Origin of the sequence: Paracoccus sp. MC1862 (assembly GCF_016617715.1) — a bacterium.
In the GTDB taxonomy this organism is placed as follows: Bacteria; Pseudomonadota; Alphaproteobacteria; order Rhodobacterales; family Rhodobacteraceae; genus Paracoccus.
The window spans coordinates 2776157-2831915 of the sequence record NZ_CP067225.1 but is presented as its reverse complement, the minus strand read 5'-3'; the positions used below and the strand labels follow the sequence as shown (position 1 = coordinate 2831915).

Sequence of the window (55759 nt, the reverse complement as noted above, 5' to 3'; positions counted from 1 at the left end):
TGATCGGCGTCTCGATGATCTCGCCGTTCGGCTTGGCCATCAGGCCCCGCATCCCGCCAAGCTGCTTCATCTGGCTGACAGAACCCCGCGCGCCCGAATGCGCCATCATGTAGACCGAGTTCGGCTCCATCTCGGCGCCGTTCTCGTCCTGGTGCTTGGCCGAGATCGTGGTCATCATGGCCTCGGTCACGCGGTCGTTGCACTTCGACCAGGCGTCCACGACCTTGTTGTACTTCTCGCCCTGGGTGATGAGGCCGTCGAGATACTGCTGCTCGAACTCCTTCACCTGATCCTGCACTTCGCCGACGATGTCCCATTTGGAATCCGGGACCACCATGTCGTCCTTGCCGAAGCTGATGCCGGCACGGAAGGCCTCGCGGAAGCCCATGCCCATGATCTGGTCGCAGAAGATCACGGATTCCTTCTGGCCGCAGTAGCGGTAGACGGTGTCGATGACGTTCTGGACGTCCTTCTTGCGCAGCAGGCGGTTGACCAGCTCGAACGGGGCCTTGGCATTTTTCGGCAGCAGCGCGCCCAGACGGACCCGGCCGGGCGTCGTCTCATAGCGCTTGATGACCTCGTTGCCGTCCTCGTCGATCTGCGGCAGACGGCAGGTGATCTTCGAATGCAGATGCACGGCGCCGGCGGCCAGGGCATGCTCGACCTCGTCAACCGAACCGAAGGCCATGCCCTCGCCCACCATGCCGTCACGCTGCATGGTGGTGTAGTAGAGGCCAAGGACCATGTCCTGCGACGGCACGATGATCGGCGCGCCGTTGGCGGGCGACAGCACGTTGTTCGTGGACATCATCAGGACGCGGGCTTCCAACTGGGCTTCCAGCGAAAGGGGCACGTGCACGGCCATCTGGTCGCCGTCGAAGTCGGCGTTGAAGGCCGAGCAGACCAGCGGGTGCAGCTGGATCGCCTTGCCTTCGATCAGGATCGGCTCAAAGGCCTGGATGCCCAGGCGGTGCAGCGTCGGCGCGCGGTTCAGCAGGACCGGATGCTCGCGGATCACCTCGTCCAGGATGTCCCAGACCTCGGGGCGTTCCTTTTCCACCAGCTTCTTCGACTGCTTGACGGTCGTGGAATAGCCCTGCGCCTGCAGCTTGGAATAGATGAAGGGCTTGAACAGTTCGAGCGCCATCTTCTTCGGCAGTCCGCACTGGTGCAGCTTGAGTTCCGGGCCCGTCACGATGACCGAGCGGCCGGAAAAGTCCACGCGCTTGCCAAGCAGGTTCTGGCGGAACCGCCCCTGCTTGCCCTTCAGCATGTCCGACAGCGACTTCAGCGGGCGCTTGTTGTTGCCCGTGATGACGCGGCCGCGGCGGCCGTTGTCGAACAGCGCATCGACCGATTCCTGCAGCATCCGCTTTTCGTTGCGGACGATGATGTCGGGCGCGCGCAGCTCGATCAGCCGCTTGAGGCGGTTGTTGCGGTTGATGACCCGGCGATACAGGTCGTTCAGGTCCGAGGTGGCAAAGCGGCCGCCGTCCAGCGGGACCAGCGGGCGCAGTTCCGGCGGGATGACCGGGATCACGGTCATGACCATCCACTCGGGACGGTTGCCAGATTCCAGGAAGGATTCGACGATCTTCAGCCGCTTGATGATCTTTTTCGGCTTCAGCTCGCCCGTGGCTTCCTTCAGCTCCTCGCGCAACTGGTCGGCCGTGGCCTGCAGGTCGATCGCGGACAGCATCTCGCGGATCGCTTCCGCGCCGATGTTGGCGGTGAAGGCGTCCACGCCATACTGGTCCTGCGCGTCCATGAACTCTTCCTCGGTCAGAAGCTGACCGTAGGTGAGGTCCGTCAGACCCGGCTCGATGACGACGTAGTTTTCAAAATAGAGGATGCGTTCCAGATCGCGCAGCGTCATGTCCAGCATCAGGCCGATGCGCGAGGGCAGCGACTTGAGGAACCAGATATGCGCGACCGGCGCGGCCAGCTCGATGTGGCCCATGCGTTCGCGGCGCACCTTCTGCAGCGTGACTTCCACGCCGCATTTCTCGCAGACGAGGCCGCGATACTTCATGCGCTTGTACTTGCCGCAGAGGCATTCGTAGTCCTTGATCGGCCCGAAGATGCGCGCGCAGAACAGACCGTCACGTTCCGGCTTGAACGTGCGGTAGTTGATGGTTTCGGGCTTCTTCACCTCGCCGAAGGACCAGGCGAGGATCTCCTCGGGCGAGGCCAGCGAGATGCGGATCTCGTCGAACTGCCGCGCCGGGGCGATCGGGTTGAAGGGATTGGTGGAGAGTTCCTGGTTCATCTGAATACCTTGTGAGTGGCGCGGATGGGGGAAGGTGCGTGGGGACCACGCACCCTACGGCGGGTAGGGTGCGTGATTGCGCGCAGAGTTATTCCCCGTCCTCCGCATCCAGGAGTTCCATGTTGAGGCCCAGACCCCGGACCTCCTTGACCAGCACGTTGAAGGATTCCGGCACGCCGGCCTCGAAGTTGTCCTCGCCCTTGACGATCGACTCGTAGACCTTGGTGCGGCCCGCCACGTCGTCCGACTTCACCGTCAGCATTTCCTGCAGGGTGTAGGCGGCGCCGTAAGCTTCAAGCGCCCAGACCTCCATCTCGCCCAGACGCTGGCCGCCGAACTGGGCCTTGCCGCCCAGCGGCTGCTGGGTGACGAGGCTGTAGGGGCCGGTCGAACGGGCGTGCATCTTGTCGTCGACAAGGTGATGCAGCTTCAGGACATACTTGACGCCGACCGTGACAGGACGGGTGAACTGCTCGCCCGTGCGGCCATCGAAGACGACCGACTGGCCCGAGGTGTCAAAGCCCGCGCGGCGAAGCGCGTCGTCGATGTCGGCCTCCTTGGCGCCGTCGAAGACGGGAGTGGCGACCGGCACGCCGTTCGTCACTTGCTCGGCGCTTTCGACCAGATCGTCGTCGCCCATGTCGCCGAACTCGGCCTCATAGGTGTCGTCGCCATAGCCGATCCGCATCGCCTCGCGGACGGGCGCCATGTCGCCCTTGCGCCGGTATTCCTGCAGCGCCTCGTCGATCTTGATGCCGAGGCCACGCGCGGCCCAGCCCATGTGGGTTTCCAGGATCTGGCCAACGTTCATGCGCGATGGCACGCCCAGCGGGTTGAAGACCAGATCGACGGGGGTGCCGTCCGCAAGGAACGGCATGTCCTCCATCGGGACCACCTTGGACACGACGCCCTTGTTGCCGTGACGGCCGGCCATCTTGTCGCCCGCCTGCAGCTTGCGCTTCACGGCGACGAAGACCTTGACCATCTTCATCACGCCGGGGGGCAGGTCGTCGCCCTGACGGACCTTCTCGACCTTGTCCTCGAAGCGGGCTTCCAGCGCCTTCTTCTGCAGGTTGAACTGGTCCTGCAGCGCCTCGACCTCGCGGGCGGTGTCCTCGTCGGCGACCGCCAGCTGGAACCACTGGCCGCGCGACAACTGGCCCAGCAGGTCCTCGTTGATCTCCGAGTTGGCGCGGATGCCCTTTGGCCCCTTCACCGCGGTCTGACCGAGGATCAGCGAACGCAGGCGCGCGTAGATGTTGCGTTCCAGGATCGCCATTTCGTCGTCGCGGTCGCGGGCGAGGCGCTCGACTTCCTCGCGCTCGATCTGCAGCGCGCGTTCGTCCTTGTCCACGCCGTGGCGGTTGAAGACCCGCACCTCGACGATGGTGCCGTAAGCCCCCGGCGGCAGGCGCAGCGAGGTGTCCCGCACGTCCGACGCCTTTTCACCGAAGATGGCGCGCAGCAGCTTTTCCTCGGGCGTCATCGGGCTTTCGCCCTTGGGCGTGATCTTGCCCACGAGGATGTCGCCCGGACCCACTTCCGCGCCGATATAGACGATGCCCGCCTCGTCGAGGTTGCGCAGGGCTTCCTCGCCGACGTTGGGGATGTCGCGGGTGATCTCTTCCGGCCCCAGCTTGGTGTCGCGCGCCGCAACCTCGTATTCGTCGATGTGGATCGAGGTGAACACGTCGTCGCGGTGGATCCGCTCGGAAATCAGGATCGAGTCCTCATAGTTGTAGCCGTTCCACGGCATGAAGGCGACGACCACGTTCCGGCCGATGGCGAGTTCCCCCTGGTCGGTCGAGGGGCCGTCGGCAATGACCTGATCCGTCTTCACCCGTTCGCCCACCTTGACCAGCGGACGCTGGTTGATGGTCGAGGACTGGTTGGACCGCTTGAACTTGCGCAGGCGATAGATGTCCACGCCCGCGTCGCCGGCGCCGAGACCCTCGGTCGCCCGGACAACGATGCGGCTCGCGTCCACCTGGTCGATCACGCCGCCCCGGCGCGCCATGATGGCGGCACCCGAGTCGCGCGCAACGGTCGCCTCCATGCCGGTGCCGACGAAGGGCGCCTCGGCCCGCAGCAAGGGCACAGCCTGACGCTGCATGTTCGAGCCCATCAGCGCGCGGTTGGCGTCGTCGTTCTCAAGGAACGGGATCAGCGCCGCCGCGACCGACACAAGCTGCTTCGGCGACACGTCGATCAGATCGACGGCCTCGACCGGGTTCAGCATGAAGTCGCCCGCCTGGCGGGTCGAGACCAGCTCATCGACGAACCTGCCCTCTTCATCCAGCGTGGCATTGGCCTGGGCGACGGTGTGGCGCATCTCTTCGGTGGCCGACATGTAGATCACGTCATCCGTCACCTGCCCGTCCACCACCTTGCGATACGGCGTCTCGATGAAGCCGTACTTGTTCACGCGGGCATAGGTTGCGAGGCTGTTGATCAGGCCGATGTTCTGGCCTTCCGGCGTCTCGATCGGGCACATCCGGCCATAATGGGTCGGGTGAACGTCGCGCACCTCGAAGCCCGCGCGTTCCCGCGTCAGGCCGCCCGGCCCCAACGCCGACAGGCGGCGCTTGTGCGTCACCTCGGACAAGGGGTTCGTCTGGTCCATGAACTGCGACAGCTGCGAGGAACCGAAGAACTCGCGCACCGCGGCCGCGGCAGGCTTGGCGTTGATGAGGTCCTGCGGCATCACGGTGTCGATCTCGACGCCCGACATCCGCTCGCGGATCGCACGTTCCATGCGCAGCAGGCCAATGCGGTACTGGTTCTCCATCAGTTCGCCGACAGAACGCACCCGGCGGTTGCCGAGGTGGTCGATGTCGTCGATCTCGCCCTTGCCGTCGCGCAGTTCCACCAGCCCGCGGATGCAGGCGATGATGTCCTCGTGCCGCAGCGTGCGCTGGGTGTCGGGCGCATCAAGGTCCAGACGCATGTTCATCTTGACCCGGCCGACGGCGGACAGGTCATAGCGCTCGCCGTCGAAGAAAAGGTTGTTGAACAGCGCACTTGCCGCCTCGACCGTCGGCGGCTCGCCCGGACGCATCACGCGATAGATGTCCATCAGCGCGCCGTCACGGTTCATGTTCTTGTCGGCCGCCATCGTGTTGCGGATGTAGGGACCAACGTTGACATGGTCGATGTCCAGCACCGGAACATCGGTGATGCCGTTGTCCAGCAGCACCTTGAGCAGACCGCCCGTCAGTTCCGTGCCGTCCTTGCTGTATTCGGCGGTGATCTCGTCCCCCGCCTCGGCATAGATCAGGCCGGTATCCTCGTTGATGATGTCGCGCGCGATGAAGCGGCCCACGATCCGCTCGAAGGGAACCAGCAGGTTCGTGACCTCGCCCGACTCGATCAGCTGCTTGACCTGGCGCGGCGTCACCTTGTCGCCGGCCTTGGTAATGACCTCGCCGGTATCGGCGTTGACCAGGTCAAAGCTCGGCCGGGTGCCGCGCATCCGCTCGGGGAAGAAGCGCGTGACCCAGGCTCCGGCCTCGGTGCGCGCGCCCTTTTGCAGCCTGTAATCGACGGTCTCGTAGAACGCGGACATGATCGCGTCCTGGTCCATCCCCAGCGCATACAGAAGCGTCGTCACCGGCAGCTTCCGCTTGCGGTCGATGCGCGCGAAGACCAGGTCCTTGGCGTCGAACTCGAAGTCGAGCCACGAACCGCGATAGGGAATGATCCGGCAGGCGAAGAGCAGCTTGCCGCTGGAGTGGGTCTTGCCGCGGTCATGGTCGAAGAAGACGCCGGGGCTGCGGTGCATCTGGCTGACGACCACCCGCTCGGTCCCGTTCACGATGAACGTGCCGTTCTGGGTCATCAGGGGCATGTCGCCCATGTAGACGTCCTGCTCCTTGATGTCCTTCACCACGCGGGTGCCCGAGTTCTCGTCCACATCGAACACGATCAGGCGCAGCGTGACCTTCAACGGCGCGGCATATGTCATGTCGCGCTGCTGGCATTCGTCCACGTCGTATTTCGGCTTTTCCAGCTCGTATTTCACGAATTCGAGCGTGGCGGTCTCGTTGAAGTCCTTGATCGGGAAGACCGACTGGAAGACGCCCTGGATGCCTTCGCCATCCTTGTGGACCTCCCCTTCGCCGGATGCGAGGAACAGGTCATAGGAGGATTTCTGAACCTCGATGAGGTTCGGCATCTCCAGCACTTCGCGGATATTGCCGTAAGAGCGCCGGATGCGCTTCTGGCCGACGTAGGATTGCGCCATGGAAGGTAATCGCCTTTCGTCATCGCACGCCGGTTCGTCGGGGCCCGAACCGGCGGCTTGCGAACATCAGGGGGTGCGGCCCAATTCGTGCCATGCGTCCCACCGCACGGCTCCCGAACCGCGAACTCGCCCTGAAGGAAACTCGGAGTGGCCCTATGTAGGGCCGCCGCAAGCGTCCTTCAAGACGGGTTCGGCAGGGACCGGGAAATCCCGGACCCTGCCCAATCCTTCAGCATCCGCGTGGGGCGGATTACTTCAACTCGACCTTGGCGCCGGCCGCTTCAAGCTTCTTCTTCAGCTCTTCGGCGTCGGTCTTGTTGGCACCTTCCTTGACCTTGCCGCCGGCTTCCACCAGGTCCTTGGCCTCTTTCAGGCCCAGGCCGGTGATCGCACGCACTTCCTTGATCACGTTGATCTTGTTGGCGCCGGCGTCGGTCAGGACGACGTCGAATTCGGTCTTCTCTTCTTCGGCGGGGGCAGCGGCGCCAGCCGGGCCGGCCATCATGACCGCGCCACCGGCGGCGGGCTCGATGCCGTATTCGTCCTTCAGGATCGTCTTCAGTTCCTGCGCTTCCAGCAGGGTAAGGTTGACGATTTGCTCGGCGAGTTGCTTCAGATCAGCCATTTTTCCGTTCTTTCCAGTCAGGTTGTTCCAACGTCGGGGCCTTCATGCCGCCGGACGGGACGGGATTGCCTCAGGCAGCCTCACGCTCTTCGAGCGTGGACAGGATGCCCGCGATGTTGCTGGCAGGCGCGCCGATCGCACCGGCGATGTTGGACGCGGGGGCACCGATGGCAGCCACGATCGAAGCGATAAGCTCCTCGCGCGACGGCATCTGGGCCACGGTCTTCACACCGGCCGGATCAAGGGCCGTGTCGCCCATCGCCCCGCCAAGGATGACGAACTTGTCGTTCGTCTTGGCATAGGCATCCGCAACCTTGGCCGCAGCCACGGGGTCGTCGGAGAAGGCGAGCACGGTCATGCCCGTCAGGTAATCGGCGATCGAAGCCGCCGGCTTCCCTTCCAGGGCGATCTTGGCGAGCCTGTTCTTGGCAACGCGGACAGCACCCCCGGCGTCGCGCATCTGCGCACGCAGGGTCTGCATCTCGGCAACCGTCATCCCCTCGTAGCGGGCAACCACCACGACGCCAGAGCTTTCAAAGATCTGGCCGAGTTCCTCGACCACGTTTTCCTTTTGGGCTCTATCCACGGTTCACTCCACGTTGGGGGTTTCCCCCCGGCTCACTTGTCCCCGCCACCGGGGCGGCAGGGGCGGGTCCTTGGACGATGGGCCCGAGAGCGCCCCAAAGGTGGAACCTTTGCGGAAAAATCTCGACTTCCATCTCGGGAAGGACTTAGCGGCGTTCACGCGCCGGCCCTCCGTCTCGGACAGGAACAGGGCAGCCGCGAATCGCGGCGGCACCTGAAGGGATGTCCATACTCTCCATTCCGGCAGCTTTCAAGCGGTTCGCAGCCATGGCATCCCGCCCCGGAACGGGTTAAAGGCAGCAACCAGAAAACCCGTTTTCAAGGTGCAGGATGGAGCCCGACATTTTCGGATACATGCGCTTTTCCTATCTTGGACGAAGCGATGCAAAGCTGGCGCGCAGCACCGATGACCTCGAGCAGCGCAAGCAGATCCTCTACGCGCCGGAGCGGCTGAAAGAACGTTTCTACTTTTTCGAGAAAATCTGCCTTCCGTCCCTGCGCTGGCAGACCGACAGGAATTTCCGTTTCGCGATATTCACGTCCCCGGAACTTCCGCGCAAGTACAAGAAACGGCTTGCCCGCTCGGTTCGAAAGGTTCCACAGGTCGAGATCGTCTACAGCAAGGCTGCACATATCAGCGAAGCGATCGATCCTTGGATCAAGAAGCAGAGGATCGTCCACGAACAACGTACGGTGCATTTCAGGCTGGATGACGACGACGCCTTGTCGGTCGACTTCATCGCAGCGATTCGCAAGCACATGCACGAAGTTCCCGATCACTCGATCATCAGCCGTCCATTAGGGCTTTTCCTCATGGATTCGCCTGAAGGTCGGCAACTTCTGGCCAAGTTCGAACCCTATATCGCCATCGGATTCGCAATCGTGAATCCGCCGGGAATGATTCGGAATCCATACCACCTGATGCATGGGAAACATTACAGATATGTTCCCTCGCTGAGTTTGCCGGGATTGTTCGCCTTCATTCACACGGCGCATCTCCATTCCGATACCATATCGGCGCAGCGTGGAAAGCTTGCTCGTGCGCGCGCCGATCACGCCCTGTATTTCGGCGACCGCCCTCGCCGCTTCAAGCAGGCGATTGCGCAACAATTCGGCGGCAAGAATGCGTCTCATTTCCTTACTATCATGCGCCGTGCCCCCAGCCAGAGAGAGGTCCGGCGGCGTGAGAGAGCCATACTTGAACCGGCACCCTCAGAGAGGGCCATCGCTGCGCAGCAGTAGGAACGAGAAAGGCCCCGGCATCGCTGCCGGGGCCTTCTGCCATAACGGGTGCCTGCTCAGCCCTGCGTGGCCGAGGTCAGGTCCAGCGACACGCCCGGTCCCATGGTCGAGCTGATCGAGACCTTCTTGAGATAGGTCCCCTTCGCCCCCGAGGGTTTCGCCCGGTTCACCGCCTCGACGAAGGCGCGGATGTTCTGGGCGAGCTTCTCGCCGTCGAACGAGGCCTTGCCGACGCCGGCATGGACCACGCCCGCCTTTTCGGCCTTGAACTGGACCTCGCCGCCCTTCGCGTTGCCGACGGCGCCGGCCACGTCCATCGTCACCGTGCCGACCTTGGGGTTCGGCATCAGGTTGCGCGGCCCCAGGATCTTGCCCAGACGACCGACCAGCGGCATCATGTCCGGCGTGGCGATGCAGCGGTCAAAGTCGATCTTTCCGCCCTGGATCGCTTCCATCAGGTCCTCGGCGCCGACGATATCGGCCCCGGCGGCTTTCGCTTCCTCGGCCTTGGGACCGCGGGCGAAGACCGCCACGCGGACGTCCTTGCCGGTGCCGTTCGGCAGCTGCACGACACCGCGGACCATCTGGTCGGCGTGGCGCGGATCGACGCCGAGGTTCATCGCGATTTCGACCGTCTCGTCGAACTTCGCCGTGGCGTTGGCCTTCACCAGTGCAACGGCTTCCTCGAGAGCGAGATTCGCCTTGCCTTCGAACGCAGCGCGAGCGGCGGCTTTCTTCTTTGCCAGTTTTGCCATGTCGGTCAGCCCTTCACTTCGATGCCGATGGACCGGGCCGAACCGAGGACGATCTGCATCGCCGCGTCGATGTCGTGGGCCGACAGGTCCTTCATCTTCAGTTCGGCGATCTCGCGGACCTGCTTGGCGGTCACGGTGCCGGCAGTCGCCCGGCCGGGCTTGTCCGAACCCTTGGCCCGGTTGCGCTTGCCCACCGGCTTCAGGCCGGCGGCCTTCTTGAGCAGGAAGGCGGCGGGCGGAGTCTTCGTCTCGAAGGTGAAGGACTTGTCCGCGTAATAGGTGATCACGGTCGGAGTCGGGGCGCCCGGTTCCAGTTCCTGCGTGCGGGCGTTGAAGGCCTTGCAGAACTCCATGATGTTGATCCCGCGCTGACCCAGCGCAGGGCCGATGGGCGGGGACGGGTTCGCCTGCCCCGCCTTGACTTGCAGCTTGAGGCTGCCGACGACTTTCTTGGCCATGGGGCCTTCTCCTTGTCATCACGCCCCGAAGGGCAGACCTAGCGGTGCGGCGCGACCCTCAAGGATCGGGGGCCTCCCGCGCTTGCTTCACGAGGCCTTGGAAACCTGCGTGAATTCCAGTTCGACCGGCGTCGGCCGGCCGAAGATCGAGACGGTCACCTTGATGCGGCTGGACGCGTCGTCGACCTCTTCCACCATGCCCGAGAAGCCCTCGAAGGGTCCGTCGGTCACGTTCACCTTCTCGCCGACCTCGAAACGGATCAGGTTGCGCGGCGCCCCCTCGGCCCCGCCCTGGCCCGAACGGCTGAGCATCGCGTTCACCTCGTCGTCGCGCATCGGCATCGGCTTGCCCTGCGCGCCGAGAAAGCCGGTGACGCGGTTGATCGAGTTGACCAGATGGTAGGTCTTGTCCGACAGGTCCATGTGGACCAGCACATAACCCGGCATGAAGCGGCGTTCGGATGTGACCTTCTTGCCGCGGCGGATCTCGATCACTTCCTCGGTGGGGACGACGACCTCGTCGATTTCGTCTTCCAGACCCTTTTCGGCCACGGCCTGACGGATCGCCTCGGCCACCTTCTTCTCGAAGTTGGACAGGACGCTGACCGAATACCACCGCTTTGCCATCGACTGATCGTCCCCTGCTTGAACTCTGCGGCCGCACGGGCCTGCGCTGGCCCGAAAACTGAAAAGGCGCGCATACCGAATCGATGCACGCCGGTCGCCGGGCAGGTCGAGCGGACATATCCGTCCGCCCCGCGAATTGCAAGCGTCAGCCGACCGTCGTCAGGACCGTGGTCACGCCCCAGCGGATCACAAGATCCACGAGAAAGAAGAACAGGCTGAACAGGCCCGCCATGACGAAGACCATGATCGTCGTGGTGACGACCTCGCGCCGGCCCGGCCAGACGATCTTGGCGGCTTCGGCGCGGACCTGGCTGATGAACTGGGCGGGGTTGGTCATGGGCGTCCCTTGCGTTGCAGCGGCCCAGATAAGGCCGCAAGGGGGCAAAGGCAAGGGCACAGGGCGGCGCGGACAGGCGAGGCGCCGGCGGCGCGGGTGCATGGGTATTTGGGCCAGAAAGATGTCACCGGCCGGAAGGACGCAGCAGCGTGGTGCGCGGCAGGCGGGCGAGCTGGGCTAAGTCGGCGTCATAGGCGGCCCGGGCGCGGGCCGCCGTCGTCTCGTCGATCAGGTTCAGCGGCTCGGCGCCGGCTTCACGCGGGAAGCGCGACTTGGCCTCGCGGGCGATCCGCGCCAGATCGGCCTCCGGGCGATCGAACGTCAGGGCCAGCACTTCGCGGTAGGCCGGTTGCGAAAGGCCGACAATGGCCGGCGAGGGATCGCCTGCCTGATCGGCCAGCGCCTGCGGCAAGATCGCGGACAGGATCTGCGGGCGGACAGCGGCGTAATCCTCGTAAGTCCAGACAACCAGCCGGGCGACCCTGCGCATGGCCAGCAGGCGCCGGGCCAGTTCGGTCCAGGACAGGCGCGCGGGGTCGAAATCGCCGAGATAGTCGGGCAGGATCAGTTCGTGCCCACCGATCACCTGCATCGAGAAGGCCGAGGTCAGGAAGTCGCAGGGCTCGCGCACCGCAAGGCAGATCGTCGCGGGACGGTGCCGCAGCATCCCGCAAAGCCGCCCCATCCGGCGGCGCGCCTCGGGGTAGATGAGGTTGCCCCTGCCCATCAGCGACTCGCGCCTGAGGCTGCCGAGGATGTTTTCTTCCGAGATCACCATCTCGGGCCAGGTCGCCGCCGTCACGTCCAGCCGCCGCCGCAGCCGCTTGCGCAAGCGGGCCGCGTCCGCCCCCTCGCCCAGCGCCACCGCCAGCCGGGTCGCGCCGCCGCGCCAGTGGTGAACGTCGCTGTAGTGGATGCCCGCTGCCAGCATCTGCGGGATCAGCCCGCGCAGGGTCTGCTGCAGATGGGTCGAGGCGGTCTTGTGCGCGCCGACATGGATTGTCAGCGACATGACCGGACTTTCGATGTGCGGGAACTGGCAGGGGCAGGGGGACTCGAACCCACGACCCTCGGTTTTGGAGACCGATGCTCTACCAACTGAGCTATACCCCTAGGCCGAGTTGCGGATTACGGCAGGATCGGCGCTGGCGCAAGGTCAATCTGCGCTCAGGCCGGAAGCGGATCGGGCACGGCGTCGGGCACGGCCTCAAGGAACCCCCCCGACTGGCGCGCCCACAGCCGGGCGTATAGCCCGCTCGCCGCCAGCAGCTCGGCGTGCGTCCCCTGTTCCACGATGCGGCCCCGGTCCATGACCACCAGCCTGTCCATCGCGGCGATGGTGGACAGGCGATGGGCAATGGCGATCACGGTCTTGCCCGCCATCAGCCGTTCCAGTTGCGCCTGGATCGCGGCCTCGACCTCGCTGTCGAGCGCGCTGGTCGCCTCGTCCAGCACCAGGATCGGCGCGTCCTTCAGTGCAACGCGGGCGATGGCGATGCGCTGGCGCTGGCCGCCCGACAGCTTGACGCCGCGTTCGCCCACATGGGCGTCGAACCCGCGCCGCCCCTTGCTGTCGGCAAGGCGCGGGATGAACTCGGCGGCCTCGGCCAGCCTTGCCGCGGCCTCGATCTGCGCGGGCGTGGCCTCGGGCCGGCCATAGGCGATGTTGTCGCGGACGGATCGGTGCAACAGGCTCGAATCCTGCGTCACCACGCCGATGGCCGCGCGCAGGGAGTTCTGCGTGACCTGCGAGATGTCCTGTTCGTCGATCAGGATGCGCCCCGATTCGACATCGTGGAAGCGCAGCAGCAGATTGATCAGCGTCGATTTCCCCGCGCCCGAGCGGCCCACGAGCCCGATCCGCTCGCCCGGCGCGATGTCCAGCGTCAGCCCGTCCAGCACCGCAAGCGGCCGTTCGCCGGGGCCGGCGTCATAGCGGAAGGTCACATTCTCGAACCGCACGGCGCCCGCCGTGACCTGCAGAGGCTTCGCGCCCGGCGCGTCCACCACCATGCGCGGCAGGGACAGGCTGCCGATGCCGTCCCGCACGGTGCCGATGTTTTCGAACAGCGCCGCGAATTCCCACATGATCCAGTGGCTCATGGTGTTCAGACGCATCGCCAGCGGCACCGCCACCGCGACCGCGCCCACCGGCACCGTGCCGTTTGTCCACAGCCACAGGCCCAGCGCCGCCGATGACCCTACAAGCGCGGCGTTCAGCAGGTTCAGGGTGATGTCCTGCACCGCCGACAGCCGCATCTGCCAGTGGACGGTGCCCAGGAACCCGTCCATCGATTCGCGGGCAAAGGACTCCTCGCGGGCCGAATGGCTGAACAGCTTGACCGTGGCGATGTTGGTATAGGCATCGACGATGCGGCCCGTCATGCCGGCGCGCGCCCCGGCCTGCGCTTCGGCTGCGCGGCCGAGGCGCGGGATCAGCAGCCACAGAAGGACCGCGTAGCCCAAACCCCAGGCCGCGAAGGGCAGCGCCAGCCGCCAGTCCTGGGATGCGGCCAGAGCCAGCGCGCCGAGGAAATAGACGGCGACATAGACGGCCACGTCCATGACCTTCATCGCCACCTCGCGCACGGCCAGCGCCGTCTGCATCAGCTTGGTGGCGATGCGGCCCGCGAACTCGTCCTGAAAATAGCCCAGCGACTGGCGCAGCAGGTAGCGGTGCGCCTGCCAGCGGATGCGCTGGGGAAAGTTGCCCAGCAGCGTCTGGTGCATCACCAGCGCGCTGAGGATGTTCAGCGCCGGCAGCACCAGCAGCAGCAGAACCGCCATCCACGCGGCCCGTCGCCCTTCCAGCGCCCAGAACTCGGACGCGGGCGTCTCGGCCAGCCGGTTCACCAGATCGCCCAGATAACCGAACAGCACGACCTCTCCCAGCGCGATCAGGGCCGAGGTGAGAGCCAGCAGCACCAGCCACGGCAGCGCCCCCTGCGAATAATGCAGCACGAAGGACACCAGCCCCCTGGGCGGCATCCTCGGCGGATCGGAAGGGTAAGGGTCGAGGCGCCGCTCGAACCAACTGAACATCCTGGCCTCTTGTGGCGAGTGAGGGACCGGCGCCCCGCCCCCGGGCGCTACGGGAATGAACCACGGGGCCGCGTCCCGGTTCCCCGGCGGGTCGGGGTCACAGGTGCCGGGTTTCCGCCGGGATGCTGAACCAGTCGTCCTTCAGCCCGTTCATCCACTGCACGGGTGCTGCGATGATCTCCTCGGGCGTGGCATCGTCCAGCGCGGGGATCTGCACGCCCACATAGGGGCCGCCGATCTCGGGGATGTCGCCCGCGCCATGCGTCCGCACCCCGCAGTTGCGGCAGAAGAAGCTGGCGTTCGGGCGCGAGGGGTCGTCGGGATAACGGGTCAGGTTCTCCGCCCCGCTCAGCCGGAAGGCGTCGGGCTTCACCATTGCCGCCCATTCCCGGACCTTGCGGCAATAGGAGCAGTTGCAGCGCCCGGTTCCGTGCGACAGGTCCAAGTCCACCTCGAAGGTGACGGCCTTGCAGTGGCAGCTTCCGTGATAGGTCTTGCGTGTCATGGCCGCGGCTCCCTGTTGCGATCGGCCCATCATGGCCTTCCGACCCGCCTTGTTCACCTGCAAAGAGCCGGTTCGGGGAAAGGCCCTTTCACCGGCTTCAGTCCCGCGCCAATTCGCGGGCAACCCTGGCCATTTCTTCTTCGGACAGCCGGGGCGGGGCCGAGAAGCCCGCCAGCCCCTCGGCCAGATAGGCCTGCGAGGTCACATCATGGACCTCGTGCATCGGCACCACATGGGCATGGGCGTGGGGGACATGGATGCCGGTGAAGAACATGGCGACGCGCTCGACGCCGTAAAGCCGCTTCATCCGCCGGGCGAGCATCTGGCTGCATTCCATGATGCGGGCGGCAAGCGGCGCCGGAACGTCCTCGAACCAGACATGATGCGCCTTGGGGATCACCAGCGCATGACCCGGCCGGATCGGATGCAGGTCGAGAAAGGCCATGATCTCGTCATCCTCATGGACGACATGGGCGGGCAACTCGCCCCGCGCGATCCGGCAGAACAGGCAATTTTGGGTCACAGCACCTCGCGCAGGAACTCGGCGGCAAAATCGGGACCGGGCAGCGGCTCGGGCGGAAGGCCGTCGCCCTCCAGCCAGTCCGCCGTGGCCTCGGGATGGGGGCCGGACACCGCGACGAGGCCTTTGCCGTGGGGGACCAGCAGCGCAGCCGGGGTGCCGTCGGCATAGCGCGCGACAACCTCGCCTGCGAAATCGTCGTCCAGTTCGAACCCGGGCGCCTCCTGCGTGTACATCCGCAGCTTGCGCCCGCGCCATGTCACCGTTTCGACCCGCGCGGCAAACGGGGTAGAGGTCACCGAATCGCCCTGGATCAGGTCAGGGCCCGGCACCTCGCCCGCGTCGTCGAGCGTCCGCCCCGCGAGATAGCCCCCTGCGCAGACCCCCATGTAGCGTCCGCCCCGCGCCACCCAGTCCGCCAGCCCCCGGAGCCGGCGATCGCCGATCCCTTCGCGCAGGACATCCATATCGTCGCCGCCGCCGACGATCACCACCTCGGCCGTTTCCAGCACGCGCGGGTCCAGCCCTTCGGGACCGACGAGCCGCGGGGTCAGTCCCGCGCGCCGGGCAGTCTCGGCCATCGCCTCGGCGCAACCGTCGCAGGTGCCCGGACCGTCATAAACCAAAGCCGTCCCCGCCCAGCCCTGAGCGGCCGTCATCAGCCAGAACGCCGGCAAAAGAAGGCGGAGCATCCTCATGGCTGCCGGATCATCTGCAAGGCCCCTTCACGGCTGTCACCACGTCATTCTGGACCGTTTGCAGACCGAGGCAAGCAAAAAGCCCGCCCCTTTGTCGGGACGGGCCTTTGTCTTGGGTGCAGGTGAGGTGAACCCCACCCTACAGCGCCCGCGGGGTGGGTTTCACCCCACCGCCACGGCTTCTTCCCTCACTCGAGGATCTTCGAGACCACGCCGGCGCCGACGGTGCGGCCGCCCTCGCGGATGGCGAAGCGCAGCTTCTCTTCCATCGCGATCGGCGCGATCAGTTCCACCTCGAACTTCAGGTTGTCGCCCGGCATCACCATCTCGGTGCCCTCGGGCAGCTTGACGGTCCCGGTCACGTCGGTGGTGCGGAAGTAGAACTGCGGGCGGTAGTTGGCGAAGAACGGCGTGTGGCGGCCGCCTTCCTCCTTGGTCAGGATATAGGCCTCGGCCTCGAACTTGGTGTGCGGCTTCACCGAACCCGGCTTGCACAGCACTTGGCCACGTTCCACCCCGTCGCGGTCCACGCCGCGCAGCAGCGCGCCGATGTTGTCGCCCGCCTCGCCGCGGTCCAGCAGCTTGCGGAACATCTCGACGCCGGTGCAGATCGTCTTCTTGGTCGGGCGGATGCCGACGATCTCAAGCTCGTCGCCGACGTTCACCGCCCCGCGCTCGACCCGGCCGGTCACAACCGTGCCGCGGCCCGAGATCGAGAACACGTCCTCGATCGGCATCAGGAAGGGCTGGTCGATGGCGCGTTCCGGCGTCGGGATATAGGCGTCCACCGCCGCCAGCAGCGCCTTGATCGAGTTCTCGCCGATCTCGGGGTCGCGGCCTTCCAGCGCCGCCAGCGCCGAACCCTTGACGATCGGGATGTCGTCGCCGGGATAGTCGTAGGAGGAGAGCAGCTCGCGCACCTCCATCTCGACCAGCTCCAGCAGCTCCTCGTCATCCACCTGGTCGACCTTGTTCAGGTAGACCACCATGTAGGGGATGCCGACCTGGCGGCCGAGCAGAATGTGTTCGCGCGTCTGCGGCATCGGGCCGTCGGCCGCGTTCACCACCAGGATCGCGCCGTCCATCTGCGCCGCACCCGTGATCATGTTCTTCACGTAGTCGGCGTGGCCGGGGCAGTCCACATGGGCGTAGTGGCGGGACTCGGTCTCGTATTCCACATGCGTGGTCGAGATGGTGATCCCGCGCGCCTTCTCCTCGGGGGCGTTGTCGATCTGGTCGTAGCCCTTGAAGTCGCCGAAATACCGCGTGATCGCCGCCGTCAGCGTCGTCTTGCCGTGGTCAACATGCCCGATCGTCCCGATGTTGACGTGCGGCTTGTTGCGCTCGAATTTTGCCTTTGCCATGGTGGCCTCCTGGTCGTCGGGCGGCCGGGTGGACGACGCCCTCGCGTAAACATCGCCGCGAGATATAAGCGAGTCGGCGGAAAAGCAAGGCAGGCCGCGTCTTCGCCCCGGAACCATCGCCCCGAGGCCACGTTGGAAAGCCCGAACCGCGGCGCCGTCGCGCCGCGTCCTGTTTTCCCGGAGGTTCCCATGTCCCTGATGAAATCCCTGGCCCGCGTTGCGGCGGGCGTGATGCTTGCCAAGGGGCTTGGCAGCATGATGCAGCAGCAGCAGCAGTCCCGTTCGGGACAGGGCTCGCACCGGACCGGGGGCGGCATCTTGGGCGACCTGATGAACGCAGGCTCGCGGCGCGGCGGATCGGGCGGGCTGAACGACATCCTGGGGCAGGTGCTGGGCGGCCGCTCGGGCGGCGCAGGCACGGGGCAGCCCTATGGCGGGCCGAACTCGCGGGGTGCGTCGGGCGGTCTGGGCGGCATCCTCGACAACCTGACGCGGAATGCGGGCGGCTCTCGGGGGACGTCCGGCGGCTATGGCCAGGGTGGCGGGCTGCTGGGGGGACTCGCGGGCGGGGCTGCGGCCGGGGGCCTTGGCGGGCTTCTGGGCGGCATCCTGAACGGCCCGGCCCAGCGCGGAGCGCAAGCCAACAACGACGCCACCTTCGGCGAGGTCTTCAACGACGCCGTGGTGCGGCAGGACGAGCCCGAGGTCGCCCCCACGCCCGAACAGAACGCTGTTGCCGGGCTGATGCTGCGCGCCATGATCCAGGCCGCCAAGGCCGACGGCAAGATCGACGAGGGCGAACGCGAGCGCCTGCTGGGCCAGTTGGGCGACCTTGACGACGACGACCGCGACTTCATCCGCCAGCAGATGGCGGCGCCCGTGGACGCGCAGGCCCTGGCGCGCGAGGTGCCCAAGGGGCTTGAGGCGCAGGTTTACCTGATGTCGCTGATGGCGATCGACTTCGACAGTCGGGAAGAGGCGGAATACCTGCACAGCCTTGCCGATGCGATGGGCATCGACCGGGCGACGACGAACCAGATCCACGAGCAGGTGGGCGTGCAGAACCTTTATTCCTGATCGCGCAGCCGCATCGCGGCTTCGCTTCCTTCCCCAGATCGCGCCCGGGTTTCCGGGACGGGTCCGCAGACAGGTGATGAAAGAGCCGCCCGAAGCACATTCGGGCGGCTCTGCTGATCGACGGTCTCAGTTGAACCGGTTGTCGCGCGGAAAGCCGCGCGGGGCCATGCGGCCCGTGGTGCCGCGCTTGGCCAACCATTCCGTCAGGTCGGGTTCGGTCCGGGTGCGGCCCGCGGGATCAAGCCAGGACAGCCCGACCGACAGGGTGATGCATTTCGCATCCGCAAGGCCGCCGTCCTTGAACTTCTGCATCCGCACGCCCTTGCCACGGGCCATCTCGGGCAGTTCGGACAAGGGGAAGACCAGCAACTTGCGGTTGTCGCCGACAGTGACGAGGTGGTCGCCCTCGATCCGGCGGACCAGAAGCGCGTCGCCGTTCAGCACCTGCTTGCCGGCGCGGGTCTGCGCGAGGATATCGGGCGCGTTCACGATGAAGCCGTCTCCGGCCTTCGAGGCCACCAGGAACTGCTGGTCCTCGCGCCAAGGGAACATGTCCAGCACGGCCGCGTCGTTCGGCAGGTCGATCATCAGGCGCAGGGGTTCCCCCAGACCCCGCCCGCCGGGCAGGTTGTTGGCAGGCAGCGTGTAGAAGCGGCCGTTCGCGCCGAAGATCATCAGCTTGTCGGTCGTCTCGGCGTGCAGCGCCATGAAGGGCCCGTCACCGTCGCGGAACTTGAGTTCGGCATCCAGCGGCTGGTGGCCCTTGATCGCGCGAATCCAGCCCATCCGCGACAGGATCACCGTGACCGGCTCGCGCTCGATCATCGCGTCCATGTCCAAAGGCTGCACGTCCTCGGATGCGGTGATCTCGGTCCGCCGCACGCCCGCCGGGTTCGACTTGCCGAAAAGCCCGCGCACCTCGCGCAGTTGCTCGGCGATCTTCGCCCATTGCCGCGCGGGGTCGGCCACCAGAGCCAGCAGCCCCTCGCGTTCGCCGGCCAGCCGGTCGCGCTCGGCCCGAAGCTCGATCTCCTCAAGCCGCCGCAGGGCGCGCAGGCGCATGTTCAGGATCGCTTCCACCTGCGCGTCGGACAGCCCGAACTCGGCCATCATCACCGCCTTGGGGTCGTCCTCGTGGCGGATGATCTCGATCACCCGGTCGAGGTTCAGGTAGGCGATGATGTAGCCATCCAGCACCTCGAGCCGGGCGGCGATCTTTTCCAGCCTGTGGGCCGAGCGGCGCAGCAGCACCTCGCGCCGGTGGTCGAGGAAGGCGCGCAGCACCTCTTTCAGCGAACAGACCTTCGGCACCCGCCCGTCAATCAGCACGTTCATGTTCAGGCCGAAACGCACCTCGAGGTCGCTGGCCCGGAACAGCGCGGCCATCAACTGCGCGGGATCGATGGTGCGGGTGCGGGGTTCCAGCACGATGCGGATGTCCTCGGCCGATTCGTCGCGCACGTCGGCCAGGATCGGGATCTTCTTGGTCAGCACCAGTTCGGCCAGGCGTTCGATCAGCTTGGACTTCTGCACCATGTAAGGAATTTCGGTGACGACCACCTGCCACGTCCCCCGGCCCAGGTCCTCGAGCACCCAGCGGGCGCGCAGGCGCAGGGAACCGCGCCCGGTGCGATAGGCCTCGCGCAGCACCGCCGCATCCTCGACCAGCACGCCGCCCGTAGGGAAGTCCGGGCCGGGCATGATCGCCATCAGCGTCTCGTCGCGGGCGTCCGGCGACTTGATGAGATGCAGGCAGGCATCCACGACCTCATGGAGGTTGTGGGGCGGGATGTTGGTCGCCATCCCCACGGCGATGCCGCTGGCGCCGTTGCAGAGCAGGTTCGGGAAGGCCGCAGGCAGGACCACGGGTTCTTCCAGCGTGCCGTCGTAGTTGGGGCGGAAATCGACCGCATCCTCAGCCAGCCCCTCCATCAGCGCCTCGGCGGCCAGCGTCAGGCGGGCCTCGGTGTAGCGGCTGGCGGCGGGACTGTCGCCGTCGATGGAGCCGAAGTTCCCCTGCCCGTCCACCAGCGGATAGCGCATCACGAAGGGCTGGGCCAAACGCGCCATCGCGTCATAGATCGCCCCGTCGCCGTGGGGGTGATAGTTCCCCATCACGTCGCCGGAAATCTTCGCCGACTTGCGGAATGCGCCGGTCGGCGACAGCCGCAGCTCGCGCATTGCGTAGAGGATGCGGCGGTGGACCGGCTTCAGCCCGTCCCGCGCATCCGGCAGCGCCCGGTGCATGATGGTGGACAGCGCATAGGTCAGGTAACGCTCGCCGATGGCGCGGCTCAGCGGTTCCGAGATGGTGCCCTTGTCGGGATCGGGGGCGTCGGGGAAGTCAGATTTCCTGGTCATGCCGCCCAACTACGCCCCGACCGCAGGCCGGTCCAGTGGCAGCAAAGTCGTGGCAGATGGGCAACAGGCGGCTGTGACATGACGGGTTTGCCGGAGGAGCATGGAACGCATCCCGGCTGAAAACGGTTTCAATGCATCCGTCATGCTTCCAGATACCCCCATCATGTTCCGCCTGATCGCCATCGCCCTGACCTCGACCTTTCTTCTGCTTGCCTTTTTCGGCACCAGCGGCGAGCAGACCCGCGCCCAGCATCCGGCGCGCGTCATGGGGATCATGGGCACCCTGGTCACCGTTCCGCCCGAGGCGCCGGACGCGCACAGGCATTACGTCAGCCGCCATCACCAGCCGATGAAGACCGCGCCCGATCCCGGTGCCGGCGTGCTGCGAATCCTGCCCTTCGGCACAATGGTCGAGGTGATCGACGCGGGGCATGGCAACTTTGCCCAGGTCCGTGACCCTTCGGGAGAGATCGGGTTCATCCATGCCGCCAGCCTGTCGGACAGCTTCCCGGGCTGACGCGATTGCCCACCGTCCTCATCACCGGCTGCTCGTCCGGCATCGGGCTTGACGCCGCGCGCCACATGGCCAGTGTCGGCTGGACCGTCATCGCCACCTGCCGCCGCCCCGAGGACCTGCACGCCCGCCGGGCCGAGGGCATGATCGCGCTGCCGCTGGATCTCGGCGACGAGGCCAGCGTCGCCGCCTGCGCCGAAGCCGCGCTGACCCACGGCCCCCTTGACGCGCTGGTGAACAACGCGGCCTTCGCCCTGCCTGGCGCGGTCGAGGATCTGCCGCGCGGCGGCCTGCGGTCGATCTTCGAGGTCAACCTGTTCGGCACCCACGACCTGACCCGCCGCCTGATCCCGCATTTCCGCGAACGCGGCGCGGGACGCATCGTCAACGTCAGTTCCGTCCTCGGCCTTGTCGGCATCCCGTGGCGCGGGGCCTATGTCGCCAGCAAGTTCGCGCTGGAAGGCCTGACCGACGTGCTGCGGATCGAGATGTCGGACACCCCCATCCGCGTGATCCTGATCGAGCCCGGGCCGATCACCAGCCGCATACGCGCCAACTCGATCCCCCATTTCGAACGCTGGATCGACTGGGAACGCAGCCCGCGCGTCGACCAATACCGCGCCAGCCTGCTCAAGCGCCTGTATCAGCCCTCGGGGCCTGACCGCTTCGAACTGCCGCCCTCGGCCACCAGCGCCGTCATCCGGCGGGCGCTGGAAAGTGCGCGACCCCGCGCCCGCTATCGCGTGACCCGGCCCACCAAGATCGCGGCGGCGGGACGGCGGCTGCTGCCCACGGCCGCTCTGGACTGGTTCGCGCGGCGCAGCTAGTGTCCGCCCAGCGAAAGGCAGCCTCATGCGGGACGAGCCCCTTTTCATTCTCGCGGCGCTGGCCGCCCTGGCGGTCACGGTCATCCTTGCCGTGGGGATCGGCGGCTTCGCCCGTGGCGGAGAGTTCAACCGCAGGCATGGGAACCGGATGATGCGCTGGCGGATCATCGCCCAGGCCATCGCGGTGGCGCTGATCCTTCTTTATGTCTGGCTGCGGGGCAACTGATGGTCGTTCTCAATCGAATCTACACCCGCACCGGCGACAAGGGCGACACCGGCCTGTCGGACGGCTCGCGCGTGGCCAAGCACGATCCGCGGGTCGAGGCCTATGGCACCGTCGATGAACTGAACGCGACCCTCGGCCTCGCCCGGCTTCATGCCGGGGCTGAGATGGCCGACGCGCTGGGCGTGATCCAGAACGAGCTGTTCGACCTCGGCGCCGATCTGGCGCGGCCGAACATGGACCGGGACGCCGAAGCGCCTTATCCGGTGCTGCGGATCGTGCAGCAGCAGGTGGACCGGCTGGAAATCGAGATCGACGCGATGAACGCGCCCCTGTCGGCGCTGCGCAGCTTCATCCTGCCTGGCGGATCGCTGCTGGCCGCGCATCTGCACCTTTCCCGCACCGTCGCCCGCAGGGCCGAACGGCGCGCGACCGAACTGGCCGAAGGCGGCGACACCAATCCCGCCGCGGTCAGGTATCTGAACCGCCTGTCCGACTGGTTGTTCGTGGCGGCACGCGCTGCGAATGCCGGCGGCAAGGGGGATGTGCTATGGGTGCCGGGTGCCTCTCGCGGGGGCAGGCCGGACCTCTGACCCGGCGGGAGGCGCCCTCTGCACGCAAGTTTGGCCTTTAAATTGTGTGTGTGATCGTTATTGCATCCGCAGCAAACGGATGACGCTGATACGAAAGGGAGTTGTTCGATGAAGGTTCTTGTGCCTGTGAAGCGGGTGATCGACTACAACGTGAAGGCGCGGGTGCGTGCGGACGGGTCGGGGGTTGATCTGTCGAACGTGAAGATGTCGATGAACCCCTTTGACGAGATCGCGGTCGAGGAGGCGATCCGTCTGAAGGAGAAGGGGGCGGCGTCCGAGATCGTGGTGGTGTCGATCGGGGTGAAGCAGGCGGCGGAGACGATCCGCACGGCGCTGGCGATGGGCGCCGACCGCGGCATCCTGGTGGTGGCCGCGGACGACGTGCACCAGGACATCGAGCCCCTGGCGGTGGCCAAGCTGCTGAAGGCCATCGTCGCCGAGGAGCAGCCGCGACTGGTGCTGATGGGCAAGCAGGCGATCGACAACGACATGAACGCCAGCGGCCAGATGCTGGCGGCACTGCTGGGCTGGGCGCAGGCGACGCAGGCCGGCAAGCTGGAAGTCGAGGGCGAGAAGGCCACCGTCACGCGCGAGATCGACGGCGGGCTGCAGGTGATCGAGGTGCGTCTGCCCGCGATCGTGACCGCCGACCTGCGGCTCAATGAGCCGCGCTATGCGAGCCTGCCCAACATCATGAAGGCGAAGAAGAAGGAACTCGTCGAAAAGACCGCCGGTGACTACGGCGTGGACGTCTCGCCCCGGCTGACGGTGGTCAGGACCGCCGAGCCCGAGGGGCGCAAGGCGGGGGTCAAGGTGGCCTCGGTCGACGAGCTGGTGTCGAAACTCAAAGCTGCGGGGGTGGTGTGATGGCGGTGCTGCTGCTGGCCGAGATGGCCGAGAACGGGCTGAACCGGGACGCGACGGCCAAGGCCGTGACGGCGGTGACGCCGCTTGGGGACGTGACCGTGCTGGTCGCGGGCGAGGGCGCGCAAGCGGCCGCCCGGGAGGCCGCGAAGATCGCGGGCGTGGCGAAGGTGCTGGTGGCCGAGGACGCGGCCTATGCCCACCGCCTGGCCGAGCCGATGGCGGCGCTGCTGGTGGAGCTTGCGCCGCAGTTCAGCCACATCGCCGCCCCGGGCACCACGGATGCCCGCAACGTCCTGCCGCGGGCCGCGGCGCTTCTGGACGTGATGGTGATCCCCGAGGTCAGCCGGATCGTGGACGCCGACACCTTCGAGCGCGGGGTCTACACCTCGGCCGCGATCCAGACGGTCAAGTCCTCGGACCCGGTCAAGGTGCTGACGGTGCGCATCGCCAGCTTCGACGCGGCGGGCGAGGGTGGCTCGGCCCCGGTCGAGGCCGCCGCTGCCGCCGCCGACCCAGGGCTGTCGGCCTGGGTCGAGGACCGGGTGGCGGCCTCGGACCGCCCCGAGCTCACCTCGGCCAAGCGCATCGTCTCGGGCGGGCGGGCGATCGGGTCCAAGGAGAACTTCGCCCTGATCGAGGCCCTGGCCGACAAGCTGGGCGCCGCCGTGGGCGCCTCCCGCGCGGCGGTCGATTCGGGCTATGCCCCGAACGACTGGCAGGTGGGCCAGACCGGCAAGGTGGTGGCGCCCGAGCTTTACATCGCCGCCGGCATCTCGGGCGCGATCCAGCATCTTGCGGGCATGAAGGACAGCAAGGTCATCGTCGCCATCAACAAGGACGAGGAAGCCCCCATCTTCCAGGTCGCCGACTACGGACTGGTGGGAGACATCTTCACCGTGCTGCCGGAACTGACCGAGAAGATCTGATCCCTCAGTGATCCATCGAACCGCCCGGCTGCAACCGGGCGGTTCTTTCCTGTCCGGCGTTTTCGCATTGAACCGCCACCGCCTGCCGACCTATCGTCCCCCCGGAACCGGAAAGCGAAGGGAAACAGGCATGGCGGTGCAATCGGTGGGCGTGATCGGCGCCGGGCAGATGGGCAATGGCATCGCCCATGTCTTTGCGCTTTCGGGCTACGATGTGCTGATGACCGACATCTCGGCCGATGCGATGGCCAATGCGGTGGCCCTCATCGACAAGAACCTCGAACGGCAGGTCGGCCGCGGCAGGATCTCGGCCGAGGAGAAGGCTACCGCCATGGCCCGCATCCGCACCACGCCGAATATCGAGGAACTGGGCCAGACCGACCTGGTGATCGAGGCCGCCACCGAACGCGAGGACGTCAAGAACCGGATCTTCGAGCAGATCGTCCCGCATCTGAAGCCCGAGACGATCCTGACCTCGAACACCTCGTCGATCTCGATCACCCGGCTGGCCTCCCGCACCGACCGGCCGGAACGCTTCATGGGCTTTCATTTCATGAACCCCGTTCCGGTGATGCAACTGGTCGAACTGATCCGCGGCATCGCCACCGATGAGCCGACCTATCGCACGCTCTGCGCGGTGGTCGAAAAGCTGGGCAAGATCCCCGCCAGCGCCGAGGATTTCCCCGCCTTCATCGTCAACCGCATCCTCGTGCCCATGATCAACGAGGCGGTCTATGTGCTATACGAAGGCGTCGGCAACGTCCGCTCGATCGACCAGTCGCTGAAGCTGGGCGCGAATCACCCGATGGGCCCGCTGGAGCTTGCGGACTTCATCGGGCTGGATACCTGCCTTGCGATCATGAACGTGCTGCATGACGGGCTGGCGGACACGAAATACCGCCCCTGCCCGCTGCTGGTGAAATATGTCGAGGCCGGATGGCTTGGCCGCAAGACCCGGCGCGGCTTCTACGACTATCGCGGCGAGGAGCCGGTCCCGACCCGTTGACGGGTGATTGACGGAGGGATGCGTGCGGGCGCAGTCTGCACTGCGCCCAACACGAAAGGACGAACCCGTGACCGCTCCGTGGACTGACCACCGGCTGGCCGCGGGTGGAACCGAGAACGAGGTGGGGTTGCTTGGACTGGCGACGGCCCTGCCACCCCACGTCCTGCCGCAAGCCGAGGTCATCGCCCGCGCCCGCGAGCTGTTGGCCCCGCGCTATCCGCAGTTCGAGCGGATCGTCTCGGCCTTCGTGAATGCCGGCATCGACAAGCGCCATTCGGTCGTGCCCTTCGACTGGTTCGGCCGACCGCATGGCTGGAAGGCGCGCAACGACGCCTATCTTGCCGGGGCGGCCGACCTGTTCCGCGAGGTCGCTGGCCGGGCGCTGGCCGCGGCCGGTCTGCGGTCGGACCAGATCGACGGCATCGTCACCATCTCCTCGACCGGGGTCGCCACCCCGACGCTGGAAGCTGTCGTGGCGCGGCAGATGGGCTTTCGCGCCGACGTGATGCGGGTGCCGGTCTTCGGGCTGGGCTGCGCGGGGGGCGTCTCGGGGCTGTCCATCGCGCGGGACCTGGCGGCGGCCCGTCCCGGATCGCGGGTGCTGCTGGTCGCGGTGGAAACCTGCACGCTGCTGTTCCGCATGGACCGGATGGACAAGGCCGACATCATCGCCACGGCGCTTTTCGGGGATGGGGCGGCCGCGGCGGTCCTGGGCTCCGGCCCCGCAGCCGGTTCCGCGCCGCGCCTCGGGCGCGGGGTGCAGCACATGTGGCCCGACACCCTCGACATCATGGGCTGGGACGTGGACGACACGGGGCTGGGCGTGATCTTCGACCGCTCGATCCCCGGTTTCGCGACTGAGCAGCTTGGCGCGGCCTTCGCCGCCATGCGCCCGGCCCTCGGGCCTGCGCCTGTCAGCCGGCTCGTCTGTCATCCCGGTGGGGCCAAGGTCGTCACCGCCATCGAGACGGCGCTGGACCTGCCCGAGGGCACGCTGGATCTGGAACGCGAGGTGCTGCGGGACGCGGGCAACATGTCCGCGCCCACGGTGCTGTTCGTGCTGGAACGGCTGCTGGCGCGGCAGCCGCAGGGTCGGCTGCTGCTGTCGGCGCTGGGCCCGGGCTTCACCCTGTCGATGCTGCCTCTGGATGTCTGAGACGGCCTGGCCCTCGGCCCTGTTCATCGGCTTCCTGATCGTCCAGCGGCTGGCGGAACTCGCCCTCGCCCGCCGCAACACTGCCCGGCTGCTGGCACGCGGGGCCGTCGAGCATGGGGCGGCGCATTACCCGCTGATCGTCGCCCTGCACGCCGGCTGGCTCGTCGCCATTGCGCTGCTGGGCTGGGGAGAGCCGTTGCGGCCGTTCTGGCTGGCGATCTTCGTGCTGCTGCAGGGGCTGCGGCTGTGGATACTCGGCACCCTGGGCCCGCGTTGGACCACCCGCATCATCGTGCTGGACGAACCGCTGGTCCGGCGTGGCCCGTTCCGTGTCCTGCGCCACCCGAACTACACGCTGGTGGTGGCCGAGATTGCGGTGGCGCCGCTGGTGCTTGGCCTCGGCTGGGTGGCGCTGGTGTTCTCGGTCCTCAATGCTGCTGTGCTGACGATCCGCATCCGGGCGGAAAACGCCGCGATTTACCCGCGCTGACCGATCCGGGGCTCGGTCCCCGCCAGCAGCCGGGCGATGTTGGTCCGGTGCTTGAGGAAGATCAGCACCGCCATGAACAGCGCCGTCAGCGCAAGTCCCTGCGCGCCGAGAACCAGCGCGAGGATCGGTGCCCCCGCCGCCGCGACCAGCGCCGACAGCGACGAGATGCGGGTAATCGCCGCCGTCGCCAGCCACAGCCCGCAAGCTATCAGCCCGATGGGCCAGTGAAGCGCGATGGTGGTGCCGAGGAAGGTCGCAACCCCCTTGCCGCCCCTGAAGCCCAGAAAGACGGAAAACAGATGGCCCAGAAAGGCGGTGGCACCCGCGACCAGCGCTGCGCCTTCGCCGCCCAGCCAGCGGGCAACAAGCACCGCGACCGCACCTTTGCCGCTGTCCAGAAGCAGGGTCGCCAGCGCCGCGCCCTTGTTCCCCGTCCGCAGCACATTGGTCGCGCCGATGTTGCCAGACCCGATCTTGCGCAGATCGCCGAGGCCAAGCGCCCGCGTGATGAGGACGCCGAAGGGCACCGATCCCAGCAGATAGCCCAGCACCGCGGCAAGGATCATCGCCGACGGCTCAATCATCCTCGCCCCCGAAGACGCGCTTTCCGCCGACCCATGTTCCCAGCACACGCCCTTCCATTCGCGTGCCGTCGAAAGGCGTGTTCTTCGACTTGGACCGCAACGCGAAGCGGTCAAGCACGAAGGGCGCATCGGGATCGAACAGCACCAGGTCGGCGGCCGCCCCGATGGCGAGCCGCCCGCCGTCCAGCCCCAGCCGACGCGCCGGGTTCAGCGACATTGCCCGCCACAGTTGTGCCAACCCCACGCCGCCCCCATGATAAAGCCGCATGGCCGCGGGCAGCAGCGTTTCCAGCCCCACCGCGCCGGGGGCCGCAACCTCGAAGGGCAGGCGCTTGGCCTCCTCGTCCTGCGGCGTGTGGAAAGACCCGATCACGTCGATGCGCCCCTCAGCCACCGCCTCGACCAGCGCCAGCCGGTCGTCCTCGGACCGAAGCGGAGGCGTCAGCCGGAAGAAGGTCCGGTAATCCCCTACGTCGAACTCGTTCAGCGTGAGATGGTGGATCGAGGTCCCCGCCGTCACGTCCAGCCCCGCCGCCCGCGCCCGGTCCAGCACCACAAGCGCCGCCGCTGTGGTGATCTGGTCGGCGTGCCAGCGCACCCCCGTCGCCTCGACCAAGGCAAGATCGCGCTCCAGCCCCATCCGCTCGGCCAGCGGCGTGACCGAGGGCAGCCCGTAAAGCGAGGCGAACTTGCCACTGGTCGCCGCCGCGCCCTTCGACAGGCCCGCGTCCTGCGGATGCCCCACAATCAGCGCGCCCAGGCCCCGCGCATAGGTCATGCAGCGCGACAGCAGACGGGTGTTTTTCACCACCCGCACCCCGTCGGTGAAGGCCACCGCACCCGCATCCTGCAGGAACCCCATCTCGACCATCTCGGCGCCCATCCGCCCGCGCGTCAGCGCCGCCTGATGGCGAATGCGAACCGGCTGTTCCGAGGCGCGACGGGTCACGAATTCCAGCGATTCCGGCGCGTCGATGGGCGGCCGGGTATCGGGCCGGGCGACGATGGTCGTGACCCCCCCCGCTGCCGCTGCCAGCGCGGCCGAGCGCATCGATTCCTTGTGCCGCTCGCCCGGCTCGCCGATCTTGACGCCCCAGTCCACGATCCCCGGCGCAAGGCAGCGCCCCGCACAATCCACAATGCGCGCCCCTTCCGGCGCGTCGTCGTCCACGGAAACGATCAACCCGTCCTGAACGGTCAGGCTGCCGGGCTCGTCCGTCAGCGCCTCGGGGTCGATCAGGCGGGCGTTCTGGAAATGCAGGATCATGACAGCGCCCGGAGTTCTTTCTGGTCCAAATACCCATGCGACCGCGACGCAAGGACCAAGGCTTCAGACATAGGTCCCCTCCCCCGCCGCCTTGGCCCCGCGCTCGGCCCGGAGGTTCCGGGCCAGCAGGTCCATCGCGGCCATGCGGACGGCCACGCCCATTTCCACCTGGTCCTGGATCACGCTGCGGTTGATGTCGTCGGCGAGGGTGCCGTCGATCTCGACCCCACGGTTCATCGGGCCGGGATGCATCACGATGGCGTCGGGCTTGGCCAGCGCCAGCTTCGCCGCATCCAGGCCCCAGCGGTGGAAATATTCGCGCTCGGACGGGATGAAGCCGCCGTCCATCCGCTCCTTCTGCAGCCGCAGCATCATCACCACGTCGGCATCCTTCAGTCCCTCGGCCATGTCCTCGCAGACCTCGCAGCCAAGCTCACCCACGCCGGATGGCATCAGCGTCGCCGGACCCACCAGCCGCACGCGGTTCTCCATCTTGCCCAGCAGGATGAGGTTGGACCGGGCCACGCGGGAATGGGCGATGTCGCCGCAGATGGCGACGGTCAGCCGGTGCAGCCGCCCCTTGGCGCGGCGGATCGTCAGCGCGTCCAGCAGCGCCTGCGTCGGATGCTCGTGCCGCCCGTCGCCGGCGTTCAGGACGGCGCAGTTCACCTTTTCGGCCAAAAGGTTCACCGCGCCGGAATGGGGATGGCGCACCACCAGCAGGTCGGGCTGCATCGCGTTCAGCGTCAGCGCCGTGTCGATCAGCGTCTCGCCCTTCTTCACGCTGCTTTGTGCCACGGCCATGTTCATCACGTCCGCGCCCAGCCGCTTGCCGGCGAGTTCAAAGCTCGACTGTGTGCGGGTCGAGGCCTCGAAGAACAGGTTGATCTGGGTCAGCCCTTCCAGCGCGTCGCCGTGCTTCACCGTGCGCCGGTTCAGTGCGACATAGGTCTCGGCCAGATCCAGCAGGGTCGTGATCTCGGCGGGCGAAAGCTGTTCGACACCAAGCAGGTGGCGGGCGCGGAACGTCATGGCGGGCCTCCGGGGTCGCAGGTGCGGCCTCTATCGCAAACCGGCGCGGACCGGGCAAGCCGCGGGCATCTTTCCGCACCAAATACCCCGTGCCCCCCCAAGACGGCGGGGGCAGCCCCCGGCCCTGCGGCCGGTCAGGCGTGCCCGGCCGCCGTGGACAGGGCCAGCGGATCGACGCCCAGCGACCTCAGCGCGGCCTGCCATTTCTGGGCGTTGTCGGTGCCGAAGATCAGCTCGTCGCCGGCCTCGGCGGTCAGCCAGCCGTTCGCCATCATCTCGGTTTCCAACTGGCCCGCATCCCAGCCCGCATATCCCAAGGACAGCACCGCCCGGTCGGGCCCCTTCCCCCGGGCGATGTCCTCGAGGATGTTGCGCGTCGTCGTCAGCCCCAGGCGCAGCCCGCCGATCCGCAGCATCCCCTCGTCCTCGGTGTCATCCTCGGGCAGAGGATGCAGGACAAAGCCGCGGCCGGGTTCGACCGGGCCGCCGAAATGGACGGGAACCGCCGGGGCGCCCCCCCTGGAGTCGATGCCGAGCTGCCCCAGCAGGTCGGAGAAGCCGATGCCGGGCAGGGGCTTGTTCAGCACGATGCCCATGGCGCCTTCGTCGCCGTGGGCGCAGATCAGCACCACGGAATGGGCAAAGCGCGGATCGGCCATGCCCGGCATGGCGATCAGCACCTTGCCGGTCAGGTTGTCGGGCCGGTGTCCCCGGGGATCTGCGGAATCATCGGAACGGGTCATGGGTCTTCCTTTCGGATGAAACATCGGCATCCCCCGGCCCTCGCGCAAGATTGCACGGCACCGTGGCGCAGATGTGACTTCCACCCCGCCCCCTGCCGGCCTAGGTCGGTTCCATGACGCGCCTTGCCCTGCCCCTTGCCGCCTTTCTCGCCCTCGGCCCCGCATGGGCAGGCGACCTGCCGCCGGGATTGGCGCGGGCCGAGCTGCTGCCCCCCTACATCACCGAGGCCGGCAGCCTGATGACCGCCCTGCGGCTGGAGCTTTTGCCGGGGTGGAAGACCTACTGGCGCAGCCCGGGCGACAGCGGGGTGCCGCCGCAGTTCGACTGGACAGCCGCGACGAACCTCGGCCACGCCGCGCCGCACTGGCCGCGCCCCGAGGTGATCGATTCGGGCGGAGAGCGGACGCTCGGCTATCACGGTGCGCTGGTGCTGCCGATCGAGATCACGCCCGCCGCGCCGGGACAGCCGGTCGGCGGAAAGGTCGCGGTCGAACTGGGCCTCTGCCTCAACGTCTGCGTGCCCGCGCATCTGTCGATGGCGATTCCCCCCGTCACCCCCTTGCCGGACCCCCGCATCATCGCGGCGCTGGCGCAGGTGCCCGAGACGGTCGAGGCGGCGTTGAACTGCAGCATGACCGAGATCGCGGACGGGGTGCAGGTCGCGGCCTCGGTCGAAGGCACGGCCGGCGCGGGCACCGCCGCCGCGCTGGAGCTTGCCGCGCCCGAGGTCTGGGTGTCGGCCCCCGACCTGACGGCGGAAGACGGGCGGCTGACGGCGGTCGCGGATTTCGTGCCGCCGGTCGCCCGCCCCTTTCCGCTGGACCCCGCGCAGGTGCGGCTGACGCTGATCGGCCCCGAGGGCGCAGTCGAATATCAGGGCTGCGACCCGGCCTGAAGCCGGGCGGACAGCGACAGCAGGTCCGCCCAGGCATCGCGCTTGGCGATGGGGTTGCGCAGCAGATAGGCGGGATGCGTCATCGGCAGGGCGGGCCGGCCGAAGGCTTCCGTCCAATGCCCCCGCAGCCGCAGGATGCCGTCCCGGCCCAGCGCCGCCTTGCAGGCCGCGTTGCCCATCAGCACAAGGAAATCCGGCGCCGCCAGTTCGACATGGCGGGCGACGAAGGGCAGCATCGCGTCGATCTCGGCCTCTTCGGGGCGGCGATTGCCGGGGGGCCGCCATGGCAGGACATTGGTGATGTAAAGCGCGCGTTCCGCATCCGCCGCCTGCCGCGACAGGCCGATCGCGTCGAACATCCGGTCGAGCAACTGCCCCGAACGTCCCACGAAGGGGCGGCCCTGCCGGTCTTCCTCCTCGCCCGGCGCTTCGCCGAGGATCATCACCCGCGCGGAAGGGTTGCCGTCCGAGAAGACGAAGTTGCGGGCGCCCCGGCGGATGTCCAGCCCCTCGAAGCCGCCCTGGATCTCGGACAATTCGGCCAGCGTCCGGGCGCGGGCGGCCATCGCCGCTGCCTGTCCGGCCTGAGCGGCGGCGGGTTCAAGGCCCGGCAGCGCGCCCGTCCCCTGACCCGAGGTCATCGGCGCGGCAGGCTCGGGCCGCGCCACCGGCGGCCGGACCGGTTCGGCATAGCGGTCCACCGGCGCGTCGAGGATCGGCTCGTCCACGCCCATCTCGCGCTGCCATTCCAGCAGCACCAGCGCGGTTTCCGCGTCGAGGGTCGTCCCCCTCCATGTCGGGTTGGCGGTCATGGGGCGAAGCTACGCGCCCGGCCGCATCCGGGCAACCGTCACCGCGGCGCCGCGGCGCGGGCCAGCCGGTCATTGATGGCCAGCCCCAGCCCCTTTGCAGGGATGGGCGCCACGGCGATGGGGCGGCCCCGCCGGTCGGCGGCGCGCAGGGCGTCGAACAGCCGCGCCGCGGCCTCGGTCAGATCGCCCGTGGCCGACAGCGTCAGGTCGCCCGCGATGGGGCCGAAGCCGATCAGCGTCTCGTCCTCGCGCCTCTCGGTCGCGCCCAGCCGGACGCTCGCTGCAGGGGCGTAGTGGCTGGACAGCTGCCCCGGCGCGTCGGGGGCGGAAAGCTCCGCGCCGTGCGCCAGCGGATAGCCCAGCGCGGCCTCGATGGCCTCGGCCGGAACCCCGCCGGGGCGCAGCAGGGTGGCCGCGCCGTCGCGCCAGCCTACGATGGTCGATTCGACCCCGACCGGGCAGGCGCCCCCGTCCACCACCGCCGCGATCCGGCCCGAAAGCCCGCCGTCGGGATCAAGCACATGCGCCGCCGCCGTTGGGCTGATCCGGCCCGAGCGGTTGGCCGAGGGAATCGCCAGCGGCCCGCCGAAAGCCGCCAGCACCGCATGGCCGACAGGATGCGAAGGCACCCGCAGACCCACTGTTTCCAGCCCGGCCGTCACGATCCCGGGGATGCCTGCCTCGAGGCTCAGCGGCACCACCAGCGTGAGTGGACCGGGCCAGAAGGCCCGCGCCAGCCGCAGCGCCTCGTCATCGAAGGCGCCGATCTCAAGGGCGGCTCCGGCATCGGCCGTGTGAACGATCAGCGGGTTGAAGGATGGCCGCCCCTTGGCCTCGTAGATGCGCGCGACCGCCTGGCCGTTCCGGGCGTCGGCGGCCAGCCCGTAGACCGTCTCGGTCGGCAGCGCGACGGTTTCCCCCGCAGCCAGCAGCCGGGCCGCATGGGCGATGCCCTGGGGGTCGGGACGCAAGGTCAGGGTGGGACGGCCGGTCATCGCGCCTCGTTGCGGGTTGCGGTCGGCCGGACGACGGCTAGGGTTGCGGCAACGGTTCAGATACGCGCGCCGGGCTGGAATGCAACGGCCCTCGCGCGGCAGGGGGAAACAGTTTCATGGCCTATCGCGCACCCGTCAGTGACATCGCCTTTATCCTTGAATCCGTGGTGCCGCTGGCCCCCGTCGCCGCGACCGAGCGCTTTGCCGAGGCGACCCCCGACACCGTCGCCGCGATCCTGGGCGAAGCCGGGCGCATGGCATCCGAGGTGCTGGCGCCCCTGAACCGCAGCGGCGACCTGACGCCCGCGCGGCTGGAAAACGGCGCGGTGCGGACCTCGCCCGGCTTTGATGCAGGGATGGCGGCCATCGCCGAGGGCGGCTGGATCGGGCTGTCGGCCGACCCTGAATACGGCGGCGCGGGCCTGCCGCAGACGCTGAACGTCGCCGTGGGCGAGATGATGGCGGGCGCAAACCTTGCGCTGCAACTGAACCCGCTGCTGACGCAGGGCCAGATCGAGGCGCTGCAGCACCACGCCAGCGACGGGATCAGGGCGCTGTATCTGCCCAAGCTGATCTCGGGCGAATGGAACGGCACCATGAACCTGACCGAGCCGCAGGCGGGGTCCGACGTGGGCGCCCTTTCCACGCGGGCCGAACCCGACGGGGACGGCAGCTACCGCATCACCGGGCAGAAGATCTTCATCACCTGGGGCGACAGCGACGTGAACGCGAACACCTGCCACCTCGTGCTGGCCCGCCTGCCCGATGGCGGCAAGGGCACGCGGGGGATCAGCCTGTTCATGGTGCCCAAGCACATCCCCGACGACAGCGGCAGGCTGGGCGTGGCCAACAGCCTCAAGGTCGTGTCGCTGGAACACAAGATGGGCATCCACGGCTCTCCCACCTGCGTGATGAGCTTCGAGGGCGCCAAGGGCTGGCTCGTGGGCGAGGAACACAAGGGCATGGCCGCGATGTTCACGATGATGAACGCGGCACGGCTGGCCGTTGGGATGCAGGGCGTTGCGGTGGGGGAAGCCGCGCTGCAGCACGCCTCGGGTTATGCGGCGGACCGCGGGCAGATGGGGCCGATCATCGGCCACCCGGACGTGCGCCGGATGCTGGCCACCGCGCGGGCCGAGGTCTTCGCCGCCCGCGCCATCGGCCTTGCCTGCGCGCAGGCGCTGGACATGGCGGCGGCAATGCAGGATGCCGATCACGCGTCCCGCGCGGCGTTCCTGACGCCCATCGCCAAGGCTTACGGCACCGATGTGGGCTGCCGCGTGGCCGACATGGGCGTGCAGGTCCATGGCGGCATGGGCTATGTCGAGGAAACCGGCGCCGCCCAGTATCTGCGCGACGTCCGCATCACCCCCATCTACGAAGGCACCAACGGCATCCAGGCCATCGACCTCGTGCTGCGGAAGATGATGGACGGCGGCGAGGCCGCCTTCCGCCTGATCGACGAGGTGCTGGACGGCGCCAAGGACGCGCAGACGGAACTGCCCGATCTCGCCCGTGCCCTGTGGGATGCCGCCGAGACGCTGCGCGACGCCACGACCGCGCTGATCGAATCGGGTCAGGCCGACCGACTGGCGGGGGCGATGCCCTATCTCAATGCCTTCGCCCGGGTGCTGGGCGCGCATTTCCACCTGATCGCCGCGCTCAAGGGCGATGAATCACGCAAGATCCTGGCGCGCATCTTCATCACCCGCGTCCTGCCCCGGAACGCGGGCGACCTGGCCGAGGCGCGGGCGGGCATCGCCGACCTGCAGGCCATCCCCGACGCCGCCTTCGCCGGCACCGCATGACGGCCGCACCCCGGCCGACGGACGGCATCCGCCACCCCTGGCCCGAGCCGCCGGCAGAAGGCGAGGCAATCGAGGTCGCGCCGGGCGTGTTCTGGATGCGGCTGCCGCTGCCGATGCGGCTCGATCACGTCAACGCCTATGCGCTGGCCGATGCCGACGGCTGGACGATCGTGGACACTGGGTTCGACACCAAACGCGCCCGCGCCATCTGGCAGACGCTGCTTGCCGGGCCGCTGGCGGGCGCGCCGGTGGCGCGGGTGCTGGCCACGCATCAGCACCCCGACCACATCGGGCTGGCCGGCTGGTTCATGGACCAGGGGGCGGAGTTGCTGACCAGCCGGACGGCCTGGCTGTTCGCGCGGATGCTGTCGCTCGACGTGCAGGAAAGCCCGGTGCCGCAGCAGGTGGAGTTCTGGCGCCGCGCCGGCATGGACGAGGCGCGGCTGGACCAGCGGATGCGGGAACGTCCGTGGAACACCGCCGATGTCGTCCACCCGCTGCCCTTGGGCTATCGCCGGCTGCGGGACGGCCAGCGCCTGCGGCTGGGCGGGCGCGACTGGGCGGTGCTGACCGGCGAGGGCCATGCGGCCGAGCATCTGACGCTCTGGTCGGACAGCGACGATCTGGTGATCGGCGGCGACCAGCTTCTGCCCGGCATCTCGCCCAACCTCGGGGTTTACGCGACCGAACCGGGGGCCGATCCGGTCGGCGACTGGCTGGACAGTTGCGCCCGTTTCGCAGGACTGGCCGAGCCGCGCCACCTTGTCCTGCCCGGCCACAAGCTGCCCTTCACCGGCCTGCCGCAGCGGTTGCAGCAACTGGCGGAAAACCACGAATCGGCCCTCCGCCGGCTGGCCGCCGCCCTGGCCCAAGGTCCGCGCACGGCGGCGGGCTGCTTCGACCTGCTGTTCGGCCGCCGGATCGGCGACAGCGAATACGGGCTGGCGCTGGCCGAGGCGGTCGCTCACCTGAACGCGCTTCAGGCCCGCGGCGTGGCGTGGCCGGTCGGCACCGACGCGCTGGGCGGGGTGTTGTGGAGGGCGTGACAGCGCCTGCGCTTTGAGCTAGCGATACGCCGACACGCCGCGACCAGGGAAGAACGGAAGACAGATGGCCACGACGCATTCGCAGAACTCCGCCGACCGCCACGCCGAGGGTCATCACACCCACGGCACCATGGAAATCGCCACCCAGGAGCGGACCTTCAACGGCTTCATCCGCCTTGCCACCTGGAGCGCGGTCGCCGTCATCGCGATCCTGATCTTCCTGGCGCTTTCCAACGCCTGAAAACCGCCATTCGCCGACCGCCCGACGAAGGCGGCGGCTTCGGGGGACCGAGATGATGATGCCGATGCACAGGCGCTCTTTCCTGGCGCTGTCCGCGACGGCCGCGCTGGCGGCCTGCGCCGAGCCACGCTGGGCCGAGGACGACACCCTGCGCCGCGCCCGCTTCGTGTCGGGCGAGCCGCCCTCGGTCACGCTGTTCACAATCATCGGCATCCCGCGCGGCGAGGGCGGCCATTCCGCCCTGATGATCAACGGCAGCCAGCGGGTCATCTACGACCCCGCAGGAAGCTGGGAACACCCGCAGATCCCCGAACGCAACGACGTGCTTTACGGGATCACCGACAACTTCAAGCGCTTCTACATCGACTACCACGCGCGCGAGACCTACTGGGTCGCCGAGGACACCGTCTTCGTCCGCCCCGAGGTGGCCGAGGCCGCCATCCGCGCGGTCGAGGCGCAGGGGGCCTCGCCGAAAAGCTACTGCGCGGTGAACAGCGGGCAGGCGCTGCGCAACGTGCCGGGCTTCGAGGGCGCGCCCACCGGCTTCAGCCCGCTGAAGCTGCGCGAATGGTTCCTGACCCTGCCGGGGGTGCAGTCGAAACGGCACCAGGACGGCGATCCGGCCAACAACCACGACGTCCTGCTGCGGCAGAAGGATGGCTCGGTCGAGGGCTACCGGGGGGGGCAACTGGTGCGGACGGCACGGTAAGAATGGGCGCGCTGCCCCCGCCTTCGGGCCATTGCCGTGGCCTTCCTCGCCGGGAATAGTCCATTGGACCATGCGGCGGGAAAACAGCCTTGGGGGTTGTTTTCTGATCGCCTCCTCTCCCGGACGCTCGGACGTCCCCGGGATGCGTGAGGCCGGAAGACGACTTCAGGCGAGCCAGGTGCCGAAGCCCAGCACCGCGCCGCCGGCGATGATCGCCCAGAGCGTGTTGCGGGTGAGAAGGCCCAGCGCCACCGTCGCCCCTGCGGCCGCAAGGCGCACCGGGTCGGGCTGGCCGCCGGTGGCGGCGGGCCATAGCACCAGCGGCGCGACCATCGCGGGCAGGACGGACACCGCCGTATAGCGCAGAATGCGCTGCGCCCATTCCGGCACCGGGCGGTCGCCGACGACGCCCAGGAAGGACCAGCGCAGCAGGAAGGTGCCGATCCCCAGCGCCACGATCACCAGCCAGATGGTGGCGTCGGAATAGCCCTGCATCAGGTTTCCCTCCGGCGGACCTGCCATGTCTCGACCGCCGCGCCCGCGGCCATGCCCAGCGCGCCCGCGACCAGCACGCCCGTGCCCGAGGGCAGGCCCGACAGGGCCAGCGCCGACAGGACCGCGACCAGCGCCGCCGCGACATGGGCGAGCGTGCGCAGCATCGGCGCGATCATCGCAAGGAAGGTGATCGGCACCGCGAAATCCAGCGGCCAGTCGGCCGGGATCATCTGCCCCGCCGAGGCGCCCACATAGGTGAACAGCATCCAGGGCAGGCAGAGGACCGGCGAGGCGCCGAAAACATAGGCGACGCGCTCGGCCACGGTCAGTTCGGGGCGTCGCTCGAACTGCTGGATCGCCATGCCGTAGGTCTGGTCCACCAGCACATAGGCGATCACCGCCCGCTGCCAGCCGGCCGCGCGGCCGATCCAGGGCGTCAGCGAGGCCGAATACATCGCCATCCTGAGGTTGATCGCCAGCGACGAGGCCAGCACGATCAGCACCGGCGCCTGGTCGGACATGAGTTGCACGGCGCTGAACTGCGACGCCCCCGCCAGCACCACGATCGAGAAGCCCACAGTCTGCACGATGTCGAGGCCCGCGGCGGTCGCGACCACCCCGAACAGGATCGAGAAGGGCACCAGCACCAGCAGGAAGGGCAGCGCCTGCAGGAAGCCCGCGCGGGCCGCCCGCGTCACCGAAGGGGCGGGCGCGTCGCCATCTGCCGCCGCGGGCTGAACTGTCTGCGTCATGAAAGGAAACCCGCCTGTCCTGCGGCGGCCAGCTTTAGCGCCGGTATCGGCCGGCGCAAGGCCGCGGGGATCAGCCGAACCTGCCCGTCACCTGTGCCAGCAGCCCGAAAGCCCGGCCCGAGCGGGTGACGGCCAGCGCTTCCAGCCCGACATCTTCCAGCTCGGCCGCGACCCGTGCCATGGCCTTGTCATACTGGCGGATGAAATGCTGGGCAGCGTCACGGAACACCTCGTCCCCCTGCATCAGCCCGGCGGTGATCTCGACGACCTCGTCATCGCCGCTTGCCAGCGCGGCAAGCGCCGGACCGCGCTCGCCATCCATCAGGCGCCGCCACAGCCCGGCCGAGGCGGCAGGGCCGGGCAGGTCGTCGGTGTAGACCCCGTGCTGCGCAAGCAGCGTCACCACGTCCTGCGCGGCGCGGATGATGCGGGCGGCTTCGGGATCGGCCAGCGCCGCGCGCAGGGCCGCGATGGCCTCGTGATCGTCGGGCCCGTCGGGAAAGTTCAGCGCCGTGACCAGATCGACCGGGGACACCCGCACCGGCGGGGCGGGCCGGGGCGGCTCGGGGCGGGCCGCGGCGGCGGGCGCCCGTGCCGCGGCCGCCGGCCGGGCCGCGACGGGCGGGGCGGGGACCATGCGGGGCGGTTCTGGTTCGGCGCGGGCAGGCGCGTCCTGCCCGGCCCCGCGCAGCATGTCCAGCCGGGTCCGCAGCAGCATCGCCTCGGCCCGAAGATCGGCAATGGCGCCGGCAAGGCCCACGGCCATCCAGATCAGCGCGAAAGGCAGGACCACCCCCAGAAGCGAGGCCAGGCGCACCAGCCCAGAGGCCGGCGCCCCTTCCGGTCCCAGAAGCCAGAACAGCAGCACCAGCAGAAGCCAGGCGGCGGAGGCGACAAGCCCCACCACAACCGCCCGGTCGCGTCTTTCGGTCATGCGGCGCAGCCGTCCGGCAAGATCACTCATAGCGGATCGACAGGATCTCGTAGGACCTCTGGCCGCCGGGCGTCACCACCTCGACGCTGTCGCCCTCGTCCTTGCCGATCAGCGCGCGGGCGAGCGGCGAGCGGACGTTCAGCAACCCCCGCTCCAGGTCCGCCTCCTGCTCGCCCACAAGCTGGAAGGTCTTTTCCTCGTCGCTGTCCTCGTCCACGACGGTCACCTTCGCCCCGAACTTGACGCTGCCCGACAGCTTGGCGGGATCGATCACCTCGGCGCGCGAGATGACCATCTCAAGTTCCTTGATCCGGCCCTCGATGAAGGACTGCTTCTCGCGGGCGGAATGGTATTCGGCGTTCTCGGACAGGTCGCCATGCTCGCGCGCCTCGGCGATGGCGCGGATCACGGCGGGACGCTCGACCGCCTTCAGGTCGCGCAGCTCGGCATCGAGCTGGTCGAAGCCCGCGCGGGTCATCGGTATCTTTTCCATCGCTTCCTCGTGTGCAAACGCCCCCGGCCGAGGGGCGGGGGCGTCGTCAGATGCAGGCCGCATGGTGCCCCGGCCACGGGGCCGACGCAAGCGCCTGTCGCAGGGGAATGCACGCCATGGCGTGTTGTGCAAGGGGGAGAACACCCCTATGTCGGGACAAATCCGCGATCCAGCGATGCCAGAGGGGGCCAGCCATGAGCACGATCGAACGCGAGTCGATGGAGTTCGACGTTGTGATCGTCGGGGCGGGGCCTGCGGGCCTGTCGGCGGCGATCCGCCTGAAGCAGATCGACGCGGACCTGAACGTGGTGGTGCTGGAGAAGGGCTCCGAGGTGGGCGCGCATATCCTGTCGGGCGCGGTGCTGGACCCGGTCGGGCTGGACGCGCTGATCCCCGACTGGAAGGACAGGGGCGCGCCGGTGAAGACGGCCGTGACCTCGGACAGCTTCGTGATGCTGGGTCCGGCGGGCTCGGTCCGCATCCCCAACTGGCCGATGCCGCGGCTGATGTCGAACCACGGCAACTACATCGTCAGCATGGGCAATGTCTGCCGCTGGCTGGCCGAGCAGGCCGAGGAACTGGGCGTCGAGATCTTCCCCGGCATGGCCGCATCCGAGCTGGTGATGGACGGCGACCGGGTGGCCGGCGTCGTCGCGGGCGAGATGGGCAGGGAATCCGACGGCACCCCCGGTCCCTCTTATGAGCCGGGGATGGAACTGCGTGGCAAATACGTGATGATCGCCGAGGGCGTGCGCGGGTCCCTGGCCAGGCAACTGATCGAGACATACGACCTTTCCGCCGGGCACGAGCCGCAGAAGTTCGGCATCGGCATGAAGGAGATCTGGGAGATCGACCCGGCCAAGCACAAGGAAGGCACGGTCGTTCACACGATGGGCTGGCCCTTGGGCAAGAACGCGGGCGGCGGGTCCTTCATCTACCACGCCGAGAACAACCAGGTCTTCATCGGCTTCGTGGTCCACCTGAACTACGAGAACCCTTACCTTTACCCCTACGCCGAGTTCCAGCGTTTCAAGCACCATCCGGCCATCGCGGAACTGCTGGAAGGCGGCAAGCGCGTGGCCTATGGGGCACGGGCGATTTCCGAGGGCGGCTGGCAGTCGCTGCCGAAGATGACGGTGCCGGGGGCGGTGCTGCTGGGCTGCTCGGCCGGGATGGTCAACGTCCCCCGCATCAAGGGCAACCACAACGCCATGCTGTCGGGGATCGCGGCCGCCAATGCGGCGGCGGCGGCCATCGCCGCGGGGCGCGAGGGCGACGAGCTGGTGGACTACGAGGCCGACGTGCGCTCGGGCCTGATCGCCCGCGACCTCAAGCGCGTGCGCAACGTCAAGCCGGCCTGGTCGCGCACGGGAATGATGGGCAGCCTTGCGCTCGGCGGCATGGACATGTGGGTGGCGAGCCTCTTCAACCGCAACATCCTGCGCACCTGGAAGCACGGCAAGACCGACGCCGCCGCGACCCGGCCCGCGAAGAACTACCGCCCGATCGACTATCCAAAGCCGGACGGCAAGCTCAGCTTCGACCGGCTGACCAACGTGGCATTCTCCTTCACCAACCACGAGGAAAGCCAGCCCTGCCACCTGAAGCTGAAGGACCCCACCGTCCCGATCCGGGTGAACCTGCCGGAATATGCCGAGCCGGCGCAGCGCTATTGCCCCGCCGGGGTCTACGAGGTGGTCGAGGACAAGTCGGTGCCCGAGGGCGCGCGCTTCGTGATCAACTTCCAGAACTGCGTCCACTGCAAGACCTGCGACATCAAGGACCCCTTGCAGAACATCGTCTGGACCACACCCCAAGGGGGCGACGGGCCGAACTATCCCAACATGTGACGCCGGGGCCGACCGGCCCGGCCTCCGGGGCCGCCACCCGACATCAACCATTCCGCGGGGCATTGCCGTTCGATGAAGCCGATCCTGAGCCTGGCGGTCGCCGCCGCGCTGATCTCGACCGCCCTGCCCGGCCATGCGTGGGTCCTGCCCGCAGGCGGCGCATCCGTTCTGGCGCAGGCCGAGTCCCCTCCCGCGCCGGTTCCGGGCAGCGCGCCCCTGCCCCGGGCGGATGCAGTGGCAGCCCCGGATGCGCGAATCGCCACGCGGGTGAACCGCTTGCCGGGCCTCGCCGGGCCTTACCTGGCCGCGCGGCAGGCTGCGTCCGACAACGACTTCACCGCCGCCGCCCGGTATTTCGGCCGCGCGGTCGAGGTGGACGGGACCGACCCCTTCCTGCAGGACGGGGCGCTGGTGTCCATGGTCTCGGCGGGGCAGATGGACCAGGCCGTGGCGCTTGCCGGCAGCCTGCCGCAAGGCGAGGACAACACGACCGAACTCGCCGCCCTGATCCGCCGCGTCGATCTGGCCCGGCAGCAGGACTGGCCCGCCGTGCTGGCGACGCTGGAGCAAAACCCCTCGACGCCCAGCGCGGGCGGGCCGCTGCTGGACGGGCTGTTCCGCGCCTGGGCGCTGATGGGCGTGGGCCGCGCCTCGGAAGCCTTCGCCGAACTGGATCAACTCGCCGGGGCAACGGGCGCCGCCGGGATTGCAGGCTTCCAGCTTGCGCTCGCCAAGGCCAGCGTCGGCGATTACGAGGGCGCGGCTGCCGCGCTGGACAACCCCGAGGCCTCGTCGCACCTGCAAGGGGTGATCGCCCGCGTGCAGGTGCTCTCCCAGCTTGAACGCAACGACGAGGCGATCGCCTTTCTCGATTCGCTGGACGCCATCGAGAACGAGCCGGTCCTGATCGACCTGCGCCAGCGGCTGCAGGCGGGGGAAACGGTGCCCTTCGACATCGTCGGGGACCCGCGCGACGGGCTGGCGCAGGTGCTGGTGATCTTCGGCGGCGCGCTGATGGGGAACGAGGAAACCGACCCGCTGGCGCTGCTTTACGCGCGGCTCGGGCAGTATCTCGATCCGACGCTGCCCGACGCGCGGCTGATGATCGCCCAGCTTCTGCAATCGGCGGGCCAGTTCGACCTGGCGGAACAGGAGTTCGACGCGTTGCGGCAGGCAGGTCAGATGCGCCCGGCTGCCGAACTGGTCCGCATCGATTCGCTTGTCCGCGCCGACCGGATGGAGGCTGCCGAGGCGGCGGCCCGGATGCTGGCCGAGGCCTATCCGGGTTACGCGCAGGCCTGGGTGGCGCTGGGCGATGTGCTGCGGCAGAACGACAAGTTCGCCGAGGCCGTACCCGTTTATGACCGCGCCCTGCAGATCCTGCAGGCCGAGGAAGACCCGCAGGCGACCTGGTTCCCGCTTTACGCCCGCGCCATCGCCCGCGAACGCTCGGGCGACTACGATGGCGCCGACGCGGATTTCCAGGCTGCGCTGGACCTGCAGCCCGACCAGGCGCCGATCCTGAACTACCTCGGCTATTCCTGGGTGGACCGGAACGTGCGGCTGGACGAGGGGCTGGACCTGATCAAGCGTGCGGTCGAACTGCGCCCGGACGACGGCTACATCCTCGATTCGCTGGCTTGGGCCTATTACCGGCTGGGCCGTTACGAGGAAGCCGTCGAGCCGATGGAGCGGTCCGTGGCTGTCATGTCCGACGACAGCCTGGTCAACGACCACATGGGCGACATCTACTGGATGGCAGGCCGCAAGCGCGAGGCCGAGATCCAGTGGCAGCGCGCCCTGAGCCTCTACAAGCCCGAGGACACCGACACCGACGTGGACCGCATCCGCGCCAAGCTGGAGGTCGGGCTGGACGCCGTGCTGGAGGCCGAGCGCGCCAATGGCGGCACCCTGCCCGAGGGCTTCGGCCTGCCCGAGCCTGAACCAGCCCCTGCGGCGGAAGCGGAGGAGACGGGCGAGGCGCCCTCGGCGTCCGGTCCAGAGGCACCCGCCGGCAACCTTCCGCTCCGGCCATAAGGCGGGTCCTGCGTCCATGAGGCTGACCGGATGAACTCCCGTCCTTCCCTGTCCGAAGCGGGTCCTCGGCCCGCCCTTGCGCCCATGACCCGCATCGAACCCGCCCCTGCCAAGATCAACCTTGCCCTGCATGTCACCGGGCGGCGGGCGGATGGCTATCACCTGCTCGATTCGCTGGTGGTCTTCACCGAACTGGGCGACCGGGTGACGGTTTCGCCCGGCCCGCCCTCGCTGACCGTCACCGGCCCCTTCGCCGATGCGGTGCCGGCGGGCGAGGACAACCTGTGCCTGCGCGCCCTGCGCCACGTGGGCACCGAGGCAGTGGTGGTGCTGGACAAGCACCTGCCGCCCGCCTCGGGCATCGGCGGCGGCACGGCGGACGCGGCGGCGGTGCTGCGGGCGCTGGAGCGGGTGCCTGAACGCCCCGAGGCGCTGGGCGCGGACCTGCCCGCCTGCCTGCTCAGCCGCCCCCTGCGGATGCAGGGCGTGGGCGAGCGGATCACGCCCGTCGACCTGCCCAGCCTGCATCTGGTGCTGGTGAACCCGCGCGTCGAGACGCCGACGCCCGCCGTCTTCGACGCGCTGGAACGGCGCGATGGACCGCCCCTGCCGGACCTGCCCGCCCTTGCGGATGCCGGGACGCTGCTGGGCTGGCTTGGCGGCACCCGCAACGATCTGCAGCCGCCCGCCCTGACACTGCGGCCGGTCATCGCCGACTGCCTTGCGGCGTTGACCGCGCAAGGCGCCCGGCTGGCGCGGATGTCGGGTTCCGGCGCCACCTGCTTCGGCATCTTCGCGGATGCGCCCTCGGCCGAAGCCGCCGCGCGCGCCATCCTCGCCGCGAACCCCGGCTGGTGGGCGCGCGCCACCCGGACCATCACGGGGCTACCCTCGGCCACGCCGCAGGGCTAGGCTCGGCCGCGGACATCAGGGGGAACCGTCATGCTGCGACTGGGCGTCAACATCGACCATGTGGCCACCGTGCGGAACGCGCGCGGCTCTCCCTGGCCCGATCCCCTGCGCGCGGCATTGCTGGCGCAGGAGGCCGGTGCCGACGGCATCACCGCCCATCTGCGCGAAGACCGCCGCCACATCTCGGACGAGGACATCGCCCGCCTGTCCGAGGCGCTGCACGTCCCCCTGAACCTGGAAATGGCGGCGACCGCGGAAATGCAGGCCATCGCGCTCCGCCATCGCCCCCACGCCGTCTGCATCGTCCCCGAAAAGCGCGAGGAGCGCACGACCGAGGGCGGCCTGGACGTGGCAGGCGACGAGCAGCGCCTGGCCGAGTTCATCGCCCCCCTGCGCGAGGCGGGCAGCCGCCTGTCGCTGTTCATCGGCCACGACCCCGCCCAAATCGAGGCCGCCGCCCGCATCGGTGCGGCGGTAGTGGAACTGCACACCGGCGCCTATTGCGACCTGGACACCGAGGGCGACCACGCCGCCCGCGATGCCGAACTGGCGGGCCTCGCCGAAGGCGCGCGCCTCGCCGCCTCGCTGGGGCTGGAAGTGCACGCGGGGCATGGCCTGACCTTCGATACGGTCGGCCCCATCGCCGCCATCCCCGAACTGCGCGAACTGAACATCGGCCATTTCCTGATCTCGGAAGCGATCTTCACCGGCCTTGACGCCGCGATCCGGGAAATGCGGGCGCGCATGGACACGGCGCGCGGGCTCACGGCATGAAGCTAGTGGCCGCGTTGACCCTTGCAGTGCTGCCCTCTGCGGGCCTCGCCGCCCATGTCGGTCCCTGCGACGGGGCCGTGAACGCCCGCTACCTCGTCGAGCCGTGGGGAGAAAACGCCGCCACCTATGCTGAGGGCGCGATCCGCGTCGCGCTGTTCGACAATGTCGAACCGGCCGGGGCGGCGCTGCACCTCATGGTGATCTCTCCGCCTCGCGACGAAACCGGGATGCGTCAGTGCCGCCGGGTGTCGCTGGAAGAAGGAAGCGGCTTTTACAATCTCGATTTCGCGGCGCGCAGCGCGGATTATGATCTGGCGAAGGGCCTGACGCTGACAATCCCGGCGGAACGCTACGATCCCGATACGGGCGGGGGAGCGCCGGCGAGGCTGCGCGTGACAATCGACCAGAACACTGGCGCCATCGCAGCCGGGATTTCGCCGTGAAACCTTCGCCGTCCAGCTGCCGGGACACCCCATGATCCTCGGCATCGGCACCGACCTTTGCAACATCGACCGCATCGCCGGCGTTCTGGACCGCTATGGCGACCGCTTCCGCAACCGGGTGTTCACCGAACGCGAACTCGCCCGCGCCGCTCGCCGTCCGCATGAGGCGGCGACGCTGGCCAAGCGCTGGGCGGCGAAGGAGGCCTGCAGCAAGGCGCTGGGCACCGGGCTGGCGATGGGCATCGCCTGGCGGGACATGGCGGTGGACAACCTTCGTTCTGGCCAGCCCACCATGGCCCTGACCGGCTGGGCGGCGGACCGGCTGGCGGCCATGACCCCGCCCGGCCACCGCGCCATTGTCCATGTGACGCTGACCGACGACCACCCCTGGGCGCAGGCCTTCGTGGTGATCGAGGCGCTGCCGGAACCCGGCTGACGTTCACGCCCGCGCGGGTTCGGCGTGGTTCGGCTTGACTTCACCCGTCCCCCGCGCCCAAGAACCCCCCGATCATTGGACGAGAGACAGCATGGCCCGCACGAAGACGGCGCAGAAGGAAGGCGGAATCTGGGAAACGGTGAAGACCGTCTTCTGGGCGCTGGTCATCGCGGGCATTTTCCGCACCCTGTTCTTCCAGCCCTTCTGGATTCCCTCGGGCTCGATGAAGGACACGCTGCTGATCGGCGACTTCCTGTTCGTCAACAAGATGGCCTATGGCTATTCGCGCTATTCCTGCCCCTTCGCGCTCTGTCCCATCGACGGCCGCATCCTCGGGTCCGACCCCGAGCGCGGCGACGTGGTGGTGTTCCGCCATCCGACGCGGGGCGTCGATTTCATCAAGCGGGTGATCGGCCTGCCCGGCGACACGGTGCAGATGCGGAACGGCCAGGTGATCCTGAACGGCCAGCCCGTGCCGCAGACCCCCAACGGCATCTTCGTCGAACCGAAGCTGCCCCAAGGCCCTGCCCGCACCCTGCCCCGCTGCACCAACGAGCCGGTGGCCGAGGGTGGCCCCTGCGAGACGCCGCGCTTCACCGAGACGCTGCCCGAAGGGCGCAGCCATGACGTGCTGAACCTCGTGGACAACTGGCCGCTGGACGACACGCCGGTCTTCACCGTGCCGGCGGGGACCTATTTCTTCATGGGCGACAACCGCGACAATTCGGAAGACAGCCGGGTGCCGGCCATTGCCGGTGGCCTCGGCTTCGTGCCGGCCGAGTTCCTGATCGGCCGCGCCGACCGGGTGATGTTCTCCTCGGCGGGCTCGTCGCTGCTGTATTTCTGGACCTGGCGGGGCGACCGCTTCTTTCATGGGGTCCACTGAGGTGGCGCGGTGAAGCTGTCGGCCGAGCTTGCCGGTTTCTCGGCGCGGCTGGGTCACGACTTTGCCGATCCAGCGCTGCTGGTCCGGGCGCTGACGCATGGCAGCCTCTCCTCGGCCACCCGGCCCGACAACCAGCGGTTGGAGTTCCTGGGCGACCGGGTGCTGGGCCTGACCATCGCCGAAGCCTTGCTGAAGGCCGACCGGGGCGCGACCGAGGGCCAGTTGGCCCCGCGCCTGAACGCGCTGGTGCGGGGCGAGACCTGCGCCGAGATCGCCCGCCAGATCGGGCTGGGGGATGTGCTGAAGCTCGGCCGGTCCGAGATGATGACCGGAGGTCGGCGCAAGGACGCGCTGCTGGGCGACGCGATGGAGGCGGTGATCGCCGCCGTCTATATCGACGCCGGGTTCGAGGCGGCGCGGGCGATGATCCTGCGCCTCTGGGGCGCGCGGATCGCGGGGGCCGAGGAAGCGGCCTTCAATCCCAAGACGGCGCTGCAGGAATGGGCGCAGGCCAAGGGCATGGGTCCGCCCGCCTACGAGGTGGCAGACCGCTCCGGCCCCGACCACGCGCCGCATTTCCGCATCATCGTGCGGCTGGACGACGGGCGGCAGGCCGAGGCCAGCGGCACCGGCACCAAGCGCAGCATCGAACAGGCCGCCGCCAGCGTTATGCTGGACAAGATCGGGGATAACGCATGACCGAGAACGAGACCGCACCCGAGCAGGCGCCCGAAGGCCCGACCCGCGCCGGCTTCGTGGCCCTGATCGGCGAACCGAACGCCGGGAAATCCACGCTGCTGAACCGGATGGTCGGGGCCAAGGTCTCGATCGTCACCCACAAGGTGCAGACGACCCGCGCCCGCATCCGGGGCATCGCCATGCACGGGCAAAGCCAGATCGTCTTCGTGGACACGCCCGGCATCTTCCGGCCGCGGCGCAGGCTCGACCGCTCGATGGTGGCGGCGGCCTGGGGGGGGGCGGCAGACGCCGACATCGTCGTGCTGCTGATCGAGGCGCATCGCGGGCTGACGGACGGTGTGCAGGCGATCCTCGACGCGCTGGCCGAGAAGGCGGGCGGGCATCCCGTGGCGCTGGCGATCAACAAGATCGACCGGGTGAAGGCCGAGGAACTGCTGGCCCTGTCCCAGCGGATGAACGAGGCTTTTCCCTTCGTCCGCACCTTCATGATCTCGGCCGAACGCGGGCATGGCACGGGCGACCTGATGGACTGGCTTGCTGGCGAGGTGCCGGAAGGCCCGTGGCTATACCCCGAGGACCAGATTGCCGACCTGCCGATGCGGATGATCGCGGCCGAGATCACGCGGGAAAAGCTGACCCTGCGACTGCATGAGGAAATCCCCTACCAGTTGACGGTGGAAACCGAGAACTGGGAGGAGCGGCAGGACGGCAGCGCCCGCATCGACCAGATCGTTTACGTCAGCCGCGCCGGCCACAAGGGCATCGTGCTGGGCAAGGGCGGCGAGACGATCAAGGCCGTCAGCCGCGCCGCCCGCGAAGAACTGGTCGAGTTCATGGGCCGCCCCGTGCATCTGTTCCTGCGCGTGGTCCTGCGCGAGAACTGGCTGGACGAGGCCGAGCGCTATACCGAAATGGGGCTCGATTTCCGCGACGGCAAATGATGCAGCCGCGGCTGACGGCCGGGCTGCGGGTCGCGGCACTGCTGCGGCGGGCGGATCTGGAAAGCCGTGGGGCTTACGTGATCCACCGCGGCGACGACACCGCGGGCGCGATCTGCCTGACGGTGGTGCGGCCGGGTGGCCGGGCCGAGCTGTGGGGGCAGGACTATGACCCGATGACCGACGCGCGGCCTTGGGTGATGCAGCTTGAGGGCTCGCCGCGCGAGATCGACGCGGCGGCCCGCCGTCGCCGCGCGACCGATCCCGACCTGTGGGTGATCGAACTGGAACTGCCTGAGGGCCACGCGCCGACGGAGCTTGCGGACTGACCGAGCGACCCGACGACCGAACCGGACCCACGCGACCCCGTTCATCTTCGCCCGGATATCTCGGTGGTTCCCGAGCGCGCGCAGAGGAGGCGGATCAGGACACAGCCGCCATGAGCGTTTCCGCGCCGGATGAGGCCGATGGGCTGATTTCAGCGCGGCAGGCGAGCGACAGTCCGCCGCCTTCCGCTTGCCCTCCGCAACGCGGCCTCACCCCCGGGCGGTGAGGACGGCGCGCAGATCCCAGTCCGCGACCGCAAGCTCATCGCGCATCAGCGGCGCTCCGGCAAGGAGCTTGCGGGCGGCCATGTGGCGGCCGGCCTGGTTCACCGTCTCGACCGCGATCAGCCGGCCCGCGCGGAACACGAAGCTGGTGTCCACGGCACCGCTCGCGTCGGTCAGCACATGGGTGTCGTCCCAGCCGGTGGAAAGCCCGGCGATCTGCAGCTTGAGCGGACCTTGGTCAGACCAGAACCACGGCAGCGCGTCATAGGGCGGCTGATCCGCGCCGGTGATCGTTCGGGCGACGTGGCGGGCATGGTCGGCGGCGGCCTGCACCGACTCAAGCCGGGTGGCGATGCCGTTCAGAGGAAAACTGGCGCAGTCGCCGACGGCGAAGATGCGGGGGTCCCCGGTCCGCAGGTGACCGTCCACGACGATGCCGTTGGCGACGGGCAGGCCGGCCTCGGCGGCAAGCTCGCTGTTCGGGCGGACGCCGACGGCGAGAAGGACAAGATCGGCGGGAACGGTGCTGCCATCGGCAAGCTCGACGCCCTCGGCCTGCGTGGTCCCAGTGATGCCCCGGCCCAGCGAGGACAGGCGGACCTCGACCCCCGCATCCCAGTGGAAGTCAAGAAAGCGCTGCGAGATCGGGGGCGTGACCGCGCGGGACATCAGGCGGTCGGCGGCCTCGATCACCGTGACCTGCAGGCCGGCGGCGGCGGCCACGGCCGCGAACTCCAGCCCGATGAATCCGCCGCCGATCACCGCCGCGCGCCTTGCCCCGGCCACGGCGTCGCGCAGGCGGGCCGCGTCGGCAAGGCCGCGCAACTCGTGGACGCCGGGCAGGTCCAGCCCCGGCAGGGGCGGGCGCAGGTTGCGGGCGCCGGTCGCCAGCACCAGATGGTCGAAGCCCAGCCGCGCGCCGCCGTCCAGCACGACCTCGCCCGCCTGCCGGTCGATGCCGGCGACGATGGTCTGCGGACGATAATCCACCGCGGCCGTCTCGAAGAAGGACGCGGGCTTCAGGGCCAGCCGGCTGTCCTCGCCGTCCTTCATGTAGGCCTTGGAAAGCGGCGGGCGCTGGTAGGGCAATCCCGGCTCGTCCCCGATCAGGGTGATCGTTCCCGCGAAGCCATCCTGCCTGAGGCTCGCCGCGACCTGCAGGCCGCCCTGCCCCGCGCCCACGATGACCACCCGTTCCGACATGCACGCCCCTCGCCTTTTCACTCGATGGCGACTTTGCGGATGGGGCCGGGGCGGCGCAAGCCCTCAGATCGGCCAGCCGCCGCGGCGCATCGCGGCCAGCATCCGCGCGCCCGCGTCGGGGTCCTGCGCGTCGATCGCCTGCAGCTTGAGAAACCAGTAAAGATAGCGGTCGAGGTCCGGCCGCGCCTCGGCCGCCGCCGCAAGTGCCGCCTCGGCCCCCATCTCGGCCACGTTCAGCGCCGCATGGTGAAAGTCGATCTGCGCGAAAAGCACCGCGGGCTTGCCGAGGATCATGCCGTCAAGGGCCACGGCGCTGTTCTGGGTGGCGACGAATGCGCAGTCGCGCAACAGCGCCATGGTATCGCCGCCAATGGAGAGGTCAGGGTGCCGCCGCGCCAGCGCCGCCAGCGCGGCGTGGTCCGCGTCATCGTAACGTTCGGACGGGTGCAGGGTCGCCATAACCGGACGCCCGGTGCGGCACACCGCGTCCAGCATCTCGACCGGGCTCATGGTCTGGAACGAACGCATGCGACGGATATGACCCTGCAATGGCACGAGGATGTGGTCGCCGCGCCGGGGTTCAGGTCCCGGCAGCACCCGCCGGCGCAGGCGGCGGACAAAACCGGCGGCTTCGTTGCCATCGACCTCGGCCGGATCGAACCGCGCCTGCGCCACGGCAAAGCGCCAGCGTTCGGCCACCTGCTCGATCCGCCAGAAGGGATAGTGATAGGCCCGCCGCAGCGTCAGGGTGCGGGGATGCAGCGGCTGCTTCATGTGAAGCAGCGCATAGTCGCCCGGCGGTGGCGCGGTCTGGTAGGCCTCGGGCGAGGCAGGCTCGAAGCTCACGCGCCAGCCCTGTGCCTCGACGGCGCGGGCCAGCACCGCCATGGCGGGGAAGGTCCCGGCCCGCGCATTGCGCAGCATTCCGCCGTGAAGATGAACGCGAAGGGTTGGGGCCATGCCGCAGGTCTAATCGCGCCCCCCGCGTTGCGGAAGCCCGCGCCCGGCCATATCTCGGCCCCGCAGGACTAATGATGAGGACACAGCATGACCACGATCCTGGCGGTGCGCCGCGGCAATGAGGTCGTCGTCGCCGGCGACGGGCAGGTCAGCGTCGGGCAGACGGTGATGAAGGGCACGGCCCGCAAGGTCCGCCGCCTGTCGCCGGGCGGCCGCGACGTGGTGGTGGGCTTCGCGGGTTCCACCGCCGACGCCTTCACCCTGCTGGAGCGGCTGGAGCGCAAGCTGGAATCCGCGCCGGGGCAGTTGCAGCGCGCCTGCGTGGAACTGGCCAAGGACTGGCGCACCGACAAGTACCTGCGCAACCTTGAAGCAATGCTTATCGTGACCGACGGGGCGCAGGTCTATGTCGTGACCGGCGCGGGCGACGTGCTGGAACCCGAACATGACGTCGCCGCCATCGGCTCGGGCGGGAACTTCGCCCTGGCTGCGGCGCGGGGGCTAATGGACAGCGACCTGGGCGCCGAGGAGGTCGCCCGCCGCGCCATGGCGATCGCGGCGGAGATCTGCGTTTACACCAACGTCAGCCTGACAATCGAGCGGATCACCGCCTGAGCTATTCCTTCGACGGCGCCTCCGGCTCATGCTCGGGGGCGCCGACCAGCAGGGCCGTTTCCGGCAGGCGGACAAGCTGCAGGTAGCGTTCGAACTGCGCCAGCACGTCCGAGATGATCTGGTCGGACGTCATGCCCATCAGGTCATAGCCCTGGCTGCCGTCGCTGAAGAAAGTCCGCGCCTCATGGCGCAGTTCGGGATCGGCGGCATCGGGCATGGTGAAGGCGGCGACCGCGCGGCTGGCGGGCTTTACTCCGTAGACGAAATCGCGGCTGTTGGGCGAGGGAACCTTCAGCACCGCCGCATCCTCGCCGTTGCCGGAGGTGACGCTGGCGCCAAGGCCCCGCCGCGTCAGTTCGGCGGCGACCTCGCGCAGCGCCGGCACAACGGTGCGGGCGATGTGATGCTCGGCATCGGCCTGGGTCGGTGCGTCCAGCATCATCGCCAGCCGCCGTTCCCAGGATGGCCCGGTCGCGGGCTCGGCCCGGCGGGCGGCCAGGGACTTGCCCATCTGGTGCTGCGCTACATCCGCCCGCATCCCCTTGGCCAGCCCCCAGATCAGCACCAGCATGATCAGCGTGAAGGGCAGGGCGGAGGCGATGGTCGCCGACTGCAGCGCGCCCAGGCCCCCTGCCAGCAGCAGAACACCTGCAACCACGGCTTCCAGCGCGCACCAGAACACCCGCTGCATCGCAGAGGTATCGGTGCGCCCCCCGGCCGCGATGGTGTCCACCACCAGCGAGCCGGAATCGCAGGAGGTCACGAAGAACACCGCGATCAGCACCACCGCGAGGGTCGAGGTGATCGCCGGCATCGGCAGGTACTCGAAGAACTGGAACAGCGCCACCGACATGTCCGCGGCCACGGCGGCGGACAGCGCCCCATCCGCGACCGTGGTATCCAGAAACAGCGCGGTGTTGCCGAAAACCGTCATCCAGAGGAAGGTGAAGCCCACGGGCACGCACAGCACCGCCACCACGAATTCGCGCACCGTCCGCCCGCGCGAGATGCGGGCGATGAACATCCCTACGAATGGCGACCAGGAAATCCACCAGGACCAGTAGAACAGCGTCCAGGCGTCGATCCAGGGCTTCGGCTCATAGGCGTAGATGTTGAAGGTCCGCAGCAGGAAGGTGTCGAGGTAGAAGCCCACGTTCTGCACGAGGTCGCGCATCAGCAGCCCCGTCGGTCCCACCGCCAGCACGAAGACCATCAGCAGGATGGCGAATATCAGGTTCAGTTCGCTGAGAATGCGGATGCCCTTGTCCACCCCCGTCACGACCGAGATCGTGGCCGCCGTGGTGACGATCGCGATCAGGACAAGCTGCACCATGACGTTGTTGGGAATGCCGAAAAGATGTTCCAGCCCCGCGTTGATCTGCAGCACGCCGAAGCCCATCGAGGTCGCGACCCCGAACAGCGTCCCGCAGATGGCGAAGATGTCCACCGCATGGCCGATGGGACCGTTGATCCGTTCCTTCAGCAGCGGATAAAGCCCCGAGCGGATCGTCAGCGGCAGGTTGTAGCGATGACCGAAATAGGCCAGCGACAGCCCGACCACGGCATAGATCGCCCAGGCGTGCAGGCCGTAATGGAAGAAGGTAATGCTCATCGCCTGCCGCTGGGCCGCGACCGTCAGCGGGGCGGCGTCGGGCGGGGCGGCGTAATGCGTCATCGGCTCGCCCACGCCGAAATACATCAGCCCGATGCCCATGCCCGCCGCGAACAGCATCGCGCACCAGGACAGGTAGGGGAAATCCGGGGTGGATTCGTCGGGGCCGAGCCGGATGTTGCCATAGCGGCTTGCCGCGAAGAAAACGACCGCGCCCAGGAAGATCGCCACCGACAGCAGGTAGAGCCAGCCGAAGGAGGCCAGCGTCCAGCTTTGCACGCCCGTGAAGATGGCCTCCGCCTGTCCGGGCAGAAGCACGCCGACCGCCACGAAAAGGCCGGTGATCGCGACAGAGCCGATGAAGACCGGCTTGTTGATGATGAAGCCACGCAAGCGGGTCGGCCTTTCGCTGAAGATGTCACCGTCCTGTAACAACCGCGCGAGGCCAATGGTTCACGCAGGCGTGTGCTGTTTTTCTGACCTGCATGACCCGGTGCGGCTGCAGCGCGACACCCGCCGGACAGGGGCCAGCCCAGCGCCCTTGCCGCCCTTTTCCCTTACCTCCGGCGTCCCATCAGCGCCATGGCGCCCAGCGCGGCCCCCATTGCCAGCAGCGGCGTGGCGGAACTGTTGGTCGCGCGGGAATAAAGGCTCGGGCGGGCCATGGCCGAGGCCGCCATGTCGCGCTCCTGCCCCTCGGCCAGCCCGCCATGCAGGTTGTCGCCCGGCTGGGGCGGTCCCTTGCCCTGCTGGATGCCGTAAAGCACCGTCGCGCCGATAGCGTCCATCAGCCGCGGGGCCAGCGCGGCACCTGCGCTCATCATCGGACCCGCGCCGCCCACGAAGGCGTCCCGCATCGGGCGGGTCGCGGCCCGCAGGATGACGCGGGCAGCCTCGCGCGGGCTGTAGATCGGCGGCGGAACCTTTGCCTCGCGCCCGATTAGGTTGCGGGCGTGCCGCGCCAGGGGCGTGCCGATCCCGGCGGGCTTGACCAGCGTGACGGTCACGCCCGCGCCCTCGTGCTTCAACTCGGCCCGCAGGGCGTCAGTGAAGCCTTTGACCGCATGTTTCGAGGCCGAATAGACCCCCTGCAGCGGCAGGGCGTAATCCGACCCCAGGCTGCCCACGTTGATCAGCGCCCCCCTGCTGCCCTTCAGATGCGGCAGGGCGACAAGGCTGCCATGGACGACGCCCCAGAAGTTGATCTCGAACAACTGGCGCATGTCGGCCTCGGGCGTCCTGTCGATCCGCCCCCAGATCGACACGCCCGCGTCGTTGATCCATGTGTCGATCCGCCCGAACCGCGCCACGGCCGCCTGCGCCAGCGCCTCGACCTGCGCCCGGTCGGCGACATCGGTCGGCACCGCCAGCGCCTGCCCGCCCTCGGCCTCGATCCCGCGCGCCACGTCGTCCAGCACCCCTGCAGACTGCGCGGCCAGCACGACCCTTGCGCCCCGCGCCGCCGCCATCCGCGCGGTGGCCAGTCCGATGCCGCTTGACGCGCCGGTGACGACCATGACCTGTTCCGACAAGGGTTTCAGCGTCTTCATCCCGCGCTCCTTCGCCGCACCCGGTTCGCAACCTCCCGGCATCCCCGGGAAGCAATCGGAAAGTCGCGATCGGGGTTCCCCTGCGGGCAGCAAAAAATTTCATGCGGATCCCCCGCAACCTTTCGGACGAGTGACCGTTGCCAAGGCAATCCGTTCCCGACCGAAAGGACATCGCC

56 protein-coding genes and 1 tRNA gene (1 of these 57 only partly in view) are annotated in these 55759 nt (G+C 68.3%); 27 read left to right on the top strand and 30 right to left on the bottom strand.

The genetic code is table 11. The annotated features are described in order from the left end of the window. The 4 genes from rpoC to rplJ form a co-directional block, all read right to left on the bottom strand. Window positions 1–2269 carry the 5' portion of a DNA-directed RNA polymerase subunit beta' gene (gene rpoC, locus JGR78_RS13980; RefSeq protein WP_182803346.1) on the bottom strand. Its footprint begins 1967 nt before the window's first position, so the window shows 2269 of its 4236 coding nt (coding positions 1–2269); the start codon lies at window positions 2267–2269; its stop codon lies beyond the left edge, outside the window. Window positions 2270–2357: 88 nt separating this feature from the next. Further along, window positions 2358–6512 (bottom strand): DNA-directed RNA polymerase subunit beta, encoded by a 4155-nt coding sequence (rpoB, locus tag JGR78_RS13975; RefSeq protein WP_182803349.1) that lies wholly within the window; start codon window positions 6510–6512, stop codon window positions 2358–2360. A gap of 250 nt (window positions 6513–6762) precedes the next feature. Continuing rightward, window positions 6763–7137, bottom strand: coding sequence for a 50S ribosomal protein L7/L12 (gene rplL / locus JGR78_RS13970; RefSeq protein WP_182791567.1), 375 nt, complete (start codon window positions 7135–7137; stop codon window positions 6763–6765). Between the two features lie 70 nt (window positions 7138–7207). Next, window positions 7208–7723, bottom strand: coding sequence for a 50S ribosomal protein L10 (gene rplJ / locus JGR78_RS13965; protein WP_182791566.1), 516 nt, complete (start codon window positions 7721–7723; stop codon window positions 7208–7210). A gap of 329 nt (window positions 7724–8052) precedes the next feature. Between rplJ and JGR78_RS13960 the strand changes: the two genes are divergently transcribed. Beyond that, window positions 8053–8964 (top strand): glycosyltransferase, encoded by a 912-nt coding sequence (locus JGR78_RS13960; RefSeq protein WP_182803351.1) that lies wholly within the window; start codon window positions 8053–8055, stop codon window positions 8962–8964. A gap of 56 nt (window positions 8965–9020) precedes the next feature. Here the strand turns inward: JGR78_RS13960 and rplA are convergent, their stop codons facing one another. The 11 genes from rplA to tuf all read right to left on the bottom strand — a co-directional run bounded on the left by rplA (window position 9021) and on the right by tuf (window position 17270). Beyond that, window positions 9021–9719 (bottom strand): 50S ribosomal protein L1, encoded by a 699-nt coding sequence (gene rplA / locus JGR78_RS13955; RefSeq protein ID WP_182791564.1) that lies wholly within the window; start codon window positions 9717–9719, stop codon window positions 9021–9023. A gap of 5 nt (window positions 9720–9724) precedes the next feature. Next, window positions 9725–10177, bottom strand: coding sequence for a 50S ribosomal protein L11 (rplK, locus tag JGR78_RS13950; protein WP_182791563.1), 453 nt, complete (start codon window positions 10175–10177; stop codon window positions 9725–9727). An 87-nt stretch (window positions 10178–10264) separates the two neighbouring features. After that, window positions 10265–10804, bottom strand: a complete 540-nt coding sequence (gene nusG, locus JGR78_RS13945) for a transcription termination/antitermination protein NusG (RefSeq protein ID WP_182803353.1) — start codon at window positions 10802–10804, stop codon at window positions 10265–10267. Between the two features lie 145 nt (window positions 10805–10949). After that, on the bottom strand, window positions 10950–11141 hold the full coding sequence (secE, locus tag JGR78_RS13940; protein ID WP_182791561.1) for a preprotein translocase subunit SecE: 192 nt from the start codon (window positions 11139–11141) through the stop codon (window positions 10950–10952). A 124-nt stretch (window positions 11142–11265) separates the two neighbouring features. Next, the gene (locus tag JGR78_RS13935) at window positions 11266–12153 is read right to left on the bottom strand and encodes a hypothetical protein (protein WP_182803355.1); all 888 of its coding nucleotides are present in this window, start codon (window positions 12151–12153) and stop codon (window positions 11266–11268) included. 25 nt (window positions 12154–12178) lie between these two features. Then, a tRNA-Trp gene (locus JGR78_RS13930) sits at window positions 12179–12254 on the bottom strand. A 54-nt stretch (window positions 12255–12308) separates the two neighbouring features. Further along, window positions 12309–14183 (bottom strand): ABC transporter ATP-binding protein, encoded by a 1875-nt coding sequence (locus JGR78_RS13925; protein WP_182803357.1) that lies wholly within the window; start codon window positions 14181–14183, stop codon window positions 12309–12311. 97 nt (window positions 14184–14280) lie between these two features. After that, window positions 14281–14688: a GFA family protein gene (locus JGR78_RS13920; RefSeq protein ID WP_182803359.1), complete on the bottom strand. Its 408-nt coding sequence runs from the start codon at window positions 14686–14688 to the stop codon at window positions 14281–14283. Between the two features lie 97 nt (window positions 14689–14785). Further along, window positions 14786–15211, bottom strand: coding sequence for an HIT family protein (locus tag JGR78_RS13915; RefSeq protein WP_182803362.1), 426 nt, complete (start codon window positions 15209–15211; stop codon window positions 14786–14788). Further along, on the bottom strand, window positions 15208–15906 hold the full coding sequence (locus tag JGR78_RS13910) for a BPL-N domain-containing protein (protein WP_200559341.1): 699 nt from the start codon (window positions 15904–15906) through the stop codon (window positions 15208–15210). Before JGR78_RS13910 ends, JGR78_RS13915 begins: the two co-directional genes overlap by 4 nt. 188 nt (window positions 15907–16094) lie before the next feature. Further along, window positions 16095–17270 (bottom strand): elongation factor Tu, encoded by a 1176-nt coding sequence (gene tuf, locus JGR78_RS13905; RefSeq protein WP_182791574.1) that lies wholly within the window; start codon window positions 17268–17270, stop codon window positions 16095–16097. Between the two features lie 189 nt (window positions 17271–17459). On the opposite strand from tuf, the gene JGR78_RS13900 reads away from it, so the two are divergent. After that, entirely contained in the window at window positions 17460–18347 is an 888-nt protein-coding gene (locus tag JGR78_RS13900) for a DUF533 domain-containing protein (RefSeq protein ID WP_182806117.1), read from the top strand. A gap of 126 nt (window positions 18348–18473) precedes the next feature. On the opposite strand, the gene parC is transcribed toward JGR78_RS13900, so the two are convergent. Further along, window positions 18474–20708: a DNA topoisomerase IV subunit A gene (gene parC, locus JGR78_RS13895; protein ID WP_182806119.1), complete on the bottom strand. Its 2235-nt coding sequence runs from the start codon at window positions 20706–20708 to the stop codon at window positions 18474–18476. Window positions 20709–20850: 142 nt separating this feature from the next. Between parC and JGR78_RS13890 the strand changes: the two genes are divergently transcribed. From JGR78_RS13890 to JGR78_RS13850, 9 genes are all read left to right on the top strand, one after another. After that, complete coding sequence (locus tag JGR78_RS13890) at window positions 20851–21225, top strand: SH3 domain-containing protein (protein WP_182793776.1); 375 nt, start codon at window positions 20851–20853, stop codon at window positions 21223–21225. A gap of 5 nt (window positions 21226–21230) precedes the next feature. Further along, complete coding sequence (locus JGR78_RS13885) at window positions 21231–22049, top strand: SDR family NAD(P)-dependent oxidoreductase (RefSeq protein WP_182806121.1); 819 nt, start codon at window positions 21231–21233, stop codon at window positions 22047–22049. 25 nt (window positions 22050–22074) lie between these two features. Then, the gene (locus JGR78_RS13880) at window positions 22075–22275 is read left to right on the top strand and encodes a twin transmembrane helix small protein (RefSeq protein ID WP_182793778.1); all 201 of its coding nucleotides are present in this window, start codon (window positions 22075–22077) and stop codon (window positions 22273–22275) included. Continuing rightward, complete coding sequence (locus JGR78_RS13875) at window positions 22275–22865, top strand: cob(I)yrinic acid a,c-diamide adenosyltransferase (protein WP_182793779.1); 591 nt, start codon at window positions 22275–22277, stop codon at window positions 22863–22865. Before JGR78_RS13880 ends, JGR78_RS13875 begins: the two co-directional genes overlap by 1 nt. A 108-nt stretch (window positions 22866–22973) precedes the next feature. Next, a complete protein-coding gene (locus JGR78_RS13870) occupies window positions 22974–23732 on the top strand; it encodes an electron transfer flavoprotein subunit beta/FixA family protein (protein ID WP_182793474.1) in 759 nt (252 codons plus the stop codon). After that, entirely contained in the window at window positions 23732–24658 is a 927-nt protein-coding gene (locus tag JGR78_RS13865) for an electron transfer flavoprotein subunit alpha/FixB family protein (RefSeq protein WP_182804501.1), read from the top strand. Before JGR78_RS13870 ends, JGR78_RS13865 begins: the two co-directional genes overlap by 1 nt. Before the next feature lie 130 nt (window positions 24659–24788). Further along, complete coding sequence (locus JGR78_RS13860) at window positions 24789–25664, top strand: 3-hydroxybutyryl-CoA dehydrogenase (protein ID WP_182793111.1); 876 nt, start codon at window positions 24789–24791, stop codon at window positions 25662–25664. A 67-nt stretch (window positions 25665–25731) separates the two neighbouring features. Then, window positions 25732–26820: a type III polyketide synthase gene (locus JGR78_RS13855; protein WP_370576537.1), complete on the top strand. Its 1089-nt coding sequence runs from the start codon at window positions 25732–25734 to the stop codon at window positions 26818–26820. Continuing rightward, window positions 26813–27310, top strand: a complete 498-nt coding sequence (locus JGR78_RS13850) for an isoprenylcysteine carboxyl methyltransferase family protein (protein ID WP_182804503.1) — start codon at window positions 26813–26815, stop codon at window positions 27308–27310. The genes JGR78_RS13855 and JGR78_RS13850 overlap by 8 nt, the downstream gene beginning before the upstream one ends. Here the strand turns inward: JGR78_RS13850 and plsY are convergent. From plsY to JGR78_RS13830, 4 genes are all read right to left on the bottom strand, one after another. After that, entirely contained in the window at window positions 27298–27894 is a 597-nt protein-coding gene (gene plsY / locus JGR78_RS13845) for a glycerol-3-phosphate 1-O-acyltransferase PlsY (RefSeq protein ID WP_182804505.1), read from the bottom strand. The two genes, JGR78_RS13850 and plsY, sit on opposite strands and share 13 nt — an antisense overlap. Next, window positions 27887–29161, bottom strand: a complete 1275-nt coding sequence (gene pyrC, locus JGR78_RS13840) for a dihydroorotase (protein ID WP_182804508.1) — start codon at window positions 29159–29161, stop codon at window positions 27887–27889. The genes plsY and pyrC overlap by 8 nt, the downstream gene beginning before the upstream one ends. 63 nt (window positions 29162–29224) lie before the next feature. Then, window positions 29225–30193 (bottom strand): aspartate carbamoyltransferase catalytic subunit, encoded by a 969-nt coding sequence (locus JGR78_RS13835; protein ID WP_182804511.1) that lies wholly within the window; start codon window positions 30191–30193, stop codon window positions 29225–29227. 134 nt (window positions 30194–30327) lie between these two features. Continuing rightward, window positions 30328–30936, bottom strand: a complete 609-nt coding sequence (locus JGR78_RS13830; protein WP_182793116.1) for a YqgE/AlgH family protein — start codon at window positions 30934–30936, stop codon at window positions 30328–30330. 113 nt (window positions 30937–31049) lie between these two features. Between JGR78_RS13830 and JGR78_RS13825 the strand changes: the two genes are divergently transcribed. Beyond that, window positions 31050–31832 carry a protein-disulfide reductase DsbD domain-containing protein gene (locus JGR78_RS13825; RefSeq protein WP_182793117.1) on the top strand — a complete coding sequence of 261 codons (783 nt, stop codon included), beginning with the start codon at window positions 31050–31052 and terminating at the stop codon, window positions 31830–31832. Here JGR78_RS13825 and JGR78_RS13820 read toward each other — a convergent pair. Then, the gene (locus JGR78_RS13820) at window positions 31811–32644 is read right to left on the bottom strand and encodes a uracil-DNA glycosylase (protein WP_182793118.1); all 834 of its coding nucleotides are present in this window, start codon (window positions 32642–32644) and stop codon (window positions 31811–31813) included. The genes JGR78_RS13825 and JGR78_RS13820 overlap by 22 nt on opposite strands. 38 nt (window positions 32645–32682) lie before the next feature. Next, entirely contained in the window at window positions 32683–33639 is a 957-nt protein-coding gene (locus tag JGR78_RS13815; protein WP_182793119.1) for an L-threonylcarbamoyladenylate synthase, read from the bottom strand. Between the two features lie 116 nt (window positions 33640–33755). Here JGR78_RS13815 and JGR78_RS13810 point away from each other — a divergent pair, with 116 nt between their 5' ends. The 4 genes from JGR78_RS13810 (at window position 33756) to JGR78_RS13795 (ending at window position 37443) form a co-directional block, all read left to right on the top strand. Next, entirely contained in the window at window positions 33756–35447 is a 1692-nt protein-coding gene (locus tag JGR78_RS13810) for an acyl-CoA dehydrogenase (protein WP_182804513.1), read from the top strand. Further along, window positions 35444–36493 (top strand): MBL fold metallo-hydrolase, encoded by a 1050-nt coding sequence (locus tag JGR78_RS13805; protein WP_182793121.1) that lies wholly within the window; start codon window positions 35444–35446, stop codon window positions 36491–36493. Before JGR78_RS13810 ends, JGR78_RS13805 begins: the two co-directional genes overlap by 4 nt. 64 nt (window positions 36494–36557) lie before the next feature. Continuing rightward, complete coding sequence (locus JGR78_RS13800; protein ID WP_182793122.1) at window positions 36558–36734, top strand: aa3-type cytochrome c oxidase subunit IV; 177 nt, start codon at window positions 36558–36560, stop codon at window positions 36732–36734. A gap of 64 nt (window positions 36735–36798) precedes the next feature. Continuing rightward, window positions 36799–37443: a hypothetical protein gene (locus tag JGR78_RS13795; RefSeq protein WP_182793123.1), complete on the top strand. Its 645-nt coding sequence runs from the start codon at window positions 36799–36801 to the stop codon at window positions 37441–37443. A gap of 165 nt (window positions 37444–37608) precedes the next feature. On the opposite strand, the gene JGR78_RS13790 is transcribed toward JGR78_RS13795, so the two are convergent. The 4 genes from JGR78_RS13790 to greA form a co-directional block, all read right to left on the bottom strand. Next, the gene (locus tag JGR78_RS13790) at window positions 37609–37938 is read right to left on the bottom strand and encodes an AzlD domain-containing protein (protein WP_182793124.1); all 330 of its coding nucleotides are present in this window, start codon (window positions 37936–37938) and stop codon (window positions 37609–37611) included. Further along, on the bottom strand, window positions 37938–38690 hold the full coding sequence (locus JGR78_RS13785) for an AzlC family ABC transporter permease (RefSeq protein ID WP_182793125.1): 753 nt from the start codon (window positions 38688–38690) through the stop codon (window positions 37938–37940). Before JGR78_RS13785 ends, JGR78_RS13790 begins: the two co-directional genes overlap by 1 nt. Window positions 38691–38760: 70 nt before the next feature. After that, complete coding sequence (locus JGR78_RS13780; protein ID WP_182804515.1) at window positions 38761–39624, bottom strand: hypothetical protein; 864 nt, start codon at window positions 39622–39624, stop codon at window positions 38761–38763. Window positions 39625–39646: 22 nt separating this feature from the next. Continuing rightward, the gene (gene greA / locus JGR78_RS13775; protein WP_182793127.1) at window positions 39647–40117 is read right to left on the bottom strand and encodes a transcription elongation factor GreA; all 471 of its coding nucleotides are present in this window, start codon (window positions 40115–40117) and stop codon (window positions 39647–39649) included. A 194-nt stretch (window positions 40118–40311) separates the two neighbouring features. Here greA and JGR78_RS13770 point away from each other — a divergent pair, with 194 nt between their 5' ends. From JGR78_RS13770 to JGR78_RS13725, 10 genes are all read left to right on the top strand, one after another. Continuing rightward, window positions 40312–41967 (top strand): electron transfer flavoprotein-ubiquinone oxidoreductase, encoded by a 1656-nt coding sequence (locus tag JGR78_RS13770; protein ID WP_182793128.1) that lies wholly within the window; start codon window positions 40312–40314, stop codon window positions 41965–41967. 72 nt (window positions 41968–42039) lie between these two features. Next, entirely contained in the window at window positions 42040–44004 is a 1965-nt protein-coding gene (locus JGR78_RS13765) for a tetratricopeptide repeat protein (RefSeq protein WP_182804517.1), read from the top strand. 30 nt (window positions 44005–44034) lie between these two features. Beyond that, a complete protein-coding gene (locus JGR78_RS13760; RefSeq protein ID WP_234450757.1) occupies window positions 44035–44916 on the top strand; it encodes a 4-(cytidine 5'-diphospho)-2-C-methyl-D-erythritol kinase in 882 nt (293 codons plus the stop codon). Window positions 44917–44946: 30 nt separating this feature from the next. Further along, a complete protein-coding gene (locus tag JGR78_RS13755) occupies window positions 44947–45690 on the top strand; it encodes a pyridoxine 5'-phosphate synthase (protein WP_182793130.1) in 744 nt (247 codons plus the stop codon). Further along, the gene (locus JGR78_RS13750) at window positions 45687–46133 is read left to right on the top strand and encodes a hypothetical protein (protein ID WP_182793131.1); all 447 of its coding nucleotides are present in this window, start codon (window positions 45687–45689) and stop codon (window positions 46131–46133) included. The genes JGR78_RS13755 and JGR78_RS13750 overlap by 4 nt, the downstream gene beginning before the upstream one ends. A gap of 31 nt (window positions 46134–46164) precedes the next feature. Further along, a complete protein-coding gene (gene acpS, locus JGR78_RS13745; protein WP_182793132.1) occupies window positions 46165–46569 on the top strand; it encodes a holo-ACP synthase in 405 nt (134 codons plus the stop codon). Window positions 46570–46660: 91 nt separating this feature from the next. Further along, window positions 46661–47455 carry a signal peptidase I gene (gene lepB, locus JGR78_RS13740; RefSeq protein WP_182793133.1) on the top strand — a complete coding sequence of 265 codons (795 nt, stop codon included), beginning with the start codon at window positions 46661–46663 and terminating at the stop codon, window positions 47453–47455. A gap of 9 nt (window positions 47456–47464) precedes the next feature. Next, entirely contained in the window at window positions 47465–48154 is a 690-nt protein-coding gene (gene rnc, locus JGR78_RS13735) for a ribonuclease III (protein WP_182793134.1), read from the top strand. Further along, window positions 48151–49095 (top strand): GTPase Era, encoded by a 945-nt coding sequence (gene era / locus JGR78_RS13730; RefSeq protein ID WP_182793135.1) that lies wholly within the window; start codon window positions 48151–48153, stop codon window positions 49093–49095. Before rnc ends, era begins: the two co-directional genes overlap by 4 nt. Further along, window positions 49092–49421 carry a DUF1491 family protein gene (locus JGR78_RS13725; protein ID WP_182793136.1) on the top strand — a complete coding sequence of 110 codons (330 nt, stop codon included), beginning with the start codon at window positions 49092–49094 and terminating at the stop codon, window positions 49419–49421. Before era ends, JGR78_RS13725 begins: the two co-directional genes overlap by 4 nt. 207 nt (window positions 49422–49628) lie before the next feature. Here JGR78_RS13725 and JGR78_RS13720 read toward each other — a convergent pair whose 3' ends face one another. Further along, window positions 49629–50846, bottom strand: coding sequence for an NAD(P)/FAD-dependent oxidoreductase (locus tag JGR78_RS13720; protein ID WP_182793137.1), 1218 nt, complete (start codon window positions 50844–50846; stop codon window positions 49629–49631). A gap of 63 nt (window positions 50847–50909) precedes the next feature. After that, the gene (locus tag JGR78_RS13715; protein ID WP_182793138.1) at window positions 50910–51806 is read right to left on the bottom strand and encodes a hypothetical protein; all 897 of its coding nucleotides are present in this window, start codon (window positions 51804–51806) and stop codon (window positions 50910–50912) included. Between the two features lie 87 nt (window positions 51807–51893). Here JGR78_RS13715 and hslV point away from each other — a divergent pair, with 87 nt between their 5' ends. Continuing rightward, on the top strand, window positions 51894–52421 hold the full coding sequence (gene hslV / locus JGR78_RS13710; RefSeq protein WP_182793139.1) for an ATP-dependent protease subunit HslV: 528 nt from the start codon (window positions 51894–51896) through the stop codon (window positions 52419–52421). A 1-nt stretch (window position 52422) separates the two neighbouring features. On the opposite strand, the gene JGR78_RS13705 is transcribed toward hslV, so the two are convergent. Next, the gene (locus JGR78_RS13705; RefSeq protein ID WP_182804519.1) at window positions 52423–54426 is read right to left on the bottom strand and encodes a BCCT family transporter; all 2004 of its coding nucleotides are present in this window, start codon (window positions 54424–54426) and stop codon (window positions 52423–52425) included. A gap of 164 nt (window positions 54427–54590) precedes the next feature. Beyond that, entirely contained in the window at window positions 54591–55583 is a 993-nt protein-coding gene (locus tag JGR78_RS13700) for an SDR family oxidoreductase (protein WP_182804521.1), read from the bottom strand. Window positions 55584–55759 lie beyond the last annotated feature (176 nt).

Excerpts from the sequence above, each read along its gene's own strand:
- JGR78_RS13865 (WP_182804501.1), top strand. The coding sequence starts at position 23,732 with ATGGCGGTGCTGCTGCTGGCCGAGATGGCCGAGAACGGGCTGAACCGG.
- rplK (WP_182791563.1), bottom strand. The coding sequence starts at position 10,177 with ATGGCCAAGAAAGTCGTCGGCAGCCTCAAGCTGCAAGTCAAGGCGGGG.
- JGR78_RS13935 (WP_182803355.1), bottom strand. The coding sequence starts at position 12,153 with ATGTCGCTGACAATCCATGTCGGCGCGCACAAGACCGCCTCGACCCAT.
- plsY (WP_182804505.1), bottom strand. The coding sequence starts at position 27,894 with ATGATTGAGCCGTCGGCGATGATCCTTGCCGCGGTGCTGGGCTATCTG.
- JGR78_RS13810 (WP_182804513.1), top strand. The coding sequence starts at position 33,756 with ATGGCCTATCGCGCACCCGTCAGTGACATCGCCTTTATCCTTGAATCC.
- JGR78_RS13850 (WP_182804503.1), top strand. The coding sequence starts at position 26,813 with ATGTCTGAGACGGCCTGGCCCTCGGCCCTGTTCATCGGCTTCCTGATC.
- JGR78_RS13920 (WP_182803359.1), bottom strand. The coding sequence starts at position 14,688 with ATGACACGCAAGACCTATCACGGAAGCTGCCACTGCAAGGCCGTCACC.
- JGR78_RS13910 (WP_200559341.1), bottom strand. The coding sequence starts at position 15,906 with ATGAGGATGCTCCGCCTTCTTTTGCCGGCGTTCTGGCTGATGACGGCC.
- hslV (WP_182793139.1), top strand. The coding sequence starts at position 51,894 with ATGACCACGATCCTGGCGGTGCGCCGCGGCAATGAGGTCGTCGTCGCC.
- JGR78_RS13880 (WP_182793778.1), top strand. The coding sequence starts at position 22,075 with ATGCGGGACGAGCCCCTTTTCATTCTCGCGGCGCTGGCCGCCCTGGCG.
- greA (WP_182793127.1), bottom strand. The coding sequence starts at position 40,117 with ATGGAAAAGATACCGATGACCCGCGCGGGCTTCGACCAGCTCGATGCC.
- JGR78_RS13725 (WP_182793136.1), top strand. The coding sequence starts at position 49,092 with ATGATGCAGCCGCGGCTGACGGCCGGGCTGCGGGTCGCGGCACTGCTG.
- pyrC (WP_182804508.1), bottom strand. The coding sequence starts at position 29,161 with ATGATCCTGCATTTCCAGAACGCCCGCCTGATCGACCCCGAGGCGCTG.
- JGR78_RS13805 (WP_182793121.1), top strand. The coding sequence starts at position 35,444 with ATGACGGCCGCACCCCGGCCGACGGACGGCATCCGCCACCCCTGGCCC.
- JGR78_RS13860 (WP_182793111.1), top strand. The coding sequence starts at position 24,789 with ATGGCGGTGCAATCGGTGGGCGTGATCGGCGCCGGGCAGATGGGCAAT.
- JGR78_RS13765 (WP_182804517.1), top strand. The coding sequence starts at position 42,040 with ATGAAGCCGATCCTGAGCCTGGCGGTCGCCGCCGCGCTGATCTCGACC.
- JGR78_RS13750 (WP_182793131.1), top strand. The coding sequence starts at position 45,687 with ATGAAGCTAGTGGCCGCGTTGACCCTTGCAGTGCTGCCCTCTGCGGGC.
- JGR78_RS13890 (WP_182793776.1), top strand. The coding sequence starts at position 20,851 with ATGCTTCCAGATACCCCCATCATGTTCCGCCTGATCGCCATCGCCCTG.
- rplA (WP_182791564.1), bottom strand. The coding sequence starts at position 9,719 with ATGGCAAAACTGGCAAAGAAGAAAGCCGCCGCTCGCGCTGCGTTCGAA.
- nusG (WP_182803353.1), bottom strand. The coding sequence starts at position 10,804 with ATGGCAAAGCGGTGGTATTCGGTCAGCGTCCTGTCCAACTTCGAGAAG.
- JGR78_RS13870 (WP_182793474.1), top strand. The coding sequence starts at position 22,974 with ATGAAGGTTCTTGTGCCTGTGAAGCGGGTGATCGACTACAACGTGAAG.
- JGR78_RS13925 (WP_182803357.1), bottom strand. The coding sequence starts at position 14,183 with ATGTTCAGTTGGTTCGAGCGGCGCCTCGACCCTTACCCTTCCGATCCG.
- JGR78_RS13815 (WP_182793119.1), bottom strand. The coding sequence starts at position 33,639 with ATGACCGGCCGTCCCACCCTGACCTTGCGTCCCGACCCCCAGGGCATC.
- rpoB (WP_182803349.1), bottom strand. The coding sequence starts at position 6,512 with ATGGCGCAATCCTACGTCGGCCAGAAGCGCATCCGGCGCTCTTACGGC.
- JGR78_RS13800 (WP_182793122.1), top strand. The coding sequence starts at position 36,558 with ATGGCCACGACGCATTCGCAGAACTCCGCCGACCGCCACGCCGAGGGT.
- secE (WP_182791561.1), bottom strand. The coding sequence starts at position 11,141 with ATGACCAACCCCGCCCAGTTCATCAGCCAGGTCCGCGCCGAAGCCGCC.
- JGR78_RS13780 (WP_182804515.1), bottom strand. The coding sequence starts at position 39,624 with ATGACCGAAAGACGCGACCGGGCGGTTGTGGTGGGGCTTGTCGCCTCC.
- JGR78_RS13835 (WP_182804511.1), bottom strand. The coding sequence starts at position 30,193 with ATGACGTTCCGCGCCCGCCACCTGCTTGGTGTCGAACAGCTTTCGCCC.
- JGR78_RS13900 (WP_182806117.1), top strand. The coding sequence starts at position 17,460 with ATGTCCCTGATGAAATCCCTGGCCCGCGTTGCGGCGGGCGTGATGCTT.
- JGR78_RS13760 (WP_234450757.1), top strand. The coding sequence starts at position 44,035 with ATGAACTCCCGTCCTTCCCTGTCCGAAGCGGGTCCTCGGCCCGCCCTT.
- JGR78_RS13700 (WP_182804521.1), bottom strand. The coding sequence starts at position 55,583 with ATGAAGACGCTGAAACCCTTGTCGGAACAGGTCATGGTCGTCACCGGC.
- JGR78_RS13960 (WP_182803351.1), top strand. The coding sequence starts at position 8,053 with ATGGAGCCCGACATTTTCGGATACATGCGCTTTTCCTATCTTGGACGA.
- JGR78_RS13825 (WP_182793117.1), top strand. The coding sequence starts at position 31,050 with ATGACGCGCCTTGCCCTGCCCCTTGCCGCCTTTCTCGCCCTCGGCCCC.
- JGR78_RS13785 (WP_182793125.1), bottom strand. The coding sequence starts at position 38,690 with ATGACGCAGACAGTTCAGCCCGCGGCGGCAGATGGCGACGCGCCCGCC.
- rplL (WP_182791567.1), bottom strand. The coding sequence starts at position 7,137 with ATGGCTGATCTGAAGCAACTCGCCGAGCAAATCGTCAACCTTACCCTG.
- JGR78_RS13790 (WP_182793124.1), bottom strand. The coding sequence starts at position 37,938 with ATGCAGGGCTATTCCGACGCCACCATCTGGCTGGTGATCGTGGCGCTG.
- JGR78_RS13715 (WP_182793138.1), bottom strand. The coding sequence starts at position 51,806 with ATGGCCCCAACCCTTCGCGTTCATCTTCACGGCGGAATGCTGCGCAAT.
- JGR78_RS13820 (WP_182793118.1), bottom strand. The coding sequence starts at position 32,644 with ATGACCGCCAACCCGACATGGAGGGGGACGACCCTCGACGCGGAAACC.
- parC (WP_182806119.1), bottom strand. The coding sequence starts at position 20,708 with ATGACCAGGAAATCTGACTTCCCCGACGCCCCCGATCCCGACAAGGGC.
- lepB (WP_182793133.1), top strand. The coding sequence starts at position 46,661 with ATGGCCCGCACGAAGACGGCGCAGAAGGAAGGCGGAATCTGGGAAACG.
- JGR78_RS13755 (WP_182793130.1), top strand. The coding sequence starts at position 44,947 with ATGCTGCGACTGGGCGTCAACATCGACCATGTGGCCACCGTGCGGAAC.
- era (WP_182793135.1), top strand. The coding sequence starts at position 48,151 with ATGACCGAGAACGAGACCGCACCCGAGCAGGCGCCCGAAGGCCCGACC.
- JGR78_RS13795 (WP_182793123.1), top strand. The coding sequence starts at position 36,799 with ATGCACAGGCGCTCTTTCCTGGCGCTGTCCGCGACGGCCGCGCTGGCG.
- tuf (WP_182791574.1), bottom strand. The coding sequence starts at position 17,270 with ATGGCAAAGGCAAAATTCGAGCGCAACAAGCCGCACGTCAACATCGGG.
- acpS (WP_182793132.1), top strand. The coding sequence starts at position 46,165 with ATGATCCTCGGCATCGGCACCGACCTTTGCAACATCGACCGCATCGCC.
- JGR78_RS13875 (WP_182793779.1), top strand. The coding sequence starts at position 22,275 with ATGGTCGTTCTCAATCGAATCTACACCCGCACCGGCGACAAGGGCGAC.
- JGR78_RS13720 (WP_182793137.1), bottom strand. The coding sequence starts at position 50,846 with ATGTCGGAACGGGTGGTCATCGTGGGCGCGGGGCAGGGCGGCCTGCAG.
- JGR78_RS13770 (WP_182793128.1), top strand. The coding sequence starts at position 40,312 with ATGAGCACGATCGAACGCGAGTCGATGGAGTTCGACGTTGTGATCGTC.
- JGR78_RS13830 (WP_182793116.1), bottom strand. The coding sequence starts at position 30,936 with ATGACCCGTTCCGATGATTCCGCAGATCCCCGGGGACACCGGCCCGAC.